The following is a 57,671-nucleotide window of genomic DNA, read 5'->3' as shown; positions in this document are numbered from 1 at the left end:
TGGCCACCCTGCAGCCGGACGCCAACTTCGGGCGGATCCTCGCGGCCTACGGGGGCGTGTTCGTCGCCGGGTCGTTGGCGTGGGGGATGGTGGTGGACGGCTTCCGCCCGGACCGATGGGACGTGGTGGGGGCGCTGTTCTGCCTGGTCGGGGTGGCCGTGATCATGTACGCGCCACGCTCGCTGGGGAACTAGCGGCCCATCAGCGGGGGAGGGTGAGGCCCTCGTCGAGACTCTCGGCCAGGCCGTCGTCGACCAGCGAGGTGATGCAGCGGCGGAGCTGCTCCCGGTCAGGCCAGGTGAGGTCGGCCACGGGCACAGGCACGTGCGCCGAGCGGAGGGCGGCCATGATGCGGCCGCGGCACTGGCGGTCCGTGCCCTCCCACGCCTGACCCACCCTCGGCGGGCCTTCCCAGTCGGGCCGCCCGAGGGCGAGCCAGGAGCAGTGCCCGGCCACGGGGCAGCGGTCGCAATCGGGATTGCGGGCAGTGCAGACGGTGGCGCCCAGTTCCATGGCCGCGGCGGACCAGGTGGCCGCCTCCCGGTCTCCGTCCGGGACGAAGACCCAGGCGCGGCGTCGCTCCGCCGCGGTCTCCGTGCGCGCCGGATGCTCCACCCCGCCGTCGACGCGGGCGAGCACCCGCCGCACATTCACGTCGAGCACCAGGGAACGGCGGCCGAAAGCGAAGGCCATGACCGCGGCAGCCGTGTAGCTGCCCACCCCCGGGAGCGCGAGCAGGGCGTCCTCGCTCTCGGGGAGCTCACCGTCATGACGCTCGACCACAGCTCGGGCCGCCTCCTGCAGGCGCAGCGCGCGGCGGGGGTAGCCGAGCCGACCCCAGGCACGGAGGACGTCCGCCGTGGACGCCGCCGCGAGCGCGGCAGGAGTCGGCCAGTGCTCCATCCACGCCAGCCACGTCCCCTCCACCCTGGCCGCGGGGGTCTGCTGCAGCATGATCTCGCTGACGAGGATGCCCCACGGAAACACTCCGGGCTCACGCCACGACAGCGGCCGGGCGTTGGCCGCGTACCAGGCGCTGAGCGTGTGCCGGAGCTCCGAAACTCGGCGGGAGATTTCTGCCACATCGTCGCTATCTGGGCCGATGTGGCCGGATTCTCCCCTCGAATGCTGGGTCCTCACGCCTCGAGGATGGGGGTGATCGTGTCCACCAGCTCCGGATGGTCGGCGAGGGCCTCCCGCAGCTCGCGGGCGCCGTGCGGCGCGAGGCCGGCGAGGAAACCCCGGACCAACAGGGGGACGTAGCGTTCACCGAGCCGGGCCTCGAGGATGAGGTCTGCGGTGCGGAGCACTTCGTGGGCGGCCTTGTCGCGGACCTGGGTGCCGGAGAGCCGCCGCATCTTCAACAGGGTGGAGGTGTAGGACGCGTCCTCCAGCGCGGAAGCGAAGTAGACCCGTGCCGCATCGGCCAACTCGGCGTCGACGGCGGCGCCCCCGGCCTCCTCGACCGCCCTCCGCAGGTCCTGACCGGATTCGAACTTCTCCACTTGGCGCTTCACGTTGCTCAGGCTGGGCCGCATCTGCTGGGCCTCGACGATCATGCCCAGCCAGAGGCCGACGAACAGGTCGCCCGTGCGGCGCTTCCCGTAGCGGGCCAGTGCGACGGCGGGATGCATGTCATCGGGATCTGTGAGGTGGTACTCGGTGAGCAGCGCGGCCATGGGGCAACGGTACCCCCCCGGGCCCGGGGAGAGGGTTGATTACCGTCGCGGCAAGGCGTCCAATGGGAGGATGGAGAACTTCCCGCTGCTGCGCACCCCGGTCCGCTCGATCGTGGTCGACGACTCCGCCTGCGACGTCAACGACCTCGCGGTCTGTGGAGGGGTGCAGGTCACCGTGCCGGCCACTGGGATCTGGGCGGAGCTGGTCGAGCGCGCCGTCGACTCAGAGTGGACGGGGGTCGAGGCGCTGGCGGGTCTCCCGGGCACCGTCGCCGACGTGGTGCGCCGCAATGCCACCGCGCACGGGCAGCAGGTCGCCGACACCGTGATGTCCGTGCGCACCTGGGATCTCGAGGCCGACGCCCAGCGCACCTTCGCCGCCGTCGACAGTGGGTTCACCGATGGGGGCTCCCGGTTCCAGGAGGAACTGGCGGACGGCTCCCCGCGCTACGAGATCCTCGACGTGAGCTTTCTGTTCCGCCAGGGCAACCTCACCCGGGTGGGCGCGGAAATCGCCGCCCTGCTCAATGTGGGTCTGGGCGAGCGGGTGTCGCTGCGCACCGTCGCAGACGCCGTCAGCACCTCCTGAGCCTGGGCGACAGCGGCGGGGGATCACATGGGCGCGTTGGTGAACCGGCTGTAGTGGCCCTGGAAGAGCGCGTCGATCTTGCCGGTCTCGCCGTTTCGGTGCTTCGGGATGTGGAAGGCCGCCAGGCCGCGCTCCTCGTCGGAGGGGTTCTGGGAGTACATCTCCGGGCGGTGCAGCATCAACACGATGTCCGCGTCCTGCTCCAGCGAGCCGGACTCGCGCAGGTCTGACAGCTGCGGGATGCCGTCCTTGCGCTGTTCGGTGTTACGCGAGAGCTGCGACAGCGCGATGACCGGGATCTCGAGTTCCTTGGCCAGCAGCTTGATCTGGCGGGAGAACTCCGAGACCTCCAGCTGACGCGACTCCACCTTCTTGCCGGAGCTCATCAGCTGGATGTAGTCGATGGCGAGCAGCTGCAGGTCGTGGCGCTGCTTCAGGCGGCGGGCCTTCGCGCGGATCTCCATCATGGTGAGGTTGGGGGAGTCGTCGATGAAGAAGTTCTTCTCCGCGAGGATGGCCGACTTGTCCGTGACCCGCTGCCAGTCGTTCTCGTCCATCTTGCCGCCGCGGATACGCCCCAGGGGTACCGAAGCCTCGGCGGAGAGCACCTTCATCACGATCTCCGTGCGGCTCATTTCCAGCGAGAAGAACGCGGCGGGGAGGTTGTGGTGGATGGCGGCCGAGCGGCACACGTCGAGCGCGAACGTCGACTTTCCGACGCCCGGGCGCGCGGCGACGATGATCATCTGGCCGCCGTGCAGGCCGTTGGTGATGCGGTCCAGTTCGGTGAAACCCGTGGGGACGCCGGAGAGCGCGTCGCCGCTGTTGGCGATGGCTTCCATCTCGTCGAACGTGGGCTCCAGCAGTTCCCGGAGCGACTTGTAGTCTTCCGAGGAGTTGCGGTCCGTCACTTCGAAGAGCGTCTGCTGGGCCTCGTCGACGATTTTGTCCACTTCGCCCTGGCCGCCGTAGCCCAACTGCGCGATGCGGATGGAAGCGTTGACCAACCGACGCAACACGGCCTTGTCGCGGACGATCTCCGCGTAGTACGGCGCGTTCGCGGCGATGGAGACGCTGGAGAGCAGGTCGTGCAGGTAGACGGCGCCGCCCACCTTGGCCAGGAGCCCCGTCTTGCCGAGCTCGCCTGCCACGGTGATGGGATCCGCCGGCTCACCACGGCCGTAGAGGCTGATGATGGCGTCGTAGATGGACTCGTGGTTGGGGCGGTAGAAGTCTGTGCCGCGCAACACCTCGACGACGTCCGAGATGGCATCCTTCGACATCATCATCGCGCCCAGCACACTCTGCTCTGCGGCGAGATCCTGGGGAGGCGTGCGGTCGAGCTCGCGGTCATCGAAGACCGCGGTTGTTGCGTGCGCCGTCATCAGCTCACCCCCTTCCAGTTCCGTTGCTTAGGCTAAGGCACCCCTCTGACGGTTCCTGCCCACGTGCGCCCCCAGCGTGTGGAGGGCTCTGTGGACAGCCTGTGGATGGCTGTGGATAAGTGCCCGGTCCTGAGTCCCAGGGGTGTGGACGAACCTGTGCGCTGAGCGTGAATCTACCGTTATCAAATCGTTATATTCATGATGGCTGACCGGCCACTGGCAATTTGTCCACAAAGAGACGCGGCCTGTTCGTCATCCGCTCGTCATCTCGGCCCGAGCGCACCGGGGCCACGTCGGGGGCGGTGTCGCAAACCGGTGCTGACAACGAACTTTGTACGATTCAACCCCAATCTCGACCCGGAGGGACCGGCGTGGTATATGGCGGCCGGGTTCACCCGCCGTTCATCTCCACGGCGCCGGTTGTCCACAGGGCCTGTGGGTTCATTGTGGATATGTGGCGGATCCGGTGCTGACGCGGGCGGTAGGTCACCCCGAGGGCCCGTCGGGAAACCCCCGATGGGATGATGGGATGAGATTGAATTCCTTACCCCCCCGGGGTATGCTCAGTCGAGAGGGAGGTGTCATGACGACGGAAACCGAAACCTGCCACACTCACGGCTACACGCCGGAGAAGGCAGCCTATTTGCGGCGCCTGCGCCTGATCGAAGGTCAGGTCCGCGGTCTCGCTCGCATGGTTGAAGAGGACCAGTACTGCATCGACGTCCTGACCCAGGTCACGGCAGTGACCTCGGCGCTGAAGGCGGTGTCGCTCGGGCTTCTCGAGGACCACCTCTCGCACTGTGTCGCCGACGCTGCCCGCAAGGGCGGCCCGGAGGGCAAAGAGAAGATTGACGAGGCGATGCAGGCGATCAAGCGCCTGACCCGATAGCCCGTCACCCAAGGAAGGACTTTCTCTGTGATCACCAACTACACCGTTTCGGGCATGACCTGCGGCAACTGCGTCCACCACGTCACCGAAGAGGTCTCTGACGTCGAAGGCGTCAACAACGTCTCCGTCACGCTCGAGGGCGGCGCCATGTCGGTCGAATCCGACGAGCGCATCCCGTTCGACGCCATCATCGAGGCCGTCCGCGAGGCCGGCGGCTACACCGTCGTCGAGGCCTGAGCGCCTGACCGTCTGACCCATCCGGGCAACTTTCCCGGGCGTAGCCGCCCGGGGCCTGTTCGGCCTGCCCTGCGCCAGCCGCGGGCACCGCAGTACCCACCGCGCACCAGGCAAGAGGAAGCATGTCCACCACCAGGACCCAACCCATCACCAACAAGATCCAGCTCGACATCCAGGGCATGACCTGTGCCTCCTGTGCCGCGCGGATCGAGAAGAAGCTCAACAAGGTGGACGGGGTGACCGCCTCGGTGAACTACTCCACTGAGAAGGCGACGGTAGAAGCACCGCCCAACTTCACCGCTGAGGACCTCATCGCCGTCGTCGAGAAGACCGGCTACGGGGCCACGTTGCCCGTCCCTGTCGGGGAGAAGAACGACGAGGCCGCAGCCCTCAAGCCGCGCGTGCTCTGGTCGTTCATCCTCAGCACCCCCGTCGTGCTCGTCTCGATGATCCCCGCGTTGCAGTTCCCGGGTTGGCAGTGGGCGGCTCTGGTCCTGTCCGCCGTCGTCGTGCTCTGGTTGGGCCGGTCTTTCCACAAGGCGACCTTCACCAACCTGCGCCACGGCGCCACCACGATGGACACGCTCGTGACCATGGGCACCGGCACCGCGTTCGCCTGGTCCCTGTACGCCATGCTGTTCGGCCACGCCGGTGAGATCGGCATGAAGCACCACTTCGAGTTCAACCTCGCGCAACAGGACGCGACGGGCTTCATCTACTTCGAGGCCGCCGTCGTCATCATCTCCTTCCTGCTGCTCGGCCGCTACATCGAGGCCCGCGCGAAGACCGAATCGGGCGCGGCCATGCGTGCGCTGCTCGAGGTGGGCGCCAAGCAGGCCACCGTCCTGCGCGACGGCGAGGAGCGGCGCGTCGACGTGAAGTCGCTCGCCGTCGGCGACCTCGTCGTCGTCCGCCCCGGCGAGAAGGTCGCCGCCGACGGTGAGGTCGTGGAGGGCCGCTCCGCCGTCGATGCGTCGGTCATCACCGGTGAGTCGCTGCCGGTGGAGGTCGAGCCGGGCGCGACGGTGGTGGGCGGTTCTGTGAACACCACCGGCCGCCTGGTGGTGCGCACCACCGCCGTCGGGGCCGACTCGCAGCTGGCCCGCATCGCGAAGATGGTCGAGGAGGCCCAGGAGGGCAAGGCCGACGTCCAGCGCCTGGCGGACAAGGTGTCCAGCATCTTCGTGCCCGTCGTCCTGGGTATCGCCGCCGTGACGCTGGTGGGCCACCTGGTCGCCGCGCACGGCTGGACGGTTGCGCTCTCCGCCGCCATCTCCGTGCTGATCATCGCCTGCCCGTGTGCGCTCGGCCTGGCCACCCCGTCGGCCCTCATGGTCGGCACCGGCCGGGGCGCCCAACTGGGCACCGTGATCCGCGGCCCGCAGGTGCTGGAGCGGGCGCGCCGCGTGCAGACCATCGTGTTCGACAAGACCGGCACACTGACCACCGGCCACATGTCGGTCGTGGACGTGGAGCCCACCCACCGCGTGGACCGTGAGGAACTGCTCGCGCTGGCCGCCGCCGTCGAGGCCGCGTCGGAGCACCCCATCGCGGCCGCGCTCGTGGCGGCGGTGGACCGGCCCCTGCCCGTCGAGGACTTCCAGAACGTGCCGGGCAGGGGTGTCCGGGGCGTCGTGGGCGGCCGCACCATCTACGCCGGTTCGCCCGCGTACATGGCGGACCTGGGCCATGGCCGTGCGGAATGGAGCCGCGACCTGATCGGTTCCGTGGTCGAGGTCGCAGATGAGCAGGGGATCCTCGGCCGGGTGGTGGTGGCCGACACGATCAAGGAGTCGGCCGGCCTCGCCGTCGAGCAGTTGAAGAAGCTGGGCCTCACCCCGGTGCTGCTGAGTGGCGACAACGAAGCCACGGCCCGCGCCGTGGCGGAGTCGCTCGGCATCCTCGACGTCCGCGCAGGGGTCACGCCCGAGGGCAAGGTGGCCGCCATCAAGGAGCTGCAGGCCAGGGGGCAGCAGGTGGCCATGGTGGGCGACGGCGTCAACGACGCGGCCGCCATCGCACAGGCGGAGCTGGGCATCGCCATGGGCACCGGCACCGACGCGGCCATCGCCGCCGGCGACATCACGCTGATGCGCCACGACCTCAGCGCCGCCGTCGACGCGGTGCGCCTGTCCCGCGCCACGCTGCGCACGATCAAGGGCAACCTGCTGTGGGCCTTCGGCTACAACACCGCCGCCATCCCGCTGGCGGCCTTCGGGATGCTGACGCCCATGATCGCGGGTGCGGCCATGGCGTTCTCCAGTGTCTTCGTGGTCTTGAACAGTCTCAGATTGCGGGGGTTCCGCTCTCTCCGGAAGGGCTGATACTGGCCGCTGGCTAGGGCAAACTGCTCCTGAGAAGCGCTTTCAGGAAAAATTCAGGGAAACATCAGACAATTTGCCTCGTCCGGCTTTGCAGTGCCGAGAAATCCCGCTACAGTAATCCCATCTTCTGGATCACACAGAAGCCCGAAAGCCGCCCGGACCGCTGCCGCCCCCCAAGGGCAGCGGTCCGGGCCTTTTCATGCCCCTGCCGCTCGGCGTCTGCCGGATCTCACCTCCGCCGAATCGTCCCGATCAGTCGTCGCGGCGGGGTAGCGTCGGGGGCATGGCACGCATTGAATCCGACTCAATGGGCAACATCGACGTTGCCGCAGACCGCTACTGGGGCGCGCAGACCGAACGCAGCCTCCACAACTTCGACATCGGCCGCAACGCCTTCGTCTGGGGCCGCCCCATGGTGCGGGCCCTCGGGGTCCTGAAGAAGGCCGCCGCCCAGGCCAACGGCGAACTGGGCGAACTGCCGTCCGATGTCGCCGAGCTCATCGCCCGCGCCGCCGACGAGGTGATCGCCGGCAAGCTGGACGACCACTTCCCGCTGGTGGTGTTCCAGACCGGTTCCGGCACCCAGTCCAACATGAACTCCAACGAGGTCATCTCCAACCGAGCCATCGAACTGGCCGGCGGCGAGATGGGCTCCAAGCAGCCCGTCCACCCCAACGACCACGTCAACCGCGGCCAGTCGTCCAACGACACCTTCCCCACGGCCATGCACATCGCGGTGGTCAGCGAAATCAACTCGCTGCTGTACCCGGCCGTCGAGAAGTTGCGGGAGGTGCTCGACACCAAGGCCAGGCAGTACGACGACGTGGTGATGGTTGGCCGCACCCACCTGCAGGACGCCACGCCGGTGCGGTTGGGTCAGGTGTTCGGCGGCTGGGTCGCCCAGCTGGACTTCGCCGCCGAAGGCATCAGGTTCGCAGATTCTCGTGCGCGTGACCTGGCGATCGGCGGCACCGCCGTCGGCACGGGCCTCAACGCCCACCCGGAGTTCGGCGCGTTGACCGCGCAGAAGATCTCCGAGGAGACCGGCCTGGAGTTCCGCCAGGCGGACAACCTGTTCGCCGCGCTGTCGGCGCACGACTCGCTCGTCGAGGTCAGCGGCGCGCTGCGCGTGCTGGCCGGCGCGCTGATGAAGCTGGCCAACGACGTGCGCTGGTACGCCTCGGGCCCGCGCAACGGCATCGGCGAGCTGCTGATCCCCGAGAACGAGCCCGGCTCGTCGATCATGCCCGGCAAGGTGAACCCGACGCAGTCGGAGGCCCTCACCATGGTGGTCGCGCGGGTGTTCGGCAATGACGCCACCGTCGGCTTCTCGGGAAGCCAGGGCAACTTCCAGCTCAACGTGTTCAAGCCCGTGATGGCCCACGCCGTGCTGGAGTCGATCCGCCTGCTGGCGGACGGCATGCGCTCGTTCACGGACCACTGCGCCGTCGGCATCGAGCCGAACCTGGAGCGGATCAACGCGAACCTGTCGTCCAACCTGATGCTGGTCACCGCGCTGAACCGGCACATCGGCTACGACATGGCCGCCAAGATCGCCAAGCAGGCACACAAGGAGGGCACGTCGCTGCGTGAGTCGGCGATCGCCAACGGTGTCGCCGGCGAGGACTTCGACGCGTGGGTGATCCCGGCCGACATGACCGGTAAGTAGGCCGCGCCGGGCGCTGGTCTCAGCGCCCGGAGGCGGCAACCTCGGCGTAGATCGAAAGCATCTCCGCGGCCTGCGAAGCGATGCTCCACTGCGAACCGAGTTCGACGGAGCGCTCGCGCGCCCTGGACCGCCAGGTGTCATCCGGCAGCTTCTCCAGCACCCGGATGATTCCGGCGGCCAGGGACGCGGGCGTCGGGCGGGTGATCTCGCCGTTGACGCCGGGTTCGATCACGAGTTGCAGTTCGTGGTCCACCGAGACGATGGGCAGGCCCGCCAGCGCGGCCTCGTGCAGGACGAGGGCCTGGGTGTCGGTGAGGCTGGGGAATGCGAACACGTCCGCCATGCCGTAGAACGCGCCGAGGTCGTCGCGCTTCTGCTCGCCGGGCAGGATGATGCGGCCCGCGTCGCGGCCTTCGGTGAGGATCCGTTTGATGCCTGAATACCGTTGCCAGTCTCCGACGATGCACAGCCGCGCGTCGGGGTACTGCGCGTGCACCAACGTGAAGGCCTCCGCCAGCAGCGGGATGCCCTTCTCGGGTGCGATGCGGCCGGCGTACAGCACCATCGGCCCGTCGGGATGAGTGATCGGCGGAGGGCCGGGCGGGAGCGGGTCCACACCGTTGGGCACCACCCGCACGTTGATGTTCTCCGTGAGGTGCCGGCAGCGCAGCGCCGTCTTCGGCGACGGGGTGGTCACCAGGGTGGCCGTCTCCAGCATCTTCTGGCACAGGGCGAGCAGCGACGCCGTCGAGCGGCCGCGGTCCTCGTAGCGCACCTCTGCGGCGCGGATGTCGCGCTGGCTGACGAAGTCGCCCCGGGTGATCGTCGCCCAGGCCCTCAGCACTCCGGTGAGCAGGGGCAACACGGTCGAATAGTGGTCTGCGTACGCGTCGAAATCGGTGTGCCACGTCAGCAGCATGGGGATGCCGAGCCGCTGCGCGGCCCAGGTGCCGAGCACGCCGATGGTCCCAAAGCCGTGCACGTGCAGCACGTCGGGCTTCAGCTTCCCGATCTCGTCGATCGTGCGCTCGAAGTGCCGACCGTTGGCCACGCGCGTGGGCATCTTCGGAACGCGCACCGAGGGGAGCCGGATCTCGCTGCGCCCGGGGCGGCCCTGGTGCGGGTTGGGCCCCTTGGCGGCGGGGGCGACGACGATCACCTCGTGCCCGGCGTCGAGCAGGTTGCCCTCCAACTGCTGCACGGCGAACATCAGGCCGTTGGCACCCGGGCCGTAGTTATCGATGAACTGGGCCACCCTGAGGCGGCGTCCATCGGTGGAAACGGGGGCGGTCACCCGGCCACTCTAGCGGCTGATCGCGGGCGCCTGTCGGCGGGCGCGGCAGCCGGTCGAACCGTGGGCAACCGGGCGCCATCCCAGGGTTTCCACGCCGTTCCACCGGCGTGTCGGAGGGCGACTGCCGCGAAGTGCTCGCGTTGTAGACCCTCTCCGGGTTACCGTCGTCCATGCGCGTGGTGATCGCACCCGACTCCTTCAAGTCGACGATGACCGCCGTCCAGGCCGCACGCGCGATCGCGGACGGGTGGGTCGACGTGCGCCCGGCGGACCGCCTGACCATCCGCCCCATGGCCGACGGCGGCGAGGGAACCCTCGACGCCTTCGCCACCCTCGCGGGGGCCGAGCGGCTGCCGCTCGACACCGTCGACGCGCTCGGTGAGCTCCGGCACGCGTCGTGGGTGCGGCTCCCGGACGGCACGGGCGTGGTTGAGCTCGCCCACTGCTGCGGGCTCACCACCATCGGGCATCTGGCCCCACGTGAGGCGCACACCCGCGGCTTCGGCCTGGCCATCCGCGCCGCGCTGGACGCCGGCGCCACCCGGCTCCTCCTGGCCCTCGGTGGCAGCGCCTCCACCGACGGCGGCCTGGGCCTGCTCGTGGCGCTCGGCCTCAGCGTGGGGCGCGCGCCCCAGCCGCCCGCGCTCACGGAGCAGCTGGGCAACGCCGCACTGCCCGCAATCACGGCCGTGGAGTGGGCCGGCGTGGTGCCGCCGCCCGAAGGCGGTGCGCTGGTGCTGTCCGACGTGACCAACCCGCTGCTCGGCCCCGACGGCGCGGCGGCGGTGTTCGGGCCGCAGAAGGGCGGCGCCTCCCTCATCGAGGAGATGGACGCCAACCTCGCGCACTGGGCCGCGGTGGTGGGAGGCGACCCCCACGCACCCGGCGCCGGCGCGGCGGGCGGCGCAGGCTTCGCGCTGCAGCTCTGGGGCGCCACCACCACCTCCGGCGCCCGGGTGGTGGCCGACGCGATCGGGCTCCGCGAGGCCATGCAGGACGCCGACCTCGTAGTGACGGGGGAGGGGTCCTTCGACGCCCAGAGCTTCAGCGGCAAGGCCGTCGACGTGGTGCGGCAGATCGCTTCCGAGGTCGCGGAGGCGCGGGGGAGGGAACTGCCGGTCGCGCTGGTGGCCGGCCGCCAGGACGTGGACTTCCACGGCCTCGCCGTCGCGCTCTGGGACCTTGCCGGTGAGCGCGCCCTGGCGGACCCCATCGCAGTGGCGAGGGAAGCGGGACGCCAGGTGGCTATGAGCTTCCGCTGACCACGGGGGAGGCGGACTGGCCGGCGGGGCTCATCCGCACCACCCTGGTGCACTGAGCCACCACGTCCGGGTCGTGCGTGATGACCAGGACGGGCTCGTCCGCGAAGGCGGCCCACACGTCGCGCATCAGCGCGTCGGCGGTCTCGCGGTCCAAGTGCTCGGTGGGCTCGTCGAGGATGATGAGGTCGCGCGTGCCCACCAGGAGCCGCGCCAGCGCGAGGCGACGACGCTCGCCGCCGCTGATCGTCGTGCCTGACTCGCCCAGCCGTCGCTGCGGGTCCATCGGCAGCCCGGCCTTCGCCAGCGCGTCGACGACGGCCTGATCGGTTGCGTCCTTGTCGCCGATGCGCACGTTCTCCGCAACCGTGGTGGCGAAGATGTGGGCGTCCTGCTCCAGGTAGCCGACGCGTCCGCCCCGCGACACGCGGCCGGCCAGTGCGGGGATGAGCCCCATGGCGGTGGCAGCCAGGGTCGTCTTGCCGACGCCCGACTGTCCCACCAGCGCCACCCGCTCGCCCGGGGCCACCGACAGGGAGACGTGCTCCTGGACCGCCACGGAGTCGCCGTCGGGCAGCGGCCAGCCGATGGTCGCGTCCTCCAGCAGGAGGCCCGGTGCGCCGTCGCCGGGCACCACGTCGCCGGTGCCGACAGGCTCCGCCTCCAGCACCTCGGAGAGGCGGCCGAGCGCGGAGCGCGCCCGGGTGTAGGTCTGCGCCGCCTGCGCGAAGGTGCCGAGCACCTCGTGCAGCGCCAGCGGGGTGAGGACGAGCACGGCCAGCAGACGCGGGTCCAGGTCTCCGGCCGTCAGGGCGCCGGTGCCGAACCACAGCGCTGCCCCGACGGCTAGCCCCGAGGCCACCAACTGGCCGCCTGTGGCGATGCCACGGATCCAGGCGCCACGGGCCTCCTGCAGGCGCAGTTCGTCGTCGACCTGCAGCAGCCTGTCCAGCGCGGCGGAGTCGGCGCCGTAGGCCACCAGATCCGTGGCGGTCCGCGCCAGTTCGCGCACGCCGTCCGCCAGGCGACCCCGGGTGGGCACCGCCGCCAGGTCGACGGCGAGGCTGGCCCGCTGGGTCCACCACGGCAGCACCACCCCGGCCAGCAGCGCGGTCGCCAGCAGCGCGAGGGCGGTGGGCCAGTTGAACACGCTGAACATCACCGCGGTGGCCACGACGACCAGCGCGGCCGAGACGAACGGGATCACCACGCGCACCACGAGGTCCTGGATGGCGGTGACGTCTGCCACGACGCGCGTGAGCAGGTCGCCGCGACGCCTGCCGATCAGGGTGGTGGCGGACAGCTTCTCGTAGACGCGCACCCGCAGCGCCGTCTGCATGCGCAGGGCCAGGTCGTGGCCGACGATGCGCTCCAGGTAGCGGAAGACGCCCCGCGAGATGGCGAACGCGCGCACGCCCACGGCGGCGGCCTGCAGGTACAGCACCGGCGGGGCCATGGCGGCGAACGACAGGAGCCAGGCCGAGACGCCCAGCAGTGCGACGGACGAACTGGAGGCGAGCATGGCCAGCAGCACTGCCAGCAGGAACCGACGGCGACCCCTGGGCGTCGCGTCCATCAACTCCCGGGCCAGGAGGACTGTCTTCCTCATGCCGGCACCGCCTCGACCACCCGGTCGGCGGCGGCCAGCACCGCGGGGCGATGGCTGACGATGAGGGCGCCTGCGCCGGTTGCGCGCACGGCCTCGATGACGTGGGCCTCGGTGGCCGCGTCCAGGCCTGCGGTCGGTTCGTCCAGCACGAGCAACCGCGCGCCGCCGAGCCTGATCCGCACCAACGCTCGGGCCAGCGCGACACGGCGCCGTTCGCCGGCGGACAGGCCCTCGCCGTCGTCGCCCACGTGCTTGTCGAGGCCGAAATCGGCCCCGGCGTCCGCCAGCGCCCGGGCGAGGTCCGCCTCCGCGGCGGTGGGGTGGCCGAGCGCCACGTTGTCGCCGACTGTGCCGTTGACCAGCCCCGGTTCCTGCGCCACCCACGCCACCTGGGCGCGCCACGAGGCCAGGTCGATGTCGGTCAGGGAGACGCCGCCCACGGACACCGTGCCGGAATCCGGCGTGAGGAAGCCCATGGTCATGGCCAGTGTCGTGGACTTGCCGCCGCCCGAGGACCCGCTCAGCGCCACCACCTCGCCGGGCTCCACCCGCAGGTTCAGCTGGTCGACGGCGGGGCCGGCCGCTCCGGGATAGGTGAACGACACCGCGTCCAGGACGAGGGCGCCTTCCGGCGCGGGCAGCGTTCCCGCGTGGGCCTGGGCCGCGTCGATCACCTCGAACGCGGCATCGGCGGCCGCGATGCCGTCGGCCGAGTCGTGGAAGTGCACGCCCACCTGCCGCACGGGCAGGAAGGCCTCCGGCGCCAGGATGAGGACGAAGAGGGCGGTGGTGAAGTCGACGTCGCCGTACACCAGCCGGAAGCCCACCGTGACCGCGACGATCGCCACCGACAGCGACGCCAGCAGCTCCAGCGCGAACGCCGACAGGAAGGAGATGTAGAGCACCTTCATGGTGGCGCCGCGGTACTGCTCCTCGGTGAGGTCCACGCCGCGCTTCTGGGCCCGGGCGCGCGCGAACGCCTGCAGCGTGGGGAGGCCGCTGATAAGGTCGCCGAAGTGGTTGGCCAGCCGGTCTGCCACGGAGTACGAGTGCCGCGTGGCCTTCTCCGTCGTCCATCCGATCAGTGCCATGAACACCGGGATGAGCGGCAGAGTGAACGCGATGATCAGCGCGGACTGCCAATCTGCCAGCAGGATGGTGCCGCCCACGAGCAGTGGCACGGTGACGGCCAGGCCGAGTTGTGGGAGGTACTTGCTGAAGTAGCCGTCGAGCGCGTCCAGTCCTTGCGTGACGGTGCGCAGCAGGGACGCCGACGAGGTGGCGCCCACCGGGGTGGCCAGCCTGGCCGCCAGCACGTCGCGACGCAGCGTCGACTTCACCGAGGCCGCGCTGCGGTGCGCCAGCCACGAGTTGAGCCAGGCCAGAAGGCCGCGCCCCACGAACACGAGGAGCAGCAGCGCCAGGGCGGTGCCCCAGCCGGGTGGGAAGCCGCCGGTGTCGAACGCCAGGGTGACCCAGCCGGCGATGAGCCGGGCCTGGGCGATCAGCAGCCCGGCCGTGGCCACGCCGACGACCACCGTGGCCGCCAGGAACCTGCGGGTCGCGTCGGCGCGCTTCAGGAGTCTGGGATGGATGGGTCCGGCCACTCCATCATCCTTCCACAGGGCGTCCGGCGCTCAGCCGGGCGTGCGAGTCACCGCAGGTCGGCGTAGGCGCCGCCGTCGATGACGTCGGTGAAGCCCATCTCGTCCATGAGGGCCTTGGCCTGCCCGGAGCGGTTGCCGCTCTGGCAGTAGACCACGTACTGGTCGTCCTTCGGCAGCTCCGCGAGCTGGTCTGCGAAGTCTGCGGCGTAGAAGTCGATGTTGCGTGCTCCCTCGACGTGACCGGCGTCGTACTCCTCCGCGGTGCGGACATCGAGGTACACCGCGTCGGTGGGGAGCTCGGCCGTCTCACCGGTGCCGCAGGCGGCGAGGACGGCGGTGAGGGACAGGACCAGGGCGAGGAGGAACGTGCGCACGGCAACAGCATACCCCCACCGGTATATATGAGCGGGCGAGGGGCCCACTTCCACTGAAGCGAGCACTCGTCGTCGGGATCCGGAGGTCAGGCAGCGACCTGCACCTCGTCGGGGATGTTCTTCGTCGAGATCCGCTTGCTGAACACGTAGTAGCTCCAGCTCTGGTACGCGATCACGATGGGCACGAAGATCACTGCCGCCCACGTCATGATCGTCAGAGTGGTGGGCGACGACGCGGCCGACAGCATGGTGAGGCGCTCGCCGATGGCGATGGTCTCGTTCTGGGCGAAGCCCAGGTTGCCGTACATCTTCAGGAAGATGCCGGTGAACAGCGCCACCACCGTGATGCCGGTGGAGATGAAGCCCCAGCCGTCGCGGCCCTTGGAGATCAGCAGCGTGCCCGCCACGATCGCGATGATCGCAACCGCCCCGGCCGCCCAGGCGTAGATCGAGAAGTCGCCGAACTCGGAGGAGGCCGGCCAGAAGATGTTCTGACCGATCACGAAGAGCGCGACGAGCGCCGCGGCCAGCCAGCCGACCTTCGACGCGAACGCCTTGGCGCGGTCATGGATGATGCCGCTGGTCTTCAGCGCCAGGAACATCGAGCCGTGCACCAGGAACAGCACGACGAGCAGCACGCCGCCGAGCAGTGCGAACGGGCCGAAGAGGCCCCAGAAGGTGCCGTCGAACAGTGGCGCCGGTCCCACGGGGGTGTCGACGGTGGCCTGCGGCAGGCCAACGACGAAGTTGGCGAAGCCGACGCCCAGCACCAGCGACGGGATGAAGGAGCCGATGGTGGCGAACCAGTCGAGCATGGAGCGGTACTTCGAGTCGTGGTGCTTCGAGCGGTACTCGAACGCGACGCCACGCAGGATCAGCCCGACGAGCACGAGCAGGAGCGGCAGGTACAACGCCGAGAACGTCGTCGCGTACCAGCCAGGGAAGGCGGCGAACATCGCGCCGCCCGCGGTCAGCAGCCACACCTCGTTGCCGTCCCACAGGGGGCCGATGGTGTTGACGATGACGCGTTTCTCCTTCTCATTCTTGCCGAACACGGGGATGAGCATGGCCACGCCGAAGTCGAAGCCTTCGAGGAAGAAGAAGCCGATCCACAGGACGGCGACCAGGAGGAACCAGACGGCCACGAGGATCGGGGTCTGAACGGTGGTTTCAAGCAGATTCAACATGTCTCAACCTGTCAGTAAGCGAAGCTCATCGGGGCGTCGGCATCCGTCTGTACCTCGACGGGGGCGACCTCTGGGAGACCGGCCTTCGCGTACTTGAGGAACAGCCACACCTCGAGGACGGCCAGGCCGCCGTAGAGGAGGGTGAAGACGATCATGGAGAACAGCACCTCGCCCGCCGAAACGGAGGCGGAGACGCCTGCCTGGGTGGGCAGCACGCCCGCGACCAGCCACGGCTGGCGGCCCATCTCGGTGAAGATCCAGCCGAACGAGTTGGCGAAGAGGGGCAGCAGCGGCATGGCGAACATGAACACCGTCCAGAACCGGCTGTACTTCGGCAGGCGGTCCTTGCGAACGCTCCAGAGCGTGAAGGCAGCGATCGCGATGCCGATGAAGCCCAGGCCGATCATGAGCCGGAAGGTCCAGTAGGACACGGCCACGTTGGGCATGGGGTCCACCTCGTAGTTGGCCTGGAGTTCGGCCGCGTACTGGGTCTGGAGCGTGGTCTTGGTCTCATCGAAGCGCTGGAAGCCGTTGGCGGCGTACTCGTCGCGCAGGTTGTTGATGCCCTTGACCGTTTCGTGGCCCGAGAGGGTGGACAGCAGGCCGGGGATCTTGATGGCGAAGACCTCCTCCGTGCCCTCCAGGTTGCCGATCGTCACGATGGAGAACGAGGCGTTCTCCTCCGTGTAGAACAGTCCCTCGGCGGCGGCCATCTTCATGGGCTGCACCTCGGTCATGATCTTGGACTGGAGGTCGCCGGTGAAGATGACACCGACGGAGGCCACGAGCAGCACCCAGGCGCCGAACTTGGTGGCGAAGCGGTAGGCCTGCGTGTCGCCGGGCTTGGCTTCACCGTCGCGGTTGAGCTTGGCCAGGTGCCAGCCGCCGATGGCCGCGAGCAGACCGCCGGCCACCATGTAGGCGCCGAAGATGACGTGCGGGAAGGTGACGAGGAACACCGGGTTGCTCAGCACCTCCAGGAAGCCGTCGACACCGTCGAGCTCAGCGCGGCCGTTCGTGAAGATGGTTCCGACGGGGTGCTGCATCCACGAGTTCGCCGCGAGGATGAACACGGCCGACAGCATGGTGCCGAACGCGGCCATGTAGATGGCCATGAGGTGCAGCCACTTGGGCAGCTTGTCCCAGCCGAAGATCCACAGGCCCAGGAACGTGGACTCGAGGAAGAAGGCCAGCAGCGCCTCGAGCGCGAGCGGTGCGCCGAACACGTCGCCGACGAATCGTGAGTACTCGGACCAGTTCATGCCGAACTGGAACTCCTGGACGATGCCGGTCACGACACCCAACGCGAAGTTGATCAGGAAAAGCTTGCCGAAGAATTTGGTGAGGCGCAGGTAGGCATCCTTGCCGGTGCGCACCCAGAACGTCTGGAGGACCGCCACGAGCATTGACATGGCGATCGTGATGGGGACGAAAAGGTAGTGGTAGACGGTGGTGATCCCGAATTGCCACCGTGCAAGAATCACAGGATCCATGGCCGCACGGTACTACTTTGCGTCGTACTTCGACAACCTGTCGCTAAAACAGGGACGAGTAGCGCCTATGCTTGCCCCATGTCATCCAGGGGTGAACTCGAGCAGCGTGTGATGGAGGTGCTCTGGGCCGCGGAAGCGCCCATGAGCGTCGCCGACGTGCACGCCAAGCTCTCCGAAGAGCGGGAACTCGCATACACGACTGTGATGACCGTGCTCGATCGCCTGACGAAGAAGGATCTGGTGGACCGCGAACTGGTCGCCCGCGCGTGGCAGTACACGCCGCGCAGCACGCAGGCCGAGGTCATCGCTGCGGACATGTTGCGCCAGATCGACGGCGTGGACAGCTCGGTTCGGGTGGAAGCGCTGAAGCTGCTGGTGCGGTACCTGCCTGATGACGAGCGCACCGCGCTGGAACGCCCCGCGGAACTCGTCTAGCGCTTCCCGCCCTACTTGCCGACGGGCCTGCCCCGCTGGTCGAGCAGTTCCCGCTTGTGCGCCAGCGTCGCGTCGAGATCCGCCAGGAGCGCGGCCCGCTTGCCCTCCACCTCCGCGACGGCGGTCTCCTGCACGTCCTGCGGCTCCGCCTGGGTGCGGATCCGGGCGGCGTCCTCCGACGCCTCGAGGCTGTTGTCGATCGCATCGAGGACGGTCTCCTCGGTGTCGGCGAAGTCCTCGGCCAGCGCCTCGGTACTCATGGTCTCCGCCAGACGGGCGCGTTCCCGCTCCGGCGTCCACCCCTCCTCGGGTTCGGGCCAGCGCAGGTCCATGTCGATGAGGGTGCGCAGCAGGATCTCGGTGACCGCCAACCGGGAGTACCACTTCCGGTCCGCCGGCAACACCATCCACGGTGCGTACCCAGTGCTGGTGAGGCGGAAGACGTCGGCGTAGGCCTCCTGGAATTCGTCCCACTTGGCCCGGGTGTCGAGGTCGCCGGGGTTGTACTTCCACCGCTTGTCCGGCCGGTCGATGCGCTCCATGAGGCGCTTGGCCTGCTCGTCCTTCGAGACCATCATGGCGAACTTCAACACCACGGTGTCGTCGTCGACGAGCTGCTGCTCCCACTCGTTGATCTCGTCGTAGCGCTTGGACCAGACGTCCTCCTCCACGATGCCGTCCACCCGCACGACGAGCACGTCCTCGTAGTGGGAGCGGTCGAACAACCCGATGAGGCCGGGCGGGGGGAGAGCCTTCTCGACGCGCCAGAGGTAGTGGTGCGAGCGTTCCTCCTCGGTGGGTACCCCGAAGCTGGTGAGCCGGATGCCCTGGGGGTCGAACAGCCCGAAGACGTGGCGGGCGATGCCGCCCTTGCCCGCGGTGTCGAGGCCCTGCACCACGACGAGGATCTTCTTCGTGCCCCCGGAGCGACCGTGGGCGAAGAACCGTTCCTGGAGCTCGTTGAGCAGCTGCTCGTTGCCGGCGATGTACTCCTTGGCGTCGTCCTTGCTGCCTTCCCAGCCCGGGGTGGAGTTGCGGTCGAACGTGGCCAGGTCGAAATCGGGTGTGACCCGCAGCGCGTACCGGGGGTCCTGGCTCCAGAGATCGGTCATGGGGAGTCCTTTCGGGAGGATCACCCATTCTTGCGCGCATAGGGGCCGTTGTGTGGGCGATCGCGGGCCCCGGATGCCAAATCCAGATCTGGGGTCATGAGTGACACCGAATCTGGATTTGGGCGTCTCCCTGGGTTCGTCAGACGTCGGCCGTCAGGCGGATCTCGTTGCGCCACGGGTCGAGCACCGTGAGGATGCGGCCGTCGTGCGTGGGGGCGAATCCGGCCGAGCGCAGGCGCTCCTCGGCCTTGGCGACCTCGTCGACGGTGGGCACGAGGATGTCCACGACGCCCATGCCCAGCGTGTTGGCGCGGGGGCCGGCGCCGGCGGAGTTCCACACGTTCATCGCCATGTGGTGGTGGTAGCCGCCGGCGGACACGAACAGCGCCTGGCCGCCGAGCAGGAACGTCTGGTTGAACCCCAGTGCGTCGACGTAGAACTTCTGGGCCGACGCCACGTCGCCCACCTGAAGGTGCACGTGGCCCAGCTCGCCCGCCTGGCTGGTGGGCTGGTCCGTCAGGTGGGTGCGCACGAACTTCTCGGGATCGATGTAGAGGGTGCTCATCTGCACCTGGTCGCCGATCCAGGTCCACTCGTCGCGGGGGCGGTCGTGGTAGAGCTCGACGCCGTTGCCCTCCGGGTCTGTGAAGTAGAACGCCTGCGACACCAGGTGGTCGCCCGTGCCGGCATAGGTCTCGGGGTACTTGGTGTACATCGACACCAGGGTGCGGGCCAGGTCCGGCAACTCGTTGTACAGCACGGCTGTGTGGAACAGGCCGGCGGCGCTACGCGGCGCGGAGCGCAGTTCGCGGGACTCGGTGAGGCGGACGATGGGGGTCTGGCCCAGGCCGAGCGTCACGGCGCCGGGCTCGTCCGCCATCGGGGCGAGGCCCACGCCGTCGGTGTAGAAGGCGAGTTGCTGGTTCATGTCGCGGACGCGCAGCTCGAGGCGGCCCATGTGCGTTTCGGGTGCGAGAGTCATGCTTCCAGCATACGGTTGAAAGTTAAACTAATCAAGTCGCTGTGGGGCTTCAAGCCCAGCACCGGCCGTCACTGCTGCGCCCAGCGCTGACTTTGAGGCGAAGGACGGCGTCAAACCCAGCAGTCGCCCGAGACGTCCTGCGAGGCACGGGACGTGACGAGGTCCTAAGCCCGATGCCGTACCCCGCGAGCTGCCGCCCCCAGGCCTGGGCGGCCGCCAGCGTGGCCGCCAGCGCGCTCGTCATCGCGTACGTTCTCGCTCCCTGAGCCAGCCCGCAGCGGCAGGTCGAGGAGAGGGCATGGCTCCCCGGGCACGTCCCCACGGCGTGGGGGCGCCGCCTCAAGCGGGTTGCCAGATTGCGGCTGTTCGGGCGATGAGTTCGTCGAGTTGGCTGAAGTCGGTGCGTCGGTCTTCGGGCCGGCGTTCGCTCTGAACGGCTTCGACGGCGACCGGTTCAGCGATGCCGGGCTCATCTGGGCAGGGTGGTGCCTTGGCCGAGGAGACGAGGTGTTCGCGCAGGAGGTGTCGTCGATGTTGCCTCGGCCTTCGCGCCGGATCGACATGTCGGGGTGGGGTGAACCACGCCCTTCCGGTGTCCGGGTCGAGGTGGACCTGCCACTGCGACTCGGATGACTGTTGAGGGTCTGGTTCGACCAACCGGTGATGGTGCGGACACAAAAGCACCGCATTGCCTAGACAGCTGGTTCCGCCTGCCCACCAGGGGACGATGTGGTGCGCCTCACACGAGGCAGGTCTGGCGGTGCAGCCGGGAAACGCGCAGCCTCCGTCGCGCAGTGCGAGGGCGGTGCGGATCCCGGCGGGGAACAGGCGGTGTTTGCGGCCCACGTCCAAGGGTTGGGATTTGGTGCCGAGGACGACGGGGATCAGATCTGCGTCGCAGGCCAAATGTCTGGCGTCGGCGGCGGATAGTCCGCCCTGGCCGTGGCCGCCGAGGACGTCGACGCGTCCCAGCCCGGTGAGCAGGGTGTCGTAGTCGACGGTGATGTGGACCTGGGGCCGGTCTCCGCCGTGGGCGGGGAGCTTCCCGGTGGCGGCAGCGGTGTGGACCAGGATCATCAACGCATCCGCGCGCCGCACAGCCGGATCCGACGGCTCATCCGAGTCGCGGTACGAGGATGCCGGCGGCGTCACCGCGTCCAGTTGGGCGGCGAGCAGTTCTACCTGGGCGGTGGGGAGCTTGCCGCTGAACCGCGACGACCCGTGATGGTCCGGGGTGATGATCAGGAACCGGCTGCGGTGGGCGGCGCGGTCTTGGGCGTCGAGCCTCTTCTTGTCCTCGGCGTCGGCGCCGTCGGGGTCGATCACCCGAAACACGTGACTGGCCAGCTCCCGCAACTCGTCCGGGCCGAGGTTGTGAACCTCCGCCAGGACGGAGCGCTGGCACAGCTCCACCTCTGCACGCGTCACAGCATTGGGGAGCTTCCGGAGCCCGGAGATGATCGCTTCGGCCTGCGCCAACGAGATCTCCCCGTCGTTCAACGCATCAGCGATGAGCGGGAAGCGTTCCCCAAGATCCATCGCGAGCTTCAACGACGCGGTGGCCTGGGCGGTGGTGGTGCGCACGGACTGCCGCACCCCCTCCACCAGAGCTTCGTCGGCTGCCAGGCGTGCGTCGTGCAGGAGCCGCAGCCGGGCACCCGCTGCCTGCGCCTGGACCTCCTCCAACAGTGCCGCGAGCTGGGCGCGACGCTGGACGTCGGCTTCCGGGTTCATTCCCAGCGAGCCGATGTCCTGCCACAGGGCAGCCATGCCCTGCAGCAACACCTCGCGCGTCTCGTTCATACGTACCATTAAATAAGAACGCACTGACAAAATCGCTCAGGTCGGCGCCCCTCTTCGAAAACCACCCCAAAGGGTGGGCGCAGTTTAGAACGAAGGAACCCCCGGACCCGTGGGGGCCTGGGTCAGGCCCCCCGTGCCCGGGGGTTCCGGCGCGCGCCAGCGGTGCGCGGATCTACCCGTCAGTCCTCGATCGCCGCCGCGAACTGCGACTGATACAGGTCGTAATACGCACCCTCGGCTGCCAGCAGTTCGTGGTGGTCGCCCTTCTCGACGATGGCCCCGTCCTCCATCACGAGGATGAGGTCTGCGTCGCGAATGGTGGACAACCGGTGGGCGATCACGAACGACGTGCGCCCGGTCCGCAGCGCGGCCATGGCGTGCTGCAGCAGCAGCTCGGTGCGCGTGTCCACGGAGCTGGTGGCCTCGTCGAGGATGAGCAGCGCAGGGTCGGCCAGGAACGCCCTGGCGATCGTGATGAGCTGCTTCTCGCCCGCCGAGACGTTCGAGCCCTCCTCGTCGATCACCGTGTCGTAACCGTCCGGCAGCGAGTGCACGAAGCGGTCGACGAACGTGGCCTTGGCGGCCTCGATGATCTCGTCCGGGGTGGCGTCCGGGCGGCCGTAGGCGATGTTGTCCCAGATCGTCCCGCCGAACAGCCAGGTGTCCTGCAGCACCATGCCGATGTTCCGGCGCACCTCGCCGCGCGGGAGCATGGCGATGTCCACGCCGTCGATGGTGATGCGGCCGCTGTCGAGGTCGTAGAACCGCATGATGAGGTTGACCAACGTGGTCTTGCCGGCTCCGGTGGGGCCGACGATGGCGACGGTTTGGCCGGGCTCGGCGGCCAGGTTGAGGTCGCGGATCAGCGGCTTGTCGGGGGAGTACGAGAAGTCGACGTGCTCGAACTTGATGCGGCCCGTCACGTTGGCGGGCGCTCCCGCCTGGCCTGCGCTCTGCGCCTGGCCGGACTCGGCGAACGTGTCGAGCCCGGTCATCTCTTCGGCGTCCAGCAGTTCGAAGACGCGCTCCGCGGAGGCGACACCCGACTGCATGAGGTTGGCCATCGACGCCACCTGGGTCAGCGGCTGCGTGAACTGGCGGCTGTACTGGATGAACGCCTGCACGTCGCCGATGTTCATCTGGCCCGTGGCGACCCTCAGGCCACCGAGCACCGCGATCACCACGTAGTTGAGGTTCCCGACGAAGAACATCAGCGGCATGATGATGCCGGAGATGAACTGCGCGCCGAAGCCTGCCTTGTACAGCTCGTCGTTGCGTTCGGCGAAGACCGCCTCGACCTCCTTCTGGCGGCCGAACACCTTCACCAGCGCGTGGCCCGTGAACGCCTCTTCGATGTGGGCGTTGAGCTCACCCGTCGACTTCCAGTTCTGCGCGAACAGCTTCTGGGAGCGCTTGCCGATGATGGCCGTGATGAGCACGGCCACCGGGATGCTGACCAGGGCGACGAGTGCCAGCGTCGGCGAGATCCAGAACATCATGATCAGCACGCCCACCACCATGAGCAGCGAGTTGAGCAGCTGCGACAGCGTCTGCTGCAGCGTCTGCGACACGTTGTCGATGTCGTTGGTGACGCGGCTGAGGACCTCGCCGCGGGGCTGCTTGTCGAAGTAGCGCAGCGGCAGCCTGTCCAGCTTGGCGGAGACGCGCTGGCGCATGTCGTAGATGGTGCGCTGCACGGCGCCGTTGAGGATCCAGCCCTGGAGGTAGGAGAACGCGAAGGACGCCACGTACAGCGCCAGCACCAGCAGCAGGATGCTGCCGATGGCGCCGAAGTCGATGCCTTCGCCGGGGACGAAGTTGAGGTTGCGGAGTAGGTCCGCGAACTCGGTCTGCCCCTGCGCCTCGGCGCCCTGGATGATCTGCTCCTTGGTGGCGGTGGCCGGGAACTGCTTGCCGACGATGCCCTCGAGCATCTTGTCGGTGGCCAGGCCCAGGATCTTCGGGCCGACCACGCCGAGCGCGACGGAGAGGGTGCCCAGCGCGATGGCGGTGATGATCCAGGCGCGCTCGGGCCGGAGGTTGCGCAGGAGACGCCGCGCGGAGACGCCGAAGTTGGCGGCCTTCTCTCCGGTGCCCATGCCGTGGCCGCCAGGTCCCATCTGGCGGCCGGGGCCGTGCTTGGGGCGCTCGTTGGCCTTGACGGGCAGGGCCATGTCGTCGTCGGGGTTCTGGGTGGTGGTCGTGTCGGTCATCAGGCCGCCTCCTCCGCGCTGAGCTGGGATTCGACGATCTCTTGATACGTCGGGTTGCTCTCGAGGAGCTCTTCGTGGGTGCCGCGGCCGACGATCTGCCCGTGGTCCATGACCAGGATCTCGTCGGCGGAGGTGATGGTGGAGATGCGCTGGGCGACCACCAGCACCGACGATTCGCGCGTCACCGGCGCGAGCGCGGCGCGCAGCCGGGCGTCGGTGGCGACGTCGAGCGCGGAGAAGGAGTCGTCGAACACGTACACGCCGGGCTTCTTCACCAACGCGCGGGCGATGGCGAGGCGCTGGCGCTGACCGCCGGAGACGTTCGTGCCGCCCTGGACGATGCTCGACTCGAGCTGCCCGTCGCGTTCACGGACGAAATCCGCGGCCTGGGCGACGGTGAGCGCCTCCCACAGTTCGTCGTCGGTGGCGTCCGGCTTGCCGTAGCGCAGGTTGCTGCCCACCGTGCCGGTGAACAGGTACGGCTTCTGGGGGATGAGGCCGATGCGGGCCCAGAGGTCGTCCGGGTCGTAGTCGCGCACGTCAACGCCGTCGACGAGGACGCGGCCGCCCGTCGCGTCGAACAGGCGGGGGATGAGGTTGATGAGCGTCGACTTGCCGGCGCCGGTGGAGCCGATGATCGCGGTGGTCTTACCGGGGGTGAGCGTGAAGGAGACGTCCTTGATGACCGGGGCCTCGGCGCCCGGGTAGGCGAAGCTCACGCCGTCGAAGACGACGTTGCCGCGCGCCATGGTCGCCTGCTGCGGGTGGGCCGGCGGCGCGACGGAGGACTCGGTGTCGAGGACCTCCATGATGCGGTCTGCGGAGACGGCGGCGCGGGGCGCCATCACCAGCAGCATGGTGGTCATCATCACGGAGATGAGGATCTGCATGAGGTAGGCGATGAACGCGGTGAGCTGGCCGATCTGGATGTCGCCGGATTCGATGCGGTGCGCGCCGAACCACATCACGCCCACCGTCGAGAGGTTCATGATGAACCCGACGAAGGGGAAGAGGAAGGCCATGAGGCGGCCCACCTTGGTGGTGACGTCCACCAGTTCGGCGTTGGTCTTCTCGAAGCGGACTGCCTCGTGGGGTTCGCGGACGAACGCGCGCACGACGCGGATGCCGGTGATCTGCTCGCGGAGCACGCGGTTGAGGGAGTCGATGCGCTTCTGCATCTTCTCGAACAGCGGCCCCATGTTGACGATGAGCACGACGATGCCGATGCCCAGGATGACGACGGCGGCCAGGATGATCCAGGACAGCCCGGCGTCTTCACGCAGCGCCATGAACACGCCGCCCACCATGGTGATGGGTGCCGAGACCAGCATGACCGCGGTCATGAGGACCAGCATCTGCACCTGCTGCACGTCGTTGGTGTTGCGGGTGATCAGCGACGGCGCGCCGAACTTGTTGAGCTCCTGCGTGGAGAAGCTCAGCGCGCGGTTGAAGATGGCGGTGCGGACGTCGCGGCCGAACTGCATGGCCGCGTTCGCGCCGGCCCAGACCGCGCCGATCTGCGCGGCGCCCTGGACGGCCGACAGCAGCAGCATGATGCCGCCGGTGCCCCAGATGAAGCCGGGGTCGCCCTTCACGACGCCCTCATCGATGATGCGGGCGTTGAGCGTGGGGAGGTAGAGGCTCATGATGGTGGCGATGGTCTGCAGCACGATCACGATGGAGAGAAGGCCCCAGTAGGGGCGGATATAGCGGTTGATGAGCCGCGCCAGGCGGGAGAGCATTAGTTGGCCTTTCGGGCGCCGGAGAGGGCGAGGGAGGCGAGGGTTTCGGGGGTGAGGGCTGCGGAGCCGTGCGTGTAGTTGAACACGTGGCCCAGCGCGATGGTGCGCAGGAACTCGACGTAGGCCTGCGGCTGGATCGAGAGTTCGTCGATGTGGGGTTCGAGCTGTTCCATCAGCCAGGCCTCGAGTTCGTCGCGGCGAGCTTCGAGTTCGTCGCGGAGGCAGGCCCCGCCGTCGGACTCCTGGCTGTGGTGGACGGTGTGGAGGAGGTTGCGGACGTCGGCCATGCGCTGGGTGAGGATGGCGATGGCTGCGTGCGACTTCGAGAGGAGGGTGTCGCCTGGTTCGACGGCGGCGATGTCCCGCTGCAGCCGCTGGGCGGAGAGCGCCTCACGCGTGGTGGCGGCGATGAGGTCGGGCAGCGAGGTGAAGGCACGGAAGATGGTGCCTTCGGCCACGCCGGCGGCCTCCGCCACCTGCTTGGTGGTGAGGGAGGGGCCGTGTTGGAGGAGGAGGGGGAGTGTCGCCTCTACGAGGGAGGCGCGTCGCTCCTGTGGGGGCATGGGTGTCGCGCGGGTCACGGATCGAGTGTAGTGAGTGAGAGCTCACTCACCAAAATAAGACGGGCGAACCGAGGCTCACGCCATCCCCGGTCGAGCCCGGTAACCTTCCCTTACGGGGACTGAAAAGACGAAGAAGGCCGCTCTCGCTTCGGGGAGAACCTTTACCGGGACGTTCGCCTGCGACAGATGCGCCGCAGCCCTCCACCGGCCTTCGTTCTCCTGCTCCAGCAGCCGGTGGCGTTTCCGCAGCTCAAGGATCTAAACCGCCTCGGTTCTCGACTGACCGGGCTCAACGCCCTCGTCGGTATCGGCGCGGCGCATCCACTTCTGCAGCGTCATGGGGAGGATCGCGAAGTCCTTCGCGATCTGCTCGAGCGTGACTCCGGGCACGGTTCCTCGCGAGGCGTACGACGTCATCACGAAACTTGCTGGGGGAGGGCCTGGGCACAGCGACATCCTTCCAAGCACACCCCCACCGGTCGCGGTTCAGCTGACCCCTGCGCGCACCGGCTGCCCGTTGCGGTGCGGAGCCGATGGGGTTTGCAAGATGTACGGGGACCGTGGACGAGCTCGTCGATTACGACCGCGTACTTATGGAGCCAGCACCGCGCGCTGCTGCTGGACGCCTTCGGCTGCGACGTCTGCGAAGGCGAAGGTGGTGTTGGACGGCCGGTGGCGTCGACCTGTTCACTCCCTCTCGGGCGGGCGGTTGGCAGCGCGGGCACCGCGGACCCTGGATCAGATCAGGGGTGGATGAGCCGCACCAAGGCGGAAGATTCCGAAAACTGCATCCATTGACCGCTCCGGTGACAACTCAGTCCACGGGAGTGGACTTGGTTGCACCAATGTTCTGTCCAACTTGTGGCCTTCGGCCAAATTGTCGGCGGTCCCTGTAAGTATGACGTAGTCAGGTATTGAACGCGTCAATGGAGCGCTCCGTTGACTGGGGGAGAAGGTGGCTGGGCGTGCGGCGCTTGAAGTCAGAACTGATTGAGGAGTACCTCAGATGGAATGGTGTCCTGACGGACGCGGTTTACCCAGAAATCCCGTCAGCCTCCCCTGCCTATCTAAGTCTCGACACGGAGCAGCGCTCAGCGGCAGCAGCGGGGCTGGGACTCGACATCGAGGTCTTCGAGTCCAGCCTCGCTAGATGTGTGCGAGGCGTCCTTAATTTGGATGGCTCAGGACCGACGGACACTTATCGAACGCTCAATCTGGAACTGGGGAGGTGGAAGCGGCTTCGGAAGGCTGAACGCGGAGCGCCGCCCGTGCTGCCTCTCCTGGCGCTGCTCACCGTCGCGGCTGAACGGATGGCCACCGGCGACGGCATGGCCGAGACCAACTTCTACGGTCGCGCATGCGAAGTGCTCGAGCACAGGGACGACCGCCGCCACTTCGAACAGGGCTACCGAATGTTCGGGGAGCGGTACTGGTCCGCACTGGACCGTTGGCTCGAAGACAACGACGGGCTTCGTGGACTACCCACTGCCGTAGCAGTGGGACATCGTTTCGTGGGCTTGCCAATCTCCCAGGTACTCATTCGTGAAGCTGACCGAGACAGGCTCCCACAGTTCTTCATTTATGCGGGCTTTCCGCCCGGCGCAGCGGTTCCGCCGAAGGAACTCGAGCCGGCTTTCGATCGTTGGATGGCTTCCGAACCGTGTCCTGCTTCCCCAGCCCTTCTTCATCAGTGGCACTCCTCCGGGAAGCAGCGCATCCTGGAGTCCGTGGCAGCGGTGTTGGCCACCTGGAACGGCCACATTGTCCATAGGGAGGGTGACGACGCATTGCTTCAGGCGTCGCTTGCTCTCAATATCGGCCAGTTCCCTCGCCCGAGGATCGAGTTCTCCCCTATCGCCTACCTCGCGAATGCCGACGAAGCCCGTGACGGTGAAATCAAGACTGATCGGGGCTGGGAACCGGTTGACTTGGCACCGTTCGCCACCGGCATCATGCGAATAGGCGACCAGCAGGCATTTGACAACACCTCCCTGCTTGAAGGCATCCTCGAGGTCCGGGATTCCCTGTCGGGACGCAGCATCGGACGTAGCCCAAGACGAGTCATGATCTTCCGACGCGTAGACCACGCCGGCGCGTACCTCGAAGCGGAGCAGACAATGCTCGGCGAGGACGTGGTCGTCGTGGTGCGGAACCAGCCGGTCATGACCACCAAGGTCGAGAAGATCCTGCAGGCGTGCGCCCGGCCTGGTTGGGGAACCTACCCCGAGGGGTACGGCGGTATTCCCGTTGGATGGACGGTCTACCACAGTGTTCAGATCCTCTCGAACCCTGGGGAACTCGTTCCCAACGCCAGCCTCGATCTCCGGGCACTCGTACCTCTGACCAATAGCCAGCTACTGGTGTCGGGCGGCCTGGGGCTGCCTGGCTCTGTCCGTGGCAAGTGGCACCGTCTCGCCCTCCCAGAGGTTCGCGCCGTGAGTGACGACCCAAACGGTTTCACAGTGCGCCTCTTCGACCTCGAAATGCAGGAGGACGACGAGGATCCAATGCCCTTGTCCGAGTGGCGGAAGCGCGATGCGGGAGCGTTGGTGATTGCGCTGTCCGAGGAGGAACTCGAGGATGGCAACTACCGTGTAGAGCTGCAGCCCGCTGGTTCAGCTCAGGCCGTTTCTGCCATCACCATTCGAGTCCGCAGCGGTGATCGGGTGGACGCCGAACAGCTGGCCAAGTCGGACCCGGTCGACCAGTTCCTGGATGACCCCCTCAGCGTTTTGTCGGCCAGTGAAGTCGTCGGTGAACGCAGCGTCGTGGGCGGTCTGGTGATGGAGCCGATGCCGGCGGTCGTGAGGAATGCCCATCCACCTGCGTCGGCCCACTGGAAGACTGGACGATCCGAACGGCGAAAACTGACACTTGCGATCGCCACTGTGCCTCCAGATTCCTGTCTCTACACCGGCTCCCACCACACCGCGATCGAAACCGTGGAATTCGCGCCGGGCGGGCGGCCCTTGACGCCGTACGTGGTGGGGAAGTGCTCGGAATGCGGGCTGCAGCGTCGCTTTCCGAGCACCTCGTGGCAAGCAAAGCGGCGATCAAATCGAGGCCAGACGCCTCAGTCCAGTTCGCCGGCGCGAATGGATCTCCTGCCCCAGATCACGAACGAGGAGAAGATGGGATGGGACGTCGCCTTGGATGGCTTCTTCCACTGTGGCGCAGGAACGCCAGCCGCCTTCGAGAGGCTGGCGGCTTTCCTCGAGCCGAGCGCACTGATGGTGCATCACCTGACCCGCACGCTGTCCTCCCTGGGGCACATTGAGTTGATGCGCGATGCCCACACCTTCGAGCTTAAGGGGTGGGAGGTGGGGCCCAGCGTTCTGGTGCCTACCTCAAGGGGCTGGTTTCTGACCGGCCACTGGCCAAGCAGCCTTGTGAAGAGCCAGCTGGCCGCCGATCCAGGCCTGACGATCCAGCGCTACGTACACCCCGAGGCGCCGACATCTAGATTCTTCAACCGCTTTCCTGAGCAGGCTGTTGACGGTGTGCAAGAGGGCATTTCTGCCATCGAGTTCGCGGCCCAGCTGCCGGTGCTCAGCCAGGTCATCGACGCCCTACCGCGGGTTTCCGCACCGGCTCGGGCTACAGGACTGAGTGTCTTTGACCCCGCCAGTGCGAAGTGGCAGGACACCGAGAACATGGCACTCAAGGGCGGCTACCGGATGAGGAGCTTCGCGACCCTCGATCTCCTCCGAAGCCAGGACGACCTCGACCGAGGCACCATGGCGGTGTCAACCGTCCACTTGAGCAAGCACGCGACGGCGCTGCTCTGGGGTGCGGAACCCCTGCTGGCCTATGACGAAGAGCGGCAGGTCCTGACGGTGCCGCTAGGTACGAACCTGCCGGGCTTGTACGAACGCGCCGCAGTCCTCGCGTCCGGTCTGGCCCCGCTGGCGACGGGCGGTTCGCTGTCATATCTGGACGTCTCGCCGGAACTGGCCGGACACATTACGTACCTGCTGAGCAACTAAGGGGCGTCACGTGGCTACCAACCCACTGGCATTGAAGCGTGACCTGCGCGAGGCGCTGATGCGGGCGGTCGACTCCGAGCACTGGCTCCGCAATGACGACATCCGCCGCGAACGGAGAGCTCTCTTCAACGAGGGCGGGGCGCTTTTGCGAGACGTGCTGCTGGAGCCGGTGCTTCCGTATGACGGAGTCCATTCCGGCCTCGACATTGCTTTGAAGGCAGGCTTGAGCGAGGCCGAGGCAGCCAGACTGCTTGAAGCGATGTTCGGAGTCGATCCTGTGAGCGCCAAGCTGCGTGCGCATCAAGCAGATGCCTGGCTCGCGGCTTCCGGCGGGCAAAACCCCATCGTGACCTCGGGCACGGGCTCGGGCAAGACGGAGGCCTTCCTTCTACCGGTGCTAGCGAACCTCCTGATCCAGTCGCGCAACCGCCCCGTTGCTCGGCCGCCGCATCACTGGTGGGCCAGCGGGAGGCCGAACCACTGGGCCCCACTCCGCGGCTTGGATGATGCCGCGATGCAGACCATGATCCTCTACCCGATGAACGCGCTGGTCGAAGACCAGATCGCCCGGCTTCGTCGGATCCTCCGCAGGCTCGTCGACCTGGGCGGACCAATGCTGTGGTTCGGGCGCTATACCTCTGCGAGTCCAGGCGGAGCCAAACCGATCCCCACAGGCTCCGAACCCAACCGAGTTGGTCCCATCCGGCAACAACTAGCCGACATGGTGGATGAGTACGACAGGCTCTCCGAGGCTGTCTCACACAATGAACTAGGCCACTTCCAAGACCCCCGTCGCGTGGAGATGATCACCCGTTGGGACATGATCACAAGCCCGCCGGACATCCTGGTCACCAACTACTCGATGCTCAACGTCATGCTGATGCGCAGTCTGGAGAGCCCTCTATTCGAGCAGACTAAGAGGTGGCTGCGGGCCGACCCGGCGCGCACGTTCACGCTGGTCGTGGACGAACTGCATCTCTACCGCGGCACGCCTGGCGCTGAGGTCGCCCTGATCATCCGATCGTTGGCCGACGCGCTGGGCCTCGATCCAGCCGCGCCTAACTTCCGCGTCATCGGGACCAGTGCGTCGCTAGACGAGGGCGCAGGCTCCCGTGACTACCTGGAGCGGTTTTTCGGCAAGCCCCGGGACACTTTCGACATTGTGCCCGGGGCGCCGCGGGACCTGCCGCAGGCGCCGCGCCTCGTGTGGTCCCAAGTGCAGTCCAAACTCGCTTCGAGAAGCGAGATTCCGCTCCTGGATGTTGCGGTTGCCCAGGCCTGCACAGACACGCAGGGTCGCTACCGGGCAACACCGCTCGAGGAGATTTTCGAGCGGATCTTCTCAGAGCGCCTCGCGGAAAGTGACCAGGAGGCTCTGCTGGAGGCGCTCGCTTCGGACTGCAACTCCAATGGGCTGAACTTCCGGGCGCACTTCTTTGCGCGTGCCACGCGGGGTCTATGGGCTTGCTGCAACCCTGACTGCGATCAGATCCTCCTTGAACGAACGAGCACGCGGGCTCCGATTGGCCGCCTGTTCACACGCCCCGGATCCTTCTGCCCGTGTGGGGGGCGCATTTTGGAGGTGTTGTTGTGCGGGGTGTGTGGCGACCTGTCGCTCGGGGGATACATCATCGGGGATGAGCCTGGGGGCTCCGGTAAGTATCTCTCGGCGACGCCACCGGAATCCCTGACCGGTGGGGCAGACAGGCTGAACAGACTGCGCGCCTCGGATTATTGCTGGTTCAGGCCGGGCGAAGAGATCGTCGACCAATCGAGCTACCTGAAGGGGGCCGCCCAATGGTCGTACCTAGGAGGTTCCTTGTACCCCGCTCTCGGATTTCTGGCCGAGCATCGGGGGGATGGTGTACCGGTGACGTATATGGCGGTGGGGACGAGGGATGCGGATGCCAGCCTGTCGGCGCTGCCTCCCAAGTGCTTGCACTGCCACGAGGAGTCGAGGCAACGGCGGCTGCTCCCTGGCGGCCACACCCGCAGCCCCTTGGCCCAGCCAGCGTTCCAGCCACAGAGCGCCACCCGCTTGGCAGTCGAGCGAGTGCTGCGGGCGATAGACCAGTCGCCCCGTGAGCCCGGCACGATCGTGTTTGCGGACAGCCGTGATCAGGCATCGCAGACGAGCGTGGCGCTCAACCACAACCACCACCGCGACCTGATCAGACAGCTGATCCAGCAACAACTCTCTGAGCATGGAGAAGGCGTCAGATTGCGGGTGTTGCGGGAAGGGCCGCTAGGAACGCTTCCGGAACAGCTCGCGAGCCGTTATGCCGAACTGCAGCGGCATTTCCCGGACCTGGCGATGGCGTATCGGACTGCGGCGCGGGGCATCGCCACCGAAGAAGAACTTGCCCTCATCGAGGCTGAGGAACACCTTGCTTCCGGGGGAGCCAAATGGTCAGAGATCATCCATGGGCTGCTGCGACGCCTCCTCCAACTAGGCGTATCCCCTGGCGGTCCCCGAGCCAGCCTCCAGACCATCTCGCCCGACGGCCGGCCCTGGAACGTTGTCTACGATCCTCCTACATCCGGTGAGTGGGTCCCGATGGTCGATAGCGGCACGCGCTCAGACCTCGCTGAGAAGTACCGAATTGAGTTGGTTCACGCCGTGGCTGACGCCATCGGCAGTGACGCGAGCCGCGACTTGGAGGAAACCAGGCTTGGGCATTTTGCCTGCACCACCATCACGGACGGGGGACTGACAGATGTGGTCAACTCCTGCCTGCGGCTCTATCTCCAGAGCGGGTACTGGAGCCCAAAGAAGTCAGGGCCGAACACCTCCAAGCCGGATCGGTTCAAGGATTACATCAAGAGGGTCGCTCAGGCGCGGGGAACCGTGACAGAGGAGTTGGAACAACTTGTCGTAGAGGCATTGGCACCGCTCATGCGAGAGGGCCTCATCGATCTCGAGTCGCCGGATGTTCCGCTGTTCATAGCCCCGTGGCAGGAGGACTGGGCCTGCGGCACTTGTGGCCGCATTCATGGGCATGCTTCCGGAGGCATCTGCACAAGGCAGGGCTGCCGCGGACTGGTTGCGCGCGTGGAGAACGGCACGCGAGATGACTACTACGCCTGGTTGGCCACCCAGGAACCGCGCCGGCTGAAGGCGGCTGAGCTGACCGGCCAGAACTCTGCAGCTGAACAGCGTGAGAGGCAGCGCCGGTTCCGCCGGGCGCTTTTGCCGCAGCCGAGGGAGAACCTTCGCACCACACCCATCGATGTACTCAGCGTCACGACGACGATGGAAGTGGGCGTGGACATCGGCGACCTGCAGGTGGTGGTTATGGGAAACATGCCGCCGCAGCGGTTCAACTACCAGCAACGAGTCGGGCGTGCAGGGCGGCGGGGGCAGACGTTCTCCTACGCGGTGACGGTGGCTCATGACCGCTCCCATGATGACTATTACTTCCGATTCCCGGAGCGCATCACGGGCGATCCGCCTCCGCAGCCGTTCATCGATACGCGGAGGACCTCGATCTTGCGGCGTGCCGTCGCGGCGGAGGTCCTAAAGCGGGCTTTCCGCGCAGCGGGCGTCACCGGCGGCGGGGTGCACGGCGAATTTGGGCCGTCTGCCCAGTGGTCAAATGTCCGGGCGACCATCCTCAAATGGATCAGGAAGTCCCCGGAGATCGATGGCATAGTGGGTCGAACGTGCTGGCTAACCGGGGTTGATGCCTCGACGGTCGATGGCTTGACCCGTTGGGCGCGGACCAAGCTGGTCCCCGCAGTGGACGCTGCGGTGGAGAACTCGGCTCTGGCGCAGGATGCGTTGAGTGAAAGACTGGCCAACGCAGGCGTCCTGCCGATGTTCGGATTCCCGACGACGTCTCGCAACCTGTACTACAGCGAAGCGCGGGACCGCGACGGCGCCGAGGTATCGCAGCGCCCACTGAACCAAGCGGTCAGCCTCTTCTCGCCGGGGTCAAAGGTTGTAAAGGACGGCTGGACCTACGAAGTCGACGGATTTGCCGACTACGTATATGGCCGGGCGCGGCCTTTCTCCAAGGACCCGCTCAGAGAACGCATCGAAGTACTCGTCTGCCCGGAGTGCCATTCCGCCCGTGTTCTGCCAGGTGAAGATACTTGCCCAGTGTGCAACGCAGTGACGAAGCGCCACACCGTTTACCAGCCGGCCGGGTTTCGCGCCCGGACTCGTGACGACCGACTTAGCGAAGGGCCGCCCGCGCCGCGCGCCGACCAGCCTGTCCTCGCCTGGGTAGCTCTGGGGAAGCCGACGCACAGGGTCAGTGCGATTGACGCCTGGAGGCTGGAGCAGGCGCAGATCCTCACCATCAATAACAACGGCGGCCAATCATTCAACTTCTACCAAGAGGCAGACCGCTCCGTCGTGACCTCAGATCCGCAGAATACGTTGATGCATCTCGGCTCAGGAGCTATTGGTGAAGTGCGCACAACTGATGCGGCGCTGCTGCTCCCCCGCAGGGTGGCACTTGCCGGTGGGGTAATAGCCGTGGACTCTGCGATGTGCCCATCCGGCCTGTCTGCCGTCACATCGTTTGCCAACGCCCTTCGGCTCGCTGCACGCGCCGCGTTGGACATCGATCCGTCCGAGCTCGAGTCAGGCGTCCAGCCCCGCCATGAGAATGGACTACTGACGTCGTCGGTGTATCTTGCAGACACGCTCCAGAACGGCGCTGGCTACTCTGCGGAACTGGCCGAGGGACCGAAGCTCCACAAGGCGCTCGTATCACTCAGCGTCGATATTGCCTCTCGGTGGGAGGAAGATAGCCACATCGGCTGCGACACCGCCTGTGCCGACTGCCTCCGGGCTTGGGACAACCGCTTCGCCCACGCCTTCCTCGATTGGAGGCTCGCGCTTGACGTGTCGGACCTCGCGCAGGAACGGGAACTGAATCTTGCACGGTGGGCACCGCTTGCGGTCCCTGCAGCGCGCAGGTTCGTCCATGCGTATGAGGAACCTCTCGAGGGGTTGGCAGACGTCGAGGAAGTGGAAGGGCTCGTCACCGTGATAGCCAAGGGGAGGGCTGCCGTTCTCGGCCACCCCCTATGGCGCCAGGATCCCCCCGGATGGAACAAGCAGCAGTCTCAAGTAGCCAAGAAGTTGGAGCGCCGCGGCCTCACGGTCCGCATGAGTGACATCAGGCGCTGCATGATCCACCCGGACCGCTTGTTCCAAGCGCTCCAGAGATGAGCCGGGAGTCACACACCATCTCCGGTAGATGCCCAGAGGCCGAGCCTCATGGCGGGCGTAGGCCTCGGTCAAGTCCCGGGGGAGTGGTGTAGCGGTTCCTTCATTTAGGCGGTGAGTGCGGGGGGTTCGGTCACCTCCTGGGGGTTGGGGATGGTGGTCAGTCGGCAGCGTGCGAGGATGTCGAGGCCGAGGTGGCGGCGGCCTTCTGCCCATTCGTCGGTTTGTTCGGCCAGGACGGCGCCGAAGAGACGTACGATCGCTTCCCGGTTCTCCCTGGTGGGTTAAGAGATGCGGCCCCAATCCCTCGGAATGGTCGCACGGCAACCGGCAACCGCTCCGGTGCCCTCCGAGGAAGACCCGGCCTCCACAGCCGTCGAGGTCATGCGGTCTCGTTCCAGCGAGCCCTGGAACGAGGAGTTCTTTCATGTCGCCGTTGCCCCTTCGTCCCGGTGAGGGTTCCTTCCCGGAGGACCAGATTTCAATCCCCCGAGCGCCACACCGCACTGACCCTGACTACGGGAAAGTCCTGCGGCGTCCGCCCTCGGTGCCCGTGGCGGAGTCCTACCGCCAGACGGTCATCCGGATCTGGCCGAACGGGAGCGATGAGTCCCCCGTCGACGTGGTGCCCACACCCGGCGCGGAGACCGACGGTCCGGAGGCTCTGTTCGGCGAGGGGTGCGGGCCGGTGTTCGTCGTGTCGGGCAGCCACGCCTTCGGTCGGCTGACGATGCCGGATGAGGATGCTCCCACGCTGGGCGGGCTCTACTGGAGGTTGGACTATCAGGGTGAGGACTGGGTGCCGAGCGTGTCTACCTCGCCGGATCGTCAGTGGGTGGAGAAGGGGGCCCTGGTGAAGGGCATCGACGAAGACGAGGCGCTATCCACGGCCTTCTTCCACGGTCAGGACTTCGTCCTCCGGCGGGATTCCAGTGGCCTGACCCCGCTCGCCACGCGGGAGGGCGTTGACGTCGGAGGAGACGAACCGGTCGCGGTTCAGCTGACCCCGGCGCGCACCGGCTGTCCGCTGCGGTGCGGAGCCGATGGGGTTTGCAAGATGTACGGGGACCGTGGACGAGCTCGTCGATCACGGCCGCGTACTTATGGAGCCAGCACCGCGCGCTGCTGCTGGACGCCTTCGGCTGCGACGTCTGCGAAGGCGAAGGTGGTCGTGGGTTGACCGGTGGCGTCGACCTGTTCACGCCGTCGCGAGAGGGCGGTTGGCAGCGTGGGGCGCCACGGACGTTAGAGCAGATCAGGGACTCACGCAGCACGTCGTGACACGGGGACCATACGGTCTCTGCGGATCGGGGCCCGCTCCGAGAAGGGGTCCCCTGGGCGGGTCCATAACGGCGGCCGCTACAGCGTCGCAGAACCTCGAAGCCCGGCGGCTGGACCGTCACTGAAATGGCGGGGGCTGGGGGTTCGCCGACTCGAAGCCATTTGCCGCCGTCTGTCTGCGCTCTAAGGACGTACACCCGTGCCATGCGGCAACCCGGCTCAGGCCATCCTCCGGTGAAGCTTTTTCGTTTCGAACCAGATATTCCGAGGCGCACGTTCACGGGCGGCCGTTTCAGATGTCCTGAGCGAGCAGACGCTCGCGAGCACTCTCGTTCTTGGCGCGAAGCCGCGTGGCCAATCCAAGGTCCTCTTCAGCGAGCAACGCGTTGGACTCGAGGTTCAGGGCGTTATCGGCGAGTTTGACCAGGCGACCGAGCGGGTCGGCGGCGGCCCGCTCGATGAGCTCCTCGCAGGTCTCGTTCTCGTCAGCCCATGAGACGGACTCAACCGCCCGCACCACGACGTCTGGAACACCGTGATGACGGGGTCCCTGAGCAGTCATCTGGGTGTCTTCCAACACATTGTGCAGGAGGCCAGCCATCTCGGCGTGGGGTCCGTGTTCCACGAGCCTCGCTGCCACCGGCAGCAGATGCGCGGTGTAGTGGTCGCGCCCAGTTTGTCCGTCTGCCCGGCGTGGGCGTCGCGGACGAGCGTGCGGACATCTTCGATGGTGGGTTCCTGAGGGATGGGGTTCCTCCACTGTGGTCGACGATTTGGTTCTTCTGGGTGTCGTAACTCGCCCCGGCCGCTCGCCTACGGAATGCCAGGTCCGACGGCCGGCGACTTTGGCGGGGAGAGGTCTAGCCGCATCTTGGCGAGTTCTGCCGGCGCTACGTCTCCCAGCCTCTGCTGCAACAGGGCCAGCATGTCCTCCTGACGCGGCTGGCCGAATGTCAGCCTATAGAGAGCAAGGTCCCTCTTCAGCTGGTTGAACAGTGGCTCGTCGGTGCTCAGAGGGTAGTGCGACACGTGCCGCTCCACGCGGTGAGCGCCGGGGTAGACCCAGTCGGGCGCGAAGTGCCCGTACTGGTCGCGAACGTCTTTGGCGAGAACGTAGATGTTCACCCAAGGATTGCCTCCGTCATGAAGCGAGGTTGCCCCGTGTACTTGGGCGATGTTGCGACGTATGGCATGACCCCGAAACCGGTCCACGCGGCCCTCGCGCTGTTCGAAGTCCACGGGATTGGACGGAATGTTCCAGTGTAAGACTGAGTGGCACCACCAGTGGAAGTCGATGCCTTCTTGTCCGACCGACGTCGTCGCGAGCACGAACGGCCAGAACGGGCTATTGAATGCCTCACGTACCTCCCCCAGGCGGGCCTCCCCACCGGTCACGTCGGAGCGCTTGTTGTTGTAGCGCAAGGCGAATCGGGCGGGGAAGCGAAGGCTTCTGAGCGGGTCTTCCGCGTCGAGACCCTGATAGTTGACAAGGGACAGTGACAGCGCGTGGGCTGCCGTGCGGGCGACGCCCATCAACTTCGTGCCGTCCATCACATCTGGGCTGTCAGCAGCCTTGTGGAACAACCACTCGTCGAGCACCGATTCCAAGTTCCCCATGCCGCTGTAGATGACGGCTCGCCGCCAAGCGCTGTCGGAAGAACGTTTCTTGTTCTCGTGCTTACCGCGCTTCCTTCCCCCCAGCACTGCCTGGAGTACAAGAGCGGCCTCAGGGCGATTGAAGAGGGAGCGGATGCCGTTCGACAAGACGGCAGCGGCCTGAAGGCGCTCCAGAAGTGCCACGTCGCCGTCGGTGCACAAACGCTCCACGACGCGCCACGCGATGCTGCCCGGAGAAGAAATGGCAAGGTCGGCCAGCGCCTCGATGGCCTTCCGGTCAGGGGTGAACGCCCCGTCCTTCCTTACCCCCTCGGCCGCCTTGATGTGGAGGCCGATGGCGGTGTCATCCAGGCCTGCAGGTTCGTCTACTGTCTCGTGCGAAGAGCCAGACGTCAGGCGGCGGAAGCCCTCCATCAGCTCCCGGCGCACCGCCCAAGGTTCAGCCGGCCAGGCGAGGTCGGTCGCGAACAGTGCGCGCCACATCGCATCAGTCCCGGCTGGTTCGTCGGACTGCCCCAGAACGGTGGCCAGCTCCTGTACGACGTGCCGCTTCAACGCCGAAGGGTCTGCGGCGGTGCCTCCCGTTGCCCTGAGGAAGCGCAACGGATCACCGATCTCCGCCAACTTTGGCGCCGGCCACATCGCGGCCAGGGTAGGCATATCGCCGGGTTCGCCTTCCCGCATGGACACAGCCATGGGGCGAGTGGTCGCCTTGCGCTGTTCAGGCGTGTTCTCATGGATGCCCACGGCGTTGGCCAGGCGACGCTCGGCCTCGTTGCTCAGCAGGCTCGCCACCGCCGTCGGCGTCGCAGTCCATGATGAGAACACGAGCCGCTTCGTCATGCCTCGTACCTTCTGGAAGGGCCCGCGGGGCGTCAGGTACGGAAGCGTGGGCGGCACCCAGAGCAACTGCCACCAACCGGCGCCGACGGTGTCCGCCTCGAGCGCCCGCATCCGGGCGTTGGCCGGGTCGATGCGTTGGAAGGAGCGTAGTTGGCCCGCCGTGATGTGTTGGCTCCGGCGGAGCGCGTCGGTCACCTCCGGCAACTCATGCCGCTCACGGATCCGTTCGCGCAGCTTGTAGCCGTCGCAAAACGTGGGGAAGTATGGTGCGGACTTCCAATAGGTCGGGGTGACCAGGCCTCGATCTCGCCCGGTGGAGGCAGCCTCTGCCAGCCCCATGAGCGAGACGTAGCCGGACAGGTCCTCCGCTGTGATGTCAGCAGCAGGCTTATTCACCTCGGTGATGCGTGTCGAGATGTCGATCGCGTGCTGCTGCGACTGGGCGCCCTCTGGTGCTGCAGTGGCCGCCTCTGTCGCTGGTCGCGCCGAGGGCCGTTCACTTCGGCACATGAGCTTTAGCAGTTCCTCGCGCAGATCCGTCATGGTCGCGCCATCGTGGCTCCCGCTCTGGATGGAGACTCGGTACTGGCGCAGCAGTTGGCGGACCCGCTCCACGTCTGCGCGTGGATTTCCGCGCGCCAGGAAGCCAAGCGTCGCAAACAGGTCGCGCTCGTGGGCGTCCTCTGTCTCTTCGGCCAACGAAAAGGGCTTATAGGGGGTGGCTGAGAGGAGCAGGACGCGGGCGTCGGGCTGGGCAAAGAGAGCCGCGGCGAGTTCTCCGGCCGGGGTGTCGGTGCGGAGGAGATGGGGGAACTTCTGAAACTCGTCGAGGATGACCAGATCGGGTTGGAGTGCGGACAGGCTGGCGTGGGCCAGCGTCGTGCGTAGATCCCCGATGAAGGCCGGTAGTCGGCGGCGCAACTCGGCGGGCAGGTCGCCGTTGCGTGCGACGTCCATGAAGGTATCGAGCTCGTTCAGCAGCCCGGAGTTCTTGAGGCCCGCTTCAAATGGCTCGAGGATGCCGTCATCGACCCCTCTTCGTACGAGCGCGCGGTCGATCCAGTCAGCATGGTTCGCCCGGAAACGCTCCACGCTGGACACTTGGCCCCTGAGGAGCCGAGCCGCTGCGTGAAAGTCCTGCTCATCGAACTGCCGAACACGCTTGAGGAGCGCCAGGATGACAGCCCTCTCGTCAGCCATTCCCGTCTGGTTCCCCGTCTCGAAAGTGGTGCCAGGCGTGAACGCGATGAGGTTGACGCGCTTGCCCATTGCGGTGAAATGCTCCGTCCCAGGAGGCGGGGCGTGCAGTGCGAGCATGGTGAGACGGCTCGCCAGTTCGTGCTGGGATCCTCCGGTGACGTTGAGGCGCTTGAGGTTCTGCCTCGCGAGATCAGCGTTGGAGCACACGTAGACCACGTCGATCTGCTGGATGTTCTCATCGTCTTGAAGACGTGCAATGGTGCGCGCGATGAGGCCACGTGCCACGACGCTCTTGCCCAAGCCCGTCTCGTCTGCCACCAGAAAGTGGCGGGAGCCGTGGGTGTAGAACTGCTCGAAGACGTGGTCCACCGTGTCGCGCTGGAACTCCTTGAGGCCCTTGAGTACCGGCTCCGCGTCAAAGCGATTCACGCTGTTTCCTTTCGGGCACGTGCTGCCTTGATGATTTGCGGCCACAGTCGCGCGACCTCCGGCGGGATTCGCGAGCGGCCCTCCTCGGTCTTCCGAAGGCGACGCATGAGCTTGTCCAGATCCAGGATCGTGCTGGGGCGGTGTCTCAGGTTGCGCAGCACCAACTCCAGCAAGCCCGGCGCACCGAAGGCTCCCTCACCGCCGAAGCCGCTGCCAGCCGGGGTGTCCGTGCGGGCCAATTGAGCGAGCAGATTGGGCTGATCGAGGCTCAGCAGCAGCAGCATGTAACGCATGAACTTGGCTGGCGTGTCGATCTGCCTTGCCAACACGTGGTCCCAGCGGTCACGCGGCGCCCCCTTAAGATCGGCGACGATGGTAGCGCTGCGCTCGTGTCCGTTCGGGGCCGTGAGCGTCACGATGACGTAGGCAGTCAGATCTGCAGTCGGGATAGCGTCGAAACGCAGATCCACCGGCTTGTCAGGGCCAGCCCGGCGGAGCTCTGCGCCTCGGGTGAGGAGACGCAGCGTGGCCCGCCAGCCGTCTGGCAGGGGATAGGGCTCCTGGCTCGTCAGGGACACGTCGTGGTGTTCGTCTTCCGATGCCACGATCCTGACCGTGTGCGGGATTTCGCCGATGGCGAGTAGCCGGCGCTCAAACTCGTGGTCCTCGCGTTCCTCCGCGGAGGGTGAAACTCCACCGTCGGTGGAGTACGACGCCAGAAAGGCGCCCAAGGTGCTGCCGTGAGTGTCCAGCGGCCGTCCATCCTCGTGCCGTCCGAGCGTGGCGTTGATCCCGAAGAGGTCGCGGCGGCCGAGGAACTCCACGAGAAGCTCTTCGTTGATCGTGAAGCCAGGTGCCGTGGCGTTGGCCGAACCGAGGATGAGCGAGCTCTTGGTCCACTGTTTGGTGTGGTCGACGATGTACGCCTTCGCGTGGAGCGTGCGGCCGAGAGGTCGCGTCGGCTGATCGAGTTGCTCTCCCTCGGAGTCGTCCTGGTGCAGGAGTTCGGCGCTGGGGTCGAGGATGTAGGTAGCGGCGAGCTGCGCCAATGCATCCGGGCTGAGCTGATCGAGGCTCTCTTTGCGGGACACGACGGTCCGGGCCCCTGCGTTCGGGCTGACAAAACTGGCGATGTCGTCGGTGATGAACGGGGAGATGATCAGGACCCGTCCGTGCGTCTTGAGGCTCGGGGGGATCCCACGGCCGCCCCGATGGAATTCCACAGCCTCGACGCCGTCCGGTAGCTCCCAGTGAACCTTCGACAGGTCGGCTGCGAGCCCCCGGACGCGATGCACTCTCTCATCGTCGAGGCGGTGAAGGACCCCCAAGGGAAGATCCCTGACGAGACTGGCTAGCGGCTCATTGGCGGCGCGGGGCCCATCCGCCAGCCCACGTGAATCGAGGCGTACGGCCACATCCCAGGAGTCGTCGAGCGTCAGATTCCGGCTGAGGATGAGAAGTCGGTAGGAAAGCGCCTCTCCCTCGGTCTCTCGGAAGCGCAGCGCCCAGAGCTTCGGGTGGAATAGCCCGCCCCGTTGGGTTCTAGGCATCTGGTGCAGCATGGGTTCCATGAACGCAGCGAGGTCTGGCGCACGATGGGGCACCGAGATCAACCCTGCCTGACAGAAGATGTCCACCTTGTTCGTGGCGGCACGGATAGATTCCAAGAGCAGAACAGGATCGGCCCGCTGGACGTCATCAGCCGAGGCCGCATCCCCCACGCTGGAGGCAGCGAAGGCGAGAGCCGGGAGCAGGGCTGCCTCCAGGCTGAGCGTGTAGGTGGTCGCGACAGCGGCGTCGAGGTGGTAGCCGGCCGGAGGGCGGAGGTCATCCAGGAGGACCGTGCGGGATTCAGGCGACAACATCACGGTTCCTTGCCTCGGCAATCTCGGAGAGAATGCCGACCACGTTGCTCCAGCGGTAAGAGATCCTGCCTCCTCCGTCGTGGCCGTTCCAGGTCTGGAGCATTGAGGGGTTTTCGAGCCGGGACTTGGGCCCCTTCAGGCTCTCGCGCCGGTGGATCGCATTGCTGAGAGCGGCGTCCTCCTGGAGAGTCCTGCCGGCCCGAACCGCACGCAGAAGCTCACGTACGAGCGATTCCGTCGCCCAGTGGATGCGTGGGTTGCGAGACGTCACCATGGCCCAGAATTCTGCGTCGTCCCAGGATGCGAGCGACTCGATGTCCTGGCTGTTCCGCTCCTGCCAAGCGAGGTAGGAGTCGAGCACGCGGCCGTGCACGTTGTCGCCGTGCTTCGTAAGCCGATGGTTGCGGTCGTACTCTCTGGCCACGAGCAGCGCATACAAGCGGGCTAGGCACTCCGCCGCGATGCTGAAACGTCTGGCGTGGTCGACCTCCGGCAGGTCCATGGCTTGCCGCACCTCCCAAGGGAACCGGGCGTCGCGGTAGTCGGAGGCAGGGCGCGTGATGAGTTGCGCGAGGAGTGTGTGCTCCTGCGCGAGCAGTATCCGTTCGGTCAACCAGTCGGCTTCCGCCGGTTGCAGGGCGAAGCCACCCTCGACGGTGTTGGGAAAGTCGGCAGGAGGGGGCGGCAGGCTGGGATGCCAATCATGGGCTGGGCGCTCAGCGATCTCCGTTTCGCCCTCGAGGTCGAAGCGATTGAGGCCCACCGACTGCTTGCCCGTCCGGGTGCGGACGATATCGAATTTCTCCAGGCCCACCCAGAACATGGCAGACGGCAGGTTGACGACCGAGTCCCCGACTCGGCCGCCGATCAGTCCGACGGTGTCGCCTGTCTTCAGCAGGGTTCGGATTAGCTCACGCTCGACGGTCTGAACGTCTGGCGCAGTGGACCGCTTGCGGCGCGCGCGCTCCTCCGCCACCTGGTAACACCACGGAACGAACAGGTAGTACCGGGCGCGCGTCTGTAACACGGTGATGCCCGGGAACATCATGTTGCTGAGTACGTCTCGAACCTGACCAACGCCCAACTCGTCGCGTGTATCGGGTTGAGAGAAGAGCGCGACGAGTTCGCACGCTGCACGGTGTTGCTCAGGTGTGGTGTCCACCCAGGCGATCAACGACGGCATTCTAGTGACCTCTCTGTCTCCATGGTGGGGATGCTAATCCGCAGAGTGGGCGCGCACCGTGCCCCAGAGGAACTGAGCATGGCCTTTCCTGCATTGTTGCTCCTTTTGACGGGAGGGCTGGCCAACAAATCGGCGGAACAATCTAGGCAATCGCACTCACCGGACAGCGGCGGCCACGTCCAGCAATTGGAGCAGGTCCCGGAACTGTCGAGCGGGCCAGTCCCTGCTGGTGTGCTGTTCTGGAAGGTCGAAAGGATTCGCCAGGTTCCGCTCCCGGGCAGGTCCGCGGGGACGAACTGCTTGGCGAATTCGCTATAGCTGGGGTAGATCCGGCAGGCGACTCGGCCCGCGTCTGTGCGACATGCGACGTAGTGGTTGTGCATGGATGTGAAGGTGACGGCGCCTACTCGGTTGAGGTCCTCATCAATGATTCTCAGGTCTTCCTGGCCCCAGCGATCGCGCCACTTCAGCACCTTGTCGCGGGTGATGGTGAGGGATGTCATTGGCCGCCTCTCAGCTATTCCGACACTATGAATCTATCCCTAGGGTCTGACATTTTTCGTCTGTCGGAAGGTGTGAGCGCTTCCCGTCGAAACCACAGATTTCGCGCCTGGAGGGCAGCCGGTTGCAAGCGGACGTGACAGCCTCCTTGTAGACGGACAAGGACTTCCCTGCTGACGGACAGTTGATCTACCTGTCCTAGGCCCATTGGGACCCCGATCGTGTCGGTCCCGCAGTTGATGCGTCCCTCCGGTGTTTACTCGAGGTCTTCTACCACCTATGAGCGGTCCCACCGGAGGGACACATGAAGAAGTCTGAGAGGGAGATCATGGAAATTCTGGAGGCGTTCGACGCCACGGAGAGTGCGCGGCCGCGGAGGACCGAAGGACCAAGCAGTGATGGTCAACCACGTTCAACTCCCTAGAGGGGCTACCCCGAGATGGTGCAGGGATTCACCAACGGCTCCACCGCCTTCCTCCTGCCCCGCCGGTTCGATCGTCGACGGGGCCTTGGGCGTTCTGGGCCTCTGAGGCCGGCTCACCAGGCGGTGGCGATGCTGACCGCCAGGATGGCCACCGCCACCATCGCGCAGCTGAGTTCCACGAGGATCCCCATCCCCAGTGCCTTGACGGTCGTCCAACTGGTGGCCAGCGCCATGCGGAAGTCGCGTAGCCGGTACCACTCCGCCAGGAGCAGGCCGAGTACGAAGCCGATCGGCAGGCCCAAGCCGGGAAGCACGAAGACGCCGACGACACCGGCGACGACACCGACGACGACCGGCCATTTCGGTACCTGACGCTGCTGGAGCGAGCGGCCGGTCAGCATCCAGCTGCTGAGGGCGCCGAACATCAGCAGCAAGGCGGCGAAGCCGAACGCGATCCACCCCCAGGACGAGCCGCCCCAGATCGCCCACACGAGTGCGCCGACGCCGATGGCGAGGCTGCCGGGGAGGACGGGCACCACGATCCCCGTGAGCCCGACCAGGGCCAGGACGCCGGCGGCGAGCGCGGCGATCATCTCTGCTGTCATCCGGCAAGACTATGCCGTACCTCAGCCTGGTGCGAGTGCGCACTGTGGGCGCTTCCATGCGGTCAGACACCTCGCCATGGGACCAGCCGTTCGGCGGTGGAGTACCGTCTGGGCATGCCCGCCGTCACCCGCCGACCTCCCGGCCACACCCCGGGGATTGCCAACACCGAACGAATCCGTGAGGTGAACGTGTCGCGCCTGCTGGATCTGCTGCATCGCGGTGGTCCCCAAACGCGTGCGGCGCTCACCAGGCAGCTGGGCCTCAACCGGTCCACCATGGGTGTCCTCGTGGCGCAACTCGTGAAGCTGGGCATCGCGACGGAGTCGGAACCCGTGCCGAACGGCACCGGAAGGCCCAGCCCTGTGGTGTCGCTCGACCCCGGCCTGGTGGCCATCGCGATCAACCCCGAGGTTGGAATGCTGCGGGTGGCCGCCGTCACCACGGGAGGTCGCATTCTCGAGCGGGTCTCGCTGCCGCTTGAGGATCTCCCATCCTCGCGGACCGTGGCGGCACTGGCCGCCGAGGCCGCCAACGACATGCTCAAACGCCATCCAGAGTGGCGACTCCTGGGCGCTGGGGTGGCCGTCCCGGGGCAGATCCGCCTGCAGGACGGATCGGTGAGCGAGGCCACCCACCTGGGATGGACGGATGAGCCGCTCTCCAGCCACGTTGCCGAAGCGCTGGGTGCGCCCACCTGGGCCGCCAACGCGGCGATCCTCGCGCTTCGCGCCGAGACGACCTTCGGGGCCGGTGTGAACCGCGACGACCTGTTCTACATCATCGGCGGGCCTTCGGGTATCGGCGGGGGAGCGGTCGAGGACGGACGCCTCTTGGTGGGCGCCCAGGGGTTCGCCGGCGAGATCGGGCACGTGGCAGTCAATCCGGGCGGCAAGGAGTGCCATTGTGGCGGCCGAGGATGCCTGGAAGCGGAGGTCACAGCCGCTCAATTGGGCGAAGCGCTCGGAAACCCCGATTTCACCATCGAGGAACTCGTCGACGAGTGGCGCAGCCGGCGCGATGAGCCGGGCCTCCATGAACTCAACGAAGAGTTGCTGGCCCATCTGGCCGTCGCCCTGCGCAACATCGTCAATCTCTTCAACCCCGGGACCATCCTGATCGCCGGGTTCCTCGCCGGCCTTGTGGCGGGAAGAACGGTGGAAGAACTCGTGCCCGAGGCCATCCGGTCCAGCCGGCGCGACCTGACGATCCTGCCCGCCAATGTGCCCGACGCGGTGCTGCTCGGTGCCGCCGAGTTGGTCTTCTCGGAGTTCATCCTCGCTCCGTCCGCCTTGACCTGACCACAGCCCCGCCGCAGTCTCGGTTTGTAACGAAGTAGAACTAAATCCCCGGAACCCTTGCGCGACGTTCGTCGGCGGGATATGTTCGAGTCGCAAACAAAGCATCGGAGTGCCCCAGCAGCCTGCTGGCTCGCAGTCCTACAAGGAGGTAGTGATGCTCAAGAAGATTGTGAGTGCAGCAGCCGTCGCGGCGCTGTTGCTGACCGGATGTGGCGCTGGCGGCACGTCGGACCCTGACCCCGAGTCGACCAACGGCGGGGCTGGCGCCTCCGGCGAGGGCGGCTCGTTGACTCTCTGGCACTACGAAGGTGCCAATTCGGCCATGGGCATTGCCTGGGATGAGGCCATCAAGATCTTCGAGGAGGAGACCGGAGCCACGGTCAACTTCGAGGAGAAGAGTTTCGAACAGATCCGCTCGACTGCCAGCCAGGTCCTCAACTCCGACGAGGCGCCTGACGTGATGGAGTTCAACAAGGGCAACGCGACGGCTGGGCTCCTGGCCAGCCAGGGCCTCCTGGCCGACATCAGCGGTGCCGTCGACGAATACGGCTGGGACGACAAACTGGCACCGGCGCTCCAGACGACGGCACGGTACAACGAGAACGGCGTGATGGGCTCTGGCCCCTGGTACGGAATCCCGAACTACGGCGAGTTTGTGACCGTCTATTACAACAAGGCGATGTTCGAGGAGTCAGGCCTTGAGGTGCCTACCACCTACGAGGACTTCATCGCTGTCATGGATGCTTTCGTGGCCGAGGGCGTGACCCCACTGGCCACCGCCGGCCTCGAGTATCCGCTCGGTCAGCTGTGGTACCAGCTCGCGCTGAGTCAGGCTGACCGCCAGTGGGTCAACGATTACCAGCTGTATGAAAACCCCCTCGACTGGAACGGCAAACCCATCACCTACGCCACCGACACTCTTCTCGAGTACGTCGACAAGGGCTATATCTCTGAAGACGTCTCCGGCATCAAGGCGGAGGATGCGGGCTTGGCCTTCATGGGTGGGCAGTCGCCGATGTTCGTCTCCGGTTCGTGGTGGTACGGCCGCTTCGTCGATGAAATCGAAGGCTTCGAACTCGGGCTGTTCCCGTTCCCCGGCAGCGAGCTCAGCCTCGGTTCCTCGGGCAACCTGTGGGTCGTCCCCGAGAACGCCGAGAACAAGGAGCTCGCCTACGAGTTCATCGACATCACCATGCGCCCCGAAATCCAGGCCATCCTGGGCAACAACGGGGGCCTTCCCGTCGCCGCGGACGAGGCTGACATCACAGATGAGAAGAGCCTTGAACTCATCCGGGCGTTCAATGCGGTCAACGAGCAGGACGGCCTGTCCTTCTACCCCGACTGGGCCACCCCCACCTTCTACGACGTGATCGTCGCCCAGCTCCAGGAACTCGTCAACGGCACCAAGAGCCCGGCTGAGGTGCGGGAAGGTCTCGCGACGGAGTACAACTCGTACGCCGAAGAGGTCAGCTAGTCGGCAGCGGCGGGGCGGCCACGCGGCCGCCCCGCCCTCGACCCTCGCGCCATTCACCCGAGCCGCCACCCCACGAAGGAGTAGGGCTGTGACTGCTGTTCCCACCATCAAGCGAGCCAAACGCCCGCGATCCATCGAAGAGCCGCTGATCCCTGAACGTAGCCGGCGCTCGCTCATCTACTGGCTCTACCTGATTCCCGGCTTCGCGCTGCTCACGTTGGTGGTGCTCATCCCCCTGGGGTGGAACATCTACCTGAGTTTCACGTCCTGGCGTGGCATCAAGCCTCCTGAGTTCATCGGCTTCGACAACTGGCTCAAGCTCTTCGGCGACGACAAGTTCTGGGCCTCGTTCAGCAACAGCCTCTGGATGATCGTCGCCATGGTGATCGTGCCCACCTCGATCGGGCTCATCCTGGCGGCGCTCCTGTTCGACCTGGTGGGGCGCAAATTCGGCGGCAAGGTCGCCAGCTTCCTCCGCGCCACGTACTACCTGCCTCAGATCCTGCCGGCGGTCATCGCGGGCATCGTGATCGGCTGGATCCTGCGGCCTCAGGACGGGGCCCTGAACACCATCCTCGAGAGCGTCGGCCTGGGCTCACTCACCCACAACTGGCTGGGCTCGCCTGATACAGCGCTCGCCAGCATGATGGTGGTGCTCGTGTGGATCCAGATCGGCTACCCCGTCGTCATCTTCATGGCCGCACTCCAGAGAGTGAATCCCGAGTTGTACGAAGCCGCGGAACTCGACGGCGCCAACTGGATTCAGCGGTTCCAGGCGATCACCGTGAGCATCATCCGTCCAGAGATCTTCGTTGTCACCCTCACCTGCACGATCGCGGCGCTGAAGGTGTTCGGCCCCATCTACGTGCTCACCAGGGGAGGGCCGGGCACGTCGACGATCGTTCCCGCCTACTACGCATACAGCGAGTTCTTCCAGTCACAGCAGGTGGGTTACGGCGCCACGATCGCCACCGCACTGACCATCGTCATCAGTGTGGTTGCCATTCTCTTCATCCGCGCTCAGAACGCGATGGAGCGCAAGGAAAGCGCAGGCCTGTGATGACCACCAACACCCTTACTCCGGTCCAGACCAAGAGGCGTGGCCGGGGCGGCATGCTCAGGCGTCGTCCCATGGACTGGCTGCTCCTCGCCTTCGCCATCGCGGCTGCCTTGGCCATTGTGGCCCCCTTCTATCTGATCCTGGTGAACTCCTTCAAGTCGCCTGCCGAGTACTCCGCAGGAGGCCCATTGGCACTGCCCAAGGGTCTGTACCTCGACGGCATCATGGCCTTCTGGGAGCGCGTCGACTTCCCACGGAAGGTGTGGAACTCGTTCTTCATCTCCGGCCTCGTCGCCGTCTTCGCAGTCATCATTTCCGTACTCAACGCTTTCGCGATCGGCATCGGCAGAATCAAGGGCCGCTCCTGGGTGGTGTTGGCGTTCCTGCTGGCAAACCTCCTGCCGCAGGAGGCGCTCCTCTACCCCCTCTACTACATGTTCAAAAGCATGGGGCTCTACAACAACGTGTGGTCCGTGATCATCATCTTCACGGTCATCCAGGCAGCATTCGGCACCTACCTGTTGGCGTCGGTGTTCGGGGCCTTTCCCAGGGAGATCCTCGAAGCCGCAGCCATGGACGGCGCCAGCCGGTGGCGGATCCTCACCCGGGTGATCTATCCCATCAGTCGCCCCACGCTCTCGGTCCTGTTGATCTTCTTCTTCATCTGGACCTGGAACGAGTTCCTGATCCCGCTCACGTTCCTGGTCTCCAACGCCAACCAGACGGTGCCCGTGGCCATCTCCGTCCTGCAGGGCGACCGGCTCATGGACGTCACCACGACGTCGGCCTCGGCGCTGCTGGGCCTCATCCCGACCCTCATCTTCTTCCTCATCTTCCAGCGCACCCTCACGCGCGGCATCACCGCAGGAGCAGTCAAGTAATGAAATTCACCGATGGTTTCTGGCAGATCCGGCCCGGCGTCCGGCCCCTGTATGCGCAGGAGGCCTACGACATCTGGGAGTCCGACGAGACCCCGGACGGCCCGGGTCTGGTCATCACGGCACCTACCAAGGAGATCGAGAAGCGCGGCGACGTGCTGAACCGGGCCGTGCTCACGACCACGCTGTCGTCGCCCTGCGAGGGCGTCATCCGCGTGCGGATCGCCCACCACATCGGCGGCCGTCCGGTGCAGGGGTTCGACCTGCCCGGCCGCGTCGAGGGCGGTGCCGGCACGGTGTCGATGGCGGCCGACCACGCCACCCTCACCAGCGGCAGCCTGGTGGCCCGCATCAACCAGGGATCACCCTGGCAGCTGGCATTCGAGAGCGACGGTCGACGGCTGACCGGAAGCGGCCACAAGGCGCAGGGATACCTGCAGCTCGACGTTGACGCCCAGGTGGACCCGGGCCTCATCGACAACGCCCGCGAGGGAGCGCCGGTGCCCCGGCCCCGAACCTTCGTCCACGAGCAACTCGACCTGGGCGTGGGGGAGGCCATCTACGGGCTCGGCGAGCGGTTCGGGCCCCTGGTGAAGAACGGCCAAACCGTGGAGATCTGGAACGCCGACGGCGGCACCTCCAGCGAGCAGGCCTACAAGAACGTGCCCTTCTATCTCTCCAGCCGCGGCTACGGTGTGCTGGTCAACGACCCGGGTCACGTCTCGTTCGAGATCGGCTCGGAAGCGGTGGAACGCGTCCAGTTCTCCGTGCCCGGTGAGGTGCTGGAGTACTTCATCGTCGATGGACCCACGCCCAAAGACGTGCTCGAGCGTTACACCGGCCTGACCGGCCGGCCGCCCGTCGTCCCCGCCTGGTCCTGGGGGCTCTGGCTCTCCACGTCCTTCACCACCGACTACGACGAGGCCACCGTCACGAGCTTCGTCGACGGCATGGCGGAGCGCGACCTGCCGGTGTCGGTGTTCCACTTCGATTGCTTCTGGATGCGCGAGTTCAACTGGACGGATCTCGTGTGGGATCGCCGGACCTTCCCGGACCCGGATGCCATGCTGATGCGCCTCCGCGAGAAGGACCTGAAGATCTCCGTGTGGATCAACCCGTACATCGCCCAGCGCTCTGCGCTGTTCACGGAGGGAGCCGAGAACGGCTACCTGGTGAAGAGGCCCGACGGCACGATCTGGCAGTGGGACCTCTGGGTGGCCGGCATGGCACTGGTGGACTTCACCAACCCGGACGCGGTCACCTGGTTCCAGGAGAAGCTCCGCGGCCTGCTGCGGCAGGGGGTCGACGCCTTCAAGACAGACTTCGCCGAGCGCGTCCCCGTCGACGTCGTGTGGCACGACGGGTCCGACCCGGCGCGGATGCACAACCGCTACACGCACCTCTACAACAAGGCCGTCTTCGACGTCATCGTGGAGGAGAGGGGTGAGGGCGAGGCCGTCCTTTTCGCCCGATCCGCCACCGCCGGCGGCCAGACGATGCCGGTGCACTGGGGCGGCGACAACACGTCCACCTTCGAGTCCATGGCAGAGACCCTCCGGGGCGGCCTGTCGCTGGTGATGAGCGGGTTCGCCCACTGGAGTCACGACATCGGCGGCTTCGAAGGCACCCCGGATCCGTCCGTCTACAAGCGATGGACGGCGTTCGGGCTCATGGGGTCCCACTCGCGCTTCCACGGCTCGAACTCCTACAGGGTGCCGTGGGCCTTCGATGATGAGGCCGTCGAAGTCACCCGCGTCTTCACCCACCTCAAGATGCAGCTCATGCCGTACCTGTTCCAGGTGGGGATGGAGGCGACCAAGACAGGGCTCTCCATCATGCGGCCCATGCAGGTGGAGTTCGCCGGCGACCGCGCAGTCGACTACCTCGACCGCCAATACATGCTGGGGTCCGACCTGCTCGTGGCGCCAGTCTTCTCGCACGAAGGTGACGTGGAGTTCTACCTTCCGGCGGGCGCCTGGACGAACCTGCTCACGGGGGAGGAGGTCCGAGGTGGGGCCTGGCGCACCGAGCGCCACGGCTTCACCAGCCTTCCGCTGTACGTGCGGGAAGGCGCGGTGCTGCCCATCGGCGCGGTGAAGACCCGCCCTGATTACCACTACGTCGACGGCCTCGTCCTGCGGGTCTTCCCCGGTGGGTCGGGCGAGCAGACCGTAACCGTGACCAACCCGGACGGCACCGCCGTCGACTTCACGGTGGGGCGATCCGACGGTGGCGTGAGGATCACCTCAGCCACCGGCGAGGGCTGGAGCGCGGCCCTCGGGCTGGGCGATGCCGTGGCAGCAGACGCCGGCGTCGTGGAGTTGAAGGCATGAACGCCGGCAACCCGGACTACCGGGATTCCGGGCTGGTGTTCCCCGACGGCTTCACCTTCGGTTCGGCCACCGCCTGCTACCAGGTGGAGGGCGCCGCACAGGAGGACGGACGCGGCCCGTCGATTTGGGACACCTTCAGCCGCACGCCCGGCAAGGTGTGGAACGGGGACACCGGCGATGTGGCATGTGACCACTATCACCGCTGGGAGAGCGACCTCGACCTGATGCAGGATCTGGGGTTGGACGCCTACCGGTTCTCGATCGCGTGGCCGAGGATCATCCCCGGCGGCGTCGGCGCCGTGAACCAGAGGGGGCTGGACTTCTACTCGCGGCTCACAGACGGTTTGCTCGAGCGAGGGATCGAGCCAGTGGCCACCCTGTACCACTGGGACCTGCCCCAGCCGCTCGAGGACGCTGGTGGTTGGCCTGTTCGTGCGACGGCGGAGGCCTATGCCGAGTACGCCACCGTCGTTGGGGCGGCGTTGGGAGACCGGATCCACACGTGGACGACGCTGAACGAACCGTGGTGCTCGGCGTACCTGGGCTACGGGCAGGGCGGGCACGCGCCCGGCCGCACCGAACCCGCCGCGGCCCTGGCGGCGGTCCATCACCTGAACCTCGCACACGGTCTGGGGCTGCAGGCGCTGCGGTCCGCGTCCACTGGGTCGCCTGAGTACTCCGTGACGCTCAACTTCCACGTGCTGCGCGGCGTGGGCGACGGAGGCGCCGAGGCCGTCCGGCGGGTGGACGCGCTGGCGAACCGCGCCTTCACCGGCCCCATGCTGCGCGGGTCCTATCCCGAGGACCTGATTGAGGACACATCAGCAGTCACGGACTGGTCGTTCGTCCTCGACGGCGACCTCGCGAGCGTGCACCAACCCCTGGACGTGCTGGGCGTCAACTACTACTCCACCACCACCGTCGGGCTCTGGGATGGACGGTCACCACGGGCGAATGCCGATGGGCACAAGCCGTCGACCGGCACGGCGTGGCCGGGTTCGCACGATGTCGTGGAGTTCCATGAGCAAGCCGGCCCGCACACGGAGATGGGATGGAACATCGCGCCCGAAGGGTTGCACGAGCTGCTGCTGAGCCTCCGTGGGCAGTTCCCGGACCTGCCGCTGATGGTGACCGAGAACGGCGCCTCGTTCGCTGACGTGGTGGCGGCGGACGGATCTGTGCCGGACGCGGAGCGCGTGGACTACCTGCGGAGGCATCTGACCGCGGCGCACCGGGCGTTGAGCGACGGCGTCGATCTCAGGGGCTACTTCGTCTGGTCCCTGCTCGATAACTTCGAGTGGGGTTACGGGTACGCCAAGCGGTTCGGGATCGTCCGGGTGGATTTAGATACGCAGGAGCGCACGCTCAAGGACAGCGGGAAGTGGTACCGCCGGTTGGCCACGACGCGAGTGTTACCGCAGCGGTGACGCGTCCTTCGCGCGTGCCGGATCTCCCTGCGTTGCGGGCTGCATCTCCGGCACCAACCACCCTTGAGGCCGGCCCGATCGTCGACGGGGCCTTGGGCGTGCTGGGCCTCTGAGTCCGGCTCACCAGGCGGTGGCGATGCTGACCGCCAGGATGGCCACCGCCACCATCGCGCAGGCCAGTTCCACCAGGATCCCCATCCCGAGCGCCTTGACGGTCGTCCAACTGGTGGCCAGCGCCATGCGGAAGTCGCGTAGCCGGTACCACTCGGCCAGCAGCAGGCCGAGTACGAAACCGATCGGCAGGCCCAGGCCGGGAAGCACGAAGACGCCGATGACGCCGGCGACGACACCGATGACGACGGGCCACTTGGGCACCTGACGCTGTTGGAGCGAGCGGCCGGTCAGCGTCCAGCTGCTGAGGGCACCGAAGATCAGTAGCAGTGCGGCGAAGCCGAACGCGATCCATCCCCAGGACGAGCCGCCCCAGATCGCCCATACGAGTGCGCCGATGCCGATGGCGAGGCTGCCGGGCAGGACGGGCACCACGATCCCCGTGAGCCCGACCAGGGCCAGGACGCCGGCGGCGAGCGCGGCGATCATCTCTGCAGTCATCTCGCAAGAGTATGTCCCGGCGCGTGCACCTGCTGGCTTCGCGCCCCGGGGCGCGAGCCCTCTCGCTGCCCTCAGCCGGCGGTTCCCATGCTCCTCGATGCGACCCGAGGCGCCGCGACGTACAGAGCCAGGCCCAGCGCAACCCAGGTGGCCAGGGTCAGCAGCGCCCATCCGCCGCCCGCGCCGTCGAAGTAGGCGACGGCGCGCACCAGCGTGCCGGCCGCACCGGGGGGCAGGAGTTGCCCCAGAGTCGCCACGCCGGCGGGCAGCCACACCGCGCTGGTGGCGATGCCCGCGAACGGGTTGCCGATGAACATCATCGTCATGGCCGCGACGGTGAAACCCTTCGCGCCGAGGGTGTCGTTGAGCGCGGCCAAGGGCACGGCCAGGGCCGCGATGCCGAGCGCGATTGCCGCACCCACGGACCAGACCGACCCGTCGATGCTCCCAAAGGCGTAGCGCAGCACGGTCGACACGACGAACCCTCCCGCCAGCGAAAAGCCCAACAGCCCCACCAGGACGAGCCGCCGGTGCCCGGGCAGGAGCTTGCGGAATGCGACGGCGGGCACGATGCCGCCGAACACCAAGGGGAAGGCGAGGCCGCCGATGCCCGCGCCGATGGGGTCGCCGTCGGGAAGGGGTACGACATCGTCGACGGTGGCTGCCAGGCCCAGTTGTGCGGCGACTGCGCTGCCGGTGGCGGCGACGGTGCCGGAGATCGCGGTGGATCCGGCACTGGCGACGGCGACCCGGGCAGACCCGCCACGGGTGAGATCGAGCCCCCCCAGCACCTCCTTGGCGCGGATGGCTTCGTCCAGTTCCGCACTGGAGCTGAGTTGCTCGACGAGGTACCCGCCCGGCGCGTGCTCGTCCAACGCAGCGGCGATCGCGTCGACGGTGGGTCCCTCTGCGACCACCCCCAGCGGGAGGTCACGGGGGCCCGACTTCAGCGTCGGCATGATGAACAGCAGCAGGAGGCCGACGAGGACGACGGAGAGGCCGGCGGTGAGGCCGAACCAGCGGACGGCTCGCGCCCGCTTGCGCAGCGTAGGACGGATGGGGGCTTCGGTGGTGACGGACATGCGTTCCTTGCGTTATGGAGGAAAATCCTCCGCTTATGGAGGAGTTTCCTCCGGATAGGATGGCGAAGTCAAACCAGGGAGGTGAAGGCGGTCATGAGGGCAGACGCATTGGCACGTCGGCGCCGCATCCTCGACGAGGCACGTCACCTCTTCGCCGGGCAGGGAGTCGCCGTTCCGCTGGAGGCCGTGGCGCAGTCAGCGGAGGTGGGCATCGCGACCTTGTACCGCAACTACCCAGATCGCGACGCGCTCGTCATCGCCGTGATGCTCGACCTTCTGGCAGACATCGACGCCGCCGTCGCAGCGGCAGCGGAGGGGCTCGACGCAGACCCGGAGGCGACGTGGGCCGGGCTGGTCGACCGCCTCGTCGCCCTTGAGGTCGGGGCACTTTCCCACGCCTTGTCCGGGCAGGTGGCAGATCTCCCGGCTGAAGTGACCGAGGCGCAGGAGCGCTCCCTCGCCGGCGTCTCGGCTGTGTTGAAGGCGCTGAGCGACAGGCGGGCGGTGAGCTCAGACCTTAGCGCGGTGGAGTTCATCGCGGCCATGGCGATCCTGACCCGCCCCCAGCCTGAGGCGATCCACCGGGCCGCGCCCGGCGTCGTCGCCCGTCTTGTGGCCGCGTTCGTCGGCTCCACCCGACCGTAGGTCGTAGCTCAGCAGCTCAACCGAGCCAGGTGGTGCTCCGGCGGGCAAGCTCGAACACCTTCTCGACGGTGTGCTGAGGGTGGCGCGAGTTGCGGATATAGGGCTGGCGCACGCCGTTGACCATGAACGTGTTGCCGCCCACCCATACCTTCATCCCGGCGTGGTTCTTCGAATTGATGGTGAAGACGCCCGCTGGACCGATCAGTAGGTGGTCGATGTCTGAGTCCTTCGTTCCCACCGGGATCGAGTGAAGGAAGCGCCATCGTGGATCCGCCTTCTGTAATCTCTCGAGCTCCGCGGCGACCAGCCGCTCACCGATGGCACCCCGCTCCCACGGCGAGCGCGCGTGCTTCCCAAGAAAGATGCTTCGCAGGATGGTGGCACGCTGGCCGGCTGCCTGGGCAGCGTCGATCTGTGCCTGGAGCGATACGCCGGGTGTGTTGTGGATGAGGTCAAGGACGGGAGTGGGCTTGCTGGGGACTGCCCCGACGGCCCGTCCCGGGGGGCCGGATGCGGTGCACGCCGCGGGATCCTTCGGCCTCGCCGGCGGCTTCGTCGATGGGCTCGGCTCGGCACTTGGGCGGCGCCAGTCGCCAACGGCCCCCGCGAGTTCCGCGGAAAGCTCCGGTGACTCCTCCCACCTCGCCGCCATGCCCGACTCCGCGTCGACACCGGCGGGTCGCAAGTGGCCTCAACTGCACCGCAGCCCGTGCCGGGCGTCCGTGGGGTTGTGAAGTCGAGTCGGCACAGGGGAGCTCAGCACTCCGACTGGTGGCGAGCGCCCCCACACGCGCGCATGGGAGTTCAAGCAGTCGTCAGAGCGACATTGCCCGTCGACCCGACGGGTTACGCAACTGACAGACCAGCTCAGCAGTACACCGATTTTGACTTCTTCGCAGAGTCTGTCTAGTATTGGCCTTCGCGCAAGCGACTGCTGAACAAGCAAAACCCCCAGTCACATGGGGATTGATGCTTATTTGCGGACTGATCCACTCAGGTCAAGCGATTTGACACGGGGGAAGCCCACAAGTAAAGTTCTGCGGGTTGCCCAAGCGGCAAATACAACTCAACGGAACAAGCCAAACCGGCCGATTTGACAGGCTGGAACACGGCGAGTAAGGTTGATCGAGTTGCCCCAAGCGGAAATCGCGCCGAATATGGTGTGGTGGATGTGCGGGTCGCACCCGAAACTTGAGAACTCAACAGTGTGCTTTAAGTCAATGCCAATTATATGCACTGGCAAGGCTTTTCGGAGTCTTGTCGTGCGAACCCGTCTCCCAGCTTTGGTTGGGGATGGATT

General features: G+C 66.7%; 42 protein-coding genes, 1 pseudogene and 1 riboswitch (1 of these 44 running past the window's edge). Of the genes and pseudogenes, 18 read left to right on the top strand and 25 right to left on the bottom strand.

Going from position 1 to position 57,671, the window contains the following annotated elements:
- Positions 1-194: the 3' portion of a YnfA family protein gene (locus H5393_RS10735; RefSeq protein ID WP_182766660.1), read on the top strand. It extends 148 nt beyond the left edge of the window; 194 of the gene's 342 nt are visible here — the last part of the coding sequence; its start codon lies off the left edge, out of view; it ends in the stop codon at positions 192-194.
- A gap of 7 nt (positions 195-201) precedes the next feature.
- Here the strand turns inward: H5393_RS10735 and H5393_RS10730 are convergent, their stop codons facing one another.
- Complete coding sequence (locus H5393_RS10730) at positions 202-1,140, bottom strand: A/G-specific adenine glycosylase (RefSeq protein WP_370585975.1); 939 nt, start codon at positions 1,138-1,140, stop codon at positions 202-204.
- On the bottom strand, positions 1,137-1,679 hold the full coding sequence (locus tag H5393_RS10725) for a DUF6553 family protein (RefSeq protein ID WP_182766659.1): 543 nt from the start codon (positions 1,677-1,679) through the stop codon (positions 1,137-1,139). The genes H5393_RS10730 and H5393_RS10725 overlap by 4 nt, the downstream gene beginning before the upstream one ends.
- A 70-nt stretch (positions 1,680-1,749) precedes the next feature.
- Here H5393_RS10725 and H5393_RS10720 point away from each other — a divergent pair, with 70 nt between their 5' ends.
- On the top strand, positions 1,750-2,268 hold the full coding sequence (locus H5393_RS10720) for a hypothetical protein (protein ID WP_182766658.1): 519 nt from the start codon (positions 1,750-1,752) through the stop codon (positions 2,266-2,268).
- 23 nt (positions 2,269-2,291) lie between these two features.
- Here the strand turns inward: H5393_RS10720 and dnaB are convergent, their stop codons facing one another.
- A complete protein-coding gene (dnaB, locus tag H5393_RS10715; protein WP_076062844.1) occupies positions 2,292-3,653 on the bottom strand; it encodes a replicative DNA helicase in 1,362 nt (453 codons plus the stop codon).
- Positions 3,654-4,236: 583 nt separating this feature from the next.
- Here dnaB and H5393_RS10710 point away from each other — a divergent pair.
- The 4 genes from H5393_RS10710 (at position 4,237) to fumC (ending at position 8,772) form a co-directional block, all read left to right on the top strand.
- Positions 4,237-4,542, top strand: coding sequence for a metal-sensitive transcriptional regulator (locus H5393_RS10710; RefSeq protein ID WP_076062841.1), 306 nt, complete (start codon positions 4,237-4,239; stop codon positions 4,540-4,542).
- 27 nt (positions 4,543-4,569) lie between these two features.
- Entirely contained in the window at positions 4,570-4,779 is a 210-nt protein-coding gene (locus tag H5393_RS10705; protein WP_182763274.1) for a heavy-metal-associated domain-containing protein, read from the top strand.
- Between the two features lie 122 nt (positions 4,780-4,901).
- On the top strand, positions 4,902-7,103 hold the full coding sequence (locus H5393_RS10700) for a cation-translocating P-type ATPase (RefSeq protein WP_182766657.1): 2,202 nt from the start codon (positions 4,902-4,904) through the stop codon (positions 7,101-7,103).
- Between the two features lie 283 nt (positions 7,104-7,386).
- A complete protein-coding gene (fumC, locus tag H5393_RS10695; protein ID WP_182766656.1) occupies positions 7,387-8,772 on the top strand; it encodes a class II fumarate hydratase in 1,386 nt (461 codons plus the stop codon).
- Positions 8,773-8,791: 19 nt separating this feature from the next.
- Here fumC and H5393_RS10690 read toward each other — a convergent pair whose 3' ends face one another.
- Complete coding sequence (locus H5393_RS10690; RefSeq protein ID WP_182766655.1) at positions 8,792-10,066, bottom strand: glycosyltransferase; 1,275 nt, start codon at positions 10,064-10,066, stop codon at positions 8,792-8,794.
- Between the two features lie 170 nt (positions 10,067-10,236).
- On the opposite strand from H5393_RS10690, the gene H5393_RS10685 reads away from it, so the two are divergent.
- Positions 10,237-11,328 (top strand): glycerate kinase, encoded by a 1,092-nt coding sequence (locus tag H5393_RS10685; RefSeq protein WP_182766654.1) that lies wholly within the window; start codon positions 10,237-10,239, stop codon positions 11,326-11,328.
- Here the strand turns inward: H5393_RS10685 and cydC are convergent.
- From cydC to H5393_RS10660, 5 genes are all read right to left on the bottom strand, one after another.
- A complete protein-coding gene (gene cydC / locus H5393_RS10680; RefSeq protein ID WP_182766653.1) occupies positions 11,312-12,934 on the bottom strand; it encodes a thiol reductant ABC exporter subunit CydC in 1,623 nt (540 codons plus the stop codon). The genes H5393_RS10685 and cydC overlap by 17 nt on opposite strands.
- The gene (gene cydD, locus H5393_RS10675; RefSeq protein ID WP_220488388.1) at positions 12,931-14,484 is read right to left on the bottom strand and encodes a thiol reductant ABC exporter subunit CydD; all 1,554 of its coding nucleotides are present in this window, start codon (positions 14,482-14,484) and stop codon (positions 12,931-12,933) included. Before cydD ends, cydC begins: the two co-directional genes overlap by 4 nt.
- A gap of 104 nt (positions 14,485-14,588) precedes the next feature.
- Positions 14,589-14,915: a rhodanese-like domain-containing protein gene (locus H5393_RS10670; RefSeq protein WP_182763281.1), complete on the bottom strand. Its 327-nt coding sequence runs from the start codon at positions 14,913-14,915 to the stop codon at positions 14,589-14,591.
- A gap of 86 nt (positions 14,916-15,001) precedes the next feature.
- Positions 15,002-16,102, bottom strand: a complete 1,101-nt coding sequence (gene cydB / locus H5393_RS10665; RefSeq protein ID WP_182766651.1) for a cytochrome d ubiquinol oxidase subunit II — start codon at positions 16,100-16,102, stop codon at positions 15,002-15,004.
- Between the two features lie 11 nt (positions 16,103-16,113).
- Positions 16,114-17,595 carry a cytochrome ubiquinol oxidase subunit I gene (locus H5393_RS10660; protein ID WP_182763283.1) on the bottom strand — a complete coding sequence of 494 codons (1,482 nt, stop codon included), beginning with the start codon at positions 17,593-17,595 and terminating at the stop codon, positions 16,114-16,116.
- Between the two features lie 78 nt (positions 17,596-17,673).
- Between H5393_RS10660 and H5393_RS10655 the strand changes: the two genes are divergently transcribed.
- On the top strand, positions 17,674-18,030 hold the full coding sequence (locus H5393_RS10655; protein WP_182763284.1) for a BlaI/MecI/CopY family transcriptional regulator: 357 nt from the start codon (positions 17,674-17,676) through the stop codon (positions 18,028-18,030).
- A gap of 11 nt (positions 18,031-18,041) precedes the next feature.
- On the opposite strand, the gene H5393_RS10650 is transcribed toward H5393_RS10655, so the two are convergent.
- The 7 genes from H5393_RS10650 to H5393_RS10620 all read right to left on the bottom strand — a co-directional run bounded on the left by H5393_RS10650 (position 18,042) and on the right by H5393_RS10620 (position 26,862).
- Positions 18,042-19,142: a PPK2 family polyphosphate kinase gene (locus tag H5393_RS10650; RefSeq protein ID WP_220488375.1), complete on the bottom strand. Its 1,101-nt coding sequence runs from the start codon at positions 19,140-19,142 to the stop codon at positions 18,042-18,044.
- Between the two features lie 139 nt (positions 19,143-19,281).
- The gene (locus H5393_RS10645; RefSeq protein ID WP_220488374.1) at positions 19,282-20,124 is read right to left on the bottom strand and encodes a VOC family protein; all 843 of its coding nucleotides are present in this window, start codon (positions 20,122-20,124) and stop codon (positions 19,282-19,284) included.
- Positions 20,125-20,463: 339 nt separating this feature from the next.
- Positions 20,464-21,927: an HNH endonuclease signature motif containing protein gene (locus tag H5393_RS10640; protein ID WP_182766650.1), complete on the bottom strand. Its 1,464-nt coding sequence runs from the start codon at positions 21,925-21,927 to the stop codon at positions 20,464-20,466.
- 179 nt (positions 21,928-22,106) lie between these two features.
- Positions 22,107-24,140 carry an ABC transporter ATP-binding protein gene (locus tag H5393_RS10635; RefSeq protein WP_182766649.1) on the bottom strand — a complete coding sequence of 678 codons (2,034 nt, stop codon included), beginning with the start codon at positions 24,138-24,140 and terminating at the stop codon, positions 22,107-22,109.
- Entirely contained in the window at positions 24,140-25,882 is a 1,743-nt protein-coding gene (locus H5393_RS10630) for an ABC transporter ATP-binding protein (protein ID WP_182766648.1), read from the bottom strand. Before H5393_RS10630 ends, H5393_RS10635 begins: the two co-directional genes overlap by 1 nt.
- Positions 25,882-26,463 (bottom strand): TetR/AcrR family transcriptional regulator, encoded by a 582-nt coding sequence (locus H5393_RS10625; RefSeq protein WP_182766647.1) that lies wholly within the window; start codon positions 26,461-26,463, stop codon positions 25,882-25,884. Before H5393_RS10625 ends, H5393_RS10630 begins: the two co-directional genes overlap by 1 nt.
- A gap of 240 nt (positions 26,464-26,703) precedes the next feature.
- On the bottom strand, positions 26,704-26,862 hold the full coding sequence (locus H5393_RS10620) for a hypothetical protein (protein ID WP_182766646.1): 159 nt from the start codon (positions 26,860-26,862) through the stop codon (positions 26,704-26,706).
- Positions 26,863-27,410: 548 nt separating this feature from the next.
- Between H5393_RS10620 and H5393_RS10615 the strand changes: the two genes are divergently transcribed.
- Positions 27,411-30,431, top strand: coding sequence for a hypothetical protein (locus H5393_RS10615; protein ID WP_182766645.1), 3,021 nt, complete (start codon positions 27,411-27,413; stop codon positions 30,429-30,431).
- A 10-nt stretch (positions 30,432-30,441) separates the two neighbouring features.
- The gene (locus H5393_RS10610) at positions 30,442-35,616 is read left to right on the top strand and encodes a DEAD/DEAH box helicase (RefSeq protein ID WP_182766644.1); all 5,175 of its coding nucleotides are present in this window, start codon (positions 30,442-30,444) and stop codon (positions 35,614-35,616) included.
- Positions 35,617-35,720: 104 nt separating this feature from the next.
- On the opposite strand, the pseudogene H5393_RS10605 reads toward H5393_RS10610, so the two are convergent.
- Positions 35,721-35,885: pseudogene (locus H5393_RS10605) on the bottom strand (IS256 family transposase); the annotation flags it as partial.
- 10 nt (positions 35,886-35,895) lie between these two features.
- Positions 35,896-36,006, top strand: a riboswitch (SAM riboswitch).
- A gap of 160 nt (positions 36,007-36,166) precedes the next feature.
- Between H5393_RS10605 and H5393_RS10600 the strand changes: the two are divergent.
- Positions 36,167-36,793 (top strand): hypothetical protein, encoded by a 627-nt coding sequence (locus H5393_RS10600; RefSeq protein WP_220488373.1) that lies wholly within the window; start codon positions 36,167-36,169, stop codon positions 36,791-36,793.
- A 393-nt stretch (positions 36,794-37,186) separates the two neighbouring features.
- Here the strand turns inward: H5393_RS10600 and H5393_RS14330 are convergent, their stop codons facing one another.
- The 5 genes from H5393_RS14330 to H5393_RS10575 form a co-directional block, all read right to left on the bottom strand.
- The gene (locus tag H5393_RS14330; RefSeq protein WP_220488372.1) at positions 37,187-37,456 is read right to left on the bottom strand and encodes a hypothetical protein; all 270 of its coding nucleotides are present in this window, start codon (positions 37,454-37,456) and stop codon (positions 37,187-37,189) included.
- A gap of 251 nt (positions 37,457-37,707) precedes the next feature.
- Positions 37,708-40,983 carry a helicase gene (locus H5393_RS10590; protein WP_182766642.1) on the bottom strand — a complete coding sequence of 1,092 codons (3,276 nt, stop codon included), beginning with the start codon at positions 40,981-40,983 and terminating at the stop codon, positions 37,708-37,710.
- Positions 40,980-42,554: a phospholipase D family protein gene (locus H5393_RS10585; protein ID WP_182766641.1), complete on the bottom strand. Its 1,575-nt coding sequence runs from the start codon at positions 42,552-42,554 to the stop codon at positions 40,980-40,982. The genes H5393_RS10590 and H5393_RS10585 overlap by 4 nt, the downstream gene beginning before the upstream one ends.
- 280 nt (positions 42,555-42,834) lie before the next feature.
- A complete protein-coding gene (locus H5393_RS10580; RefSeq protein ID WP_220488371.1) occupies positions 42,835-44,022 on the bottom strand; it encodes a DUF6361 family protein in 1,188 nt (395 codons plus the stop codon).
- Positions 44,023-45,069: 1,047 nt separating this feature from the next.
- Positions 45,070-45,561: a DUF456 domain-containing protein gene (locus H5393_RS10575; RefSeq protein WP_182766639.1), complete on the bottom strand. Its 492-nt coding sequence runs from the start codon at positions 45,559-45,561 to the stop codon at positions 45,070-45,072.
- Between the two features lie 114 nt (positions 45,562-45,675).
- Between H5393_RS10575 and H5393_RS10570 the strand changes: the two genes are divergently transcribed.
- The 6 genes from H5393_RS10570 (at position 45,676) to H5393_RS10545 (ending at position 54,032) form a co-directional block, all read left to right on the top strand.
- Positions 45,676-46,860 carry an ROK family transcriptional regulator gene (locus H5393_RS10570; RefSeq protein ID WP_182766638.1) on the top strand — a complete coding sequence of 395 codons (1,185 nt, stop codon included), beginning with the start codon at positions 45,676-45,678 and terminating at the stop codon, positions 46,858-46,860.
- Between the two features lie 154 nt (positions 46,861-47,014).
- Positions 47,015-48,334 (top strand): ABC transporter substrate-binding protein, encoded by a 1,320-nt coding sequence (locus H5393_RS10565; RefSeq protein WP_182766637.1) that lies wholly within the window; start codon positions 47,015-47,017, stop codon positions 48,332-48,334.
- Positions 48,335-48,422: 88 nt separating this feature from the next.
- Positions 48,423-49,394: a carbohydrate ABC transporter permease gene (locus tag H5393_RS10560; protein WP_182766636.1), complete on the top strand. Its 972-nt coding sequence runs from the start codon at positions 48,423-48,425 to the stop codon at positions 49,392-49,394.
- Positions 49,394-50,275: a carbohydrate ABC transporter permease gene (locus H5393_RS10555; RefSeq protein ID WP_182766635.1), complete on the top strand. Its 882-nt coding sequence runs from the start codon at positions 49,394-49,396 to the stop codon at positions 50,273-50,275. Before H5393_RS10560 ends, H5393_RS10555 begins: the two co-directional genes overlap by 1 nt.
- Positions 50,275-52,605: an alpha-xylosidase gene (gene yicI / locus H5393_RS10550; protein ID WP_182766634.1), complete on the top strand. Its 2,331-nt coding sequence runs from the start codon at positions 50,275-50,277 to the stop codon at positions 52,603-52,605. Before H5393_RS10555 ends, yicI begins: the two co-directional genes overlap by 1 nt.
- Positions 52,602-54,032 carry a GH1 family beta-glucosidase gene (locus tag H5393_RS10545; protein WP_182766633.1) on the top strand — a complete coding sequence of 477 codons (1,431 nt, stop codon included), beginning with the start codon at positions 52,602-52,604 and terminating at the stop codon, positions 54,030-54,032. Before yicI ends, H5393_RS10545 begins: the two co-directional genes overlap by 4 nt.
- Positions 54,033-54,152: 120 nt before the next feature.
- Here the strand turns inward: H5393_RS10545 and H5393_RS10540 are convergent, their stop codons facing one another.
- A complete protein-coding gene (locus H5393_RS10540) occupies positions 54,153-54,644 on the bottom strand; it encodes a DUF456 domain-containing protein (protein ID WP_182766632.1) in 492 nt (163 codons plus the stop codon).
- Positions 54,645-54,715: 71 nt separating this feature from the next.
- A complete protein-coding gene (locus H5393_RS10535; protein WP_182766631.1) occupies positions 54,716-55,726 on the bottom strand; it encodes an ABC transporter permease in 1,011 nt (336 codons plus the stop codon).
- Between the two features lie 93 nt (positions 55,727-55,819).
- Here H5393_RS10535 and H5393_RS10530 point away from each other — a divergent pair, with 93 nt between their 5' ends.
- Positions 55,820-56,371, top strand: a complete 552-nt coding sequence (locus H5393_RS10530; protein WP_182766630.1) for a TetR/AcrR family transcriptional regulator — start codon at positions 55,820-55,822, stop codon at positions 56,369-56,371.
- Between the two features lie 16 nt (positions 56,372-56,387).
- On the opposite strand, the gene H5393_RS10525 is transcribed toward H5393_RS10530, so the two are convergent.
- A complete protein-coding gene (locus H5393_RS10525) occupies positions 56,388-57,023 on the bottom strand; it encodes a nuclease-related domain-containing protein (protein ID WP_182766629.1) in 636 nt (211 codons plus the stop codon).
- Positions 57,024-57,671: the final 648 nt, after the last annotated feature.

This window comes from Tessaracoccus sp. MC1756, assembly GCF_014164735.1.
Lineage (GTDB): Bacteria > Actinomycetota > Actinomycetes > Propionibacteriales > Propionibacteriaceae > Arachnia.
Note: the sequence above shows the minus strand (reverse complement) of the source record. Positions and strands in the feature narration are given on the sequence as shown.

Bases quoted from the DNA above. Each gene is read 5' to 3' on its own strand.
- H5393_RS10720 (WP_182766658.1), top strand. From the start codon at position 1,750: ATGGAGAACTTCCCGCTGCTGCGCACCCCGGTCCGCTCGATCGTGGTC.
- fumC (WP_182766656.1), top strand. From the start codon at position 7,387: ATGGCACGCATTGAATCCGACTCAATGGGCAACATCGACGTTGCCGCA.
- H5393_RS10710 (WP_076062841.1), top strand. From the start codon at position 4,237: ATGACGACGGAAACCGAAACCTGCCACACTCACGGCTACACGCCGGAG.
- H5393_RS10545 (WP_182766633.1), top strand. From the start codon at position 52,602: ATGAACGCCGGCAACCCGGACTACCGGGATTCCGGGCTGGTGTTCCCC.
- H5393_RS10660 (WP_182763283.1), bottom strand. From the start codon at position 17,595: ATGGATCCTGTGATTCTTGCACGGTGGCAATTCGGGATCACCACCGTC.
- H5393_RS14330 (WP_220488372.1), bottom strand. From the start codon at position 37,456: ATGACTGCTCAGGGACCCCGTCATCACGGTGTTCCAGACGTCGTGGTG.
- H5393_RS10655 (WP_182763284.1), top strand. From the start codon at position 17,674: ATGTCATCCAGGGGTGAACTCGAGCAGCGTGTGATGGAGGTGCTCTGG.
- H5393_RS10530 (WP_182766630.1), top strand. From the start codon at position 55,820: ATGAGGGCAGACGCATTGGCACGTCGGCGCCGCATCCTCGACGAGGCA.
- H5393_RS10570 (WP_182766638.1), top strand. From the start codon at position 45,676: ATGCCCGCCGTCACCCGCCGACCTCCCGGCCACACCCCGGGGATTGCC.
- H5393_RS10575 (WP_182766639.1), bottom strand. From the start codon at position 45,561: ATGACAGCAGAGATGATCGCCGCGCTCGCCGCCGGCGTCCTGGCCCTG.
- H5393_RS10540 (WP_182766632.1), bottom strand. From the start codon at position 54,644: ATGACTGCAGAGATGATCGCCGCGCTCGCCGCCGGCGTCCTGGCCCTG.
- H5393_RS10555 (WP_182766635.1), top strand. From the start codon at position 49,394: ATGACCACCAACACCCTTACTCCGGTCCAGACCAAGAGGCGTGGCCGG.
- dnaB (WP_076062844.1), bottom strand. From the start codon at position 3,653: ATGACGGCGCACGCAACAACCGCGGTCTTCGATGACCGCGAGCTCGAC.
- H5393_RS10635 (WP_182766649.1), bottom strand. From the start codon at position 24,140: ATGACCGACACGACCACCACCCAGAACCCCGACGACGACATGGCCCTG.
- yicI (WP_182766634.1), top strand. From the start codon at position 50,275: ATGAAATTCACCGATGGTTTCTGGCAGATCCGGCCCGGCGTCCGGCCC.
- H5393_RS10535 (WP_182766631.1), bottom strand. From the start codon at position 55,726: ATGTCCGTCACCACCGAAGCCCCCATCCGTCCTACGCTGCGCAAGCGG.
- H5393_RS10630 (WP_182766648.1), bottom strand. From the start codon at position 25,882: ATGCTCTCCCGCCTGGCGCGGCTCATCAACCGCTATATCCGCCCCTAC.
- H5393_RS10525 (WP_182766629.1), bottom strand. From the start codon at position 57,023: ATGGCGGCGAGGTGGGAGGAGTCACCGGAGCTTTCCGCGGAACTCGCG.
- H5393_RS10650 (WP_220488375.1), bottom strand. From the start codon at position 19,142: ATGACCGATCTCTGGAGCCAGGACCCCCGGTACGCGCTGCGGGTCACA.
- H5393_RS10645 (WP_220488374.1), bottom strand. From the start codon at position 20,124: ATGACTCTCGCACCCGAAACGCACATGGGCCGCCTCGAGCTGCGCGTC.
- H5393_RS10700 (WP_182766657.1), top strand. From the start codon at position 4,902: ATGTCCACCACCAGGACCCAACCCATCACCAACAAGATCCAGCTCGAC.
- H5393_RS10585 (WP_182766641.1), bottom strand. From the start codon at position 42,554: ATGGAACCCATGCTGCACCAGATGCCTAGAACCCAACGGGGCGGGCTA.
- H5393_RS10620 (WP_182766646.1), bottom strand. From the start codon at position 26,862: ATGACGTCGTACGCCTCGCGAGGAACCGTGCCCGGAGTCACGCTCGAG.
- cydC (WP_182766653.1), bottom strand. From the start codon at position 12,934: ATGAGGAAGACAGTCCTCCTGGCCCGGGAGTTGATGGACGCGACGCCC.
- H5393_RS10565 (WP_182766637.1), top strand. From the start codon at position 47,015: ATGCTCAAGAAGATTGTGAGTGCAGCAGCCGTCGCGGCGCTGTTGCTG.
- H5393_RS10640 (WP_182766650.1), bottom strand. From the start codon at position 21,927: ATGAACGAGACGCGCGAGGTGTTGCTGCAGGGCATGGCTGCCCTGTGG.
- H5393_RS10725 (WP_182766659.1), bottom strand. From the start codon at position 1,679: ATGGCCGCGCTGCTCACCGAGTACCACCTCACAGATCCCGATGACATG.
- H5393_RS10685 (WP_182766654.1), top strand. From the start codon at position 10,237: ATGCGCGTGGTGATCGCACCCGACTCCTTCAAGTCGACGATGACCGCC.
- cydB (WP_182766651.1), bottom strand. From the start codon at position 16,102: ATGTTGAATCTGCTTGAAACCACCGTTCAGACCCCGATCCTCGTGGCC.